General features: G+C 52.1%; 49 protein-coding genes (2 of these 49 running past the window's edge). 27 read left to right on the forward strand and 22 right to left on the reverse strand.

The genetic code is table 11. The features are described from left to right. From SH668x_RS12585 to SH668x_RS12605, 5 genes are all read left to right on the forward strand, one after another. On the forward strand, nucleotides 1-128 hold the end of the coding sequence (locus tag SH668x_RS12585; RefSeq protein ID WP_437185412.1) for a CheR family methyltransferase. The gene continues 691 nt to the left of window position 1, outside the view; only the last 128 of its 819 coding nucleotides appear in the window; its start codon lies beyond the left edge, outside the window; its stop codon occupies nucleotides 126-128. A gap of 14 nt (nucleotides 129-142) precedes the next feature. Beyond that, nucleotides 143-601, forward strand: a complete 459-nt coding sequence (locus SH668x_RS12590) for a chemotaxis protein CheX (protein WP_437185413.1) — start codon at nucleotides 143-145, stop codon at nucleotides 599-601. Between the two features lie 72 nt (nucleotides 602-673). Next, nucleotides 674-1,045, forward strand: coding sequence for a response regulator (locus tag SH668x_RS12595; protein WP_437185414.1), 372 nt, complete (start codon nucleotides 674-676; stop codon nucleotides 1,043-1,045). Nucleotides 1,046-1,135: 90 nt separating this feature from the next. After that, nucleotides 1,136-1,600, forward strand: a complete 465-nt coding sequence (locus SH668x_RS12600; RefSeq protein ID WP_437185415.1) for a hypothetical protein — start codon at nucleotides 1,136-1,138, stop codon at nucleotides 1,598-1,600. A gap of 439 nt (nucleotides 1,601-2,039) precedes the next feature. Next, complete coding sequence (locus SH668x_RS12605; RefSeq protein WP_437185416.1) at nucleotides 2,040-3,398, forward strand: HD domain-containing protein; 1,359 nt, start codon at nucleotides 2,040-2,042, stop codon at nucleotides 3,396-3,398. Here SH668x_RS12605 and SH668x_RS12610 read toward each other — a convergent pair. From SH668x_RS12610 to SH668x_RS12645, 8 genes are all read right to left on the reverse strand, one after another. Continuing rightward, the gene (locus SH668x_RS12610; protein ID WP_437185417.1) at nucleotides 3,376-3,549 is read right to left on the reverse strand and encodes a hypothetical protein; all 174 of its coding nucleotides are present in this window, start codon (nucleotides 3,547-3,549) and stop codon (nucleotides 3,376-3,378) included. The genes SH668x_RS12605 and SH668x_RS12610 overlap by 23 nt on opposite strands. A gap of 166 nt (nucleotides 3,550-3,715) precedes the next feature. After that, entirely contained in the window at nucleotides 3,716-3,913 is a 198-nt protein-coding gene (locus tag SH668x_RS12615; RefSeq protein WP_437185418.1) for a hypothetical protein, read from the reverse strand. 291 nt (nucleotides 3,914-4,204) lie between these two features. Beyond that, entirely contained in the window at nucleotides 4,205-4,891 is a 687-nt protein-coding gene (gene tsaB, locus SH668x_RS12620) for a tRNA (adenosine(37)-N6)-threonylcarbamoyltransferase complex dimerization subunit type 1 TsaB (RefSeq protein WP_437185419.1), read from the reverse strand. 271 nt (nucleotides 4,892-5,162) lie between these two features. Further along, complete coding sequence (locus SH668x_RS12625; RefSeq protein ID WP_437185420.1) at nucleotides 5,163-5,996, reverse strand: rhomboid family intramembrane serine protease; 834 nt, start codon at nucleotides 5,994-5,996, stop codon at nucleotides 5,163-5,165. A gap of 194 nt (nucleotides 5,997-6,190) precedes the next feature. Then, the gene (locus SH668x_RS12630; RefSeq protein ID WP_437185421.1) at nucleotides 6,191-7,183 is read right to left on the reverse strand and encodes a GTPase; all 993 of its coding nucleotides are present in this window, start codon (nucleotides 7,181-7,183) and stop codon (nucleotides 6,191-6,193) included. Between the two features lie 99 nt (nucleotides 7,184-7,282). Next, a complete protein-coding gene (locus SH668x_RS12635; RefSeq protein WP_437185422.1) occupies nucleotides 7,283-7,795 on the reverse strand; it encodes an FKBP-type peptidyl-prolyl cis-trans isomerase in 513 nt (170 codons plus the stop codon). Nucleotides 7,796-7,881: 86 nt separating this feature from the next. After that, complete coding sequence (locus SH668x_RS12640; protein ID WP_437185423.1) at nucleotides 7,882-8,388, reverse strand: FKBP-type peptidyl-prolyl cis-trans isomerase; 507 nt, start codon at nucleotides 8,386-8,388, stop codon at nucleotides 7,882-7,884. Nucleotides 8,389-8,477: 89 nt separating this feature from the next. Next, nucleotides 8,478-11,600: an insulinase family protein gene (locus SH668x_RS12645; protein WP_437185424.1), complete on the reverse strand. Its 3,123-nt coding sequence runs from the start codon at nucleotides 11,598-11,600 to the stop codon at nucleotides 8,478-8,480. 270 nt (nucleotides 11,601-11,870) lie between these two features. Between SH668x_RS12645 and SH668x_RS12650 the strand changes: the two genes are divergently transcribed. The 5 genes from SH668x_RS12650 (at nucleotide 11,871) to SH668x_RS12670 (ending at nucleotide 18,584) form a co-directional block, all read left to right on the forward strand. Beyond that, on the forward strand, nucleotides 11,871-12,722 hold the full coding sequence (locus SH668x_RS12650; protein WP_437185425.1) for a tetratricopeptide repeat protein: 852 nt from the start codon (nucleotides 11,871-11,873) through the stop codon (nucleotides 12,720-12,722). A gap of 5 nt (nucleotides 12,723-12,727) precedes the next feature. Further along, complete coding sequence (locus SH668x_RS12655) at nucleotides 12,728-15,184, forward strand: BatA domain-containing protein (RefSeq protein WP_437185426.1); 2,457 nt, start codon at nucleotides 12,728-12,730, stop codon at nucleotides 15,182-15,184. Between the two features lie 109 nt (nucleotides 15,185-15,293). Next, nucleotides 15,294-16,262, forward strand: a complete 969-nt coding sequence (locus SH668x_RS12660; RefSeq protein WP_437185427.1) for a cation diffusion facilitator family transporter — start codon at nucleotides 15,294-15,296, stop codon at nucleotides 16,260-16,262. A gap of 508 nt (nucleotides 16,263-16,770) precedes the next feature. After that, nucleotides 16,771-17,841, forward strand: coding sequence for a glycosyltransferase (locus SH668x_RS12665; protein WP_437185428.1), 1,071 nt, complete (start codon nucleotides 16,771-16,773; stop codon nucleotides 17,839-17,841). A gap of 230 nt (nucleotides 17,842-18,071) precedes the next feature. Then, a complete protein-coding gene (locus tag SH668x_RS12670) occupies nucleotides 18,072-18,584 on the forward strand; it encodes a hypothetical protein (protein ID WP_437185429.1) in 513 nt (170 codons plus the stop codon). Between the two features lie 93 nt (nucleotides 18,585-18,677). On the opposite strand, the gene SH668x_RS12675 is transcribed toward SH668x_RS12670, so the two are convergent. Beyond that, nucleotides 18,678-19,703 (reverse strand): CsgG/HfaB family protein, encoded by a 1,026-nt coding sequence (locus tag SH668x_RS12675; protein WP_437185430.1) that lies wholly within the window; start codon nucleotides 19,701-19,703, stop codon nucleotides 18,678-18,680. A 311-nt stretch (nucleotides 19,704-20,014) separates the two neighbouring features. Between SH668x_RS12675 and SH668x_RS12680 the strand changes: the two genes are divergently transcribed. Continuing rightward, the gene (locus SH668x_RS12680; RefSeq protein WP_437185431.1) at nucleotides 20,015-20,362 is read left to right on the forward strand and encodes a hypothetical protein; all 348 of its coding nucleotides are present in this window, start codon (nucleotides 20,015-20,017) and stop codon (nucleotides 20,360-20,362) included. 81 nt (nucleotides 20,363-20,443) lie between these two features. Here SH668x_RS12680 and SH668x_RS12685 read toward each other — a convergent pair whose 3' ends face one another. After that, nucleotides 20,444-21,049, reverse strand: coding sequence for a methylated-DNA--[protein]-cysteine S-methyltransferase (locus SH668x_RS12685; RefSeq protein WP_437185432.1), 606 nt, complete (start codon nucleotides 21,047-21,049; stop codon nucleotides 20,444-20,446). A 203-nt stretch (nucleotides 21,050-21,252) separates the two neighbouring features. On the opposite strand from SH668x_RS12685, the gene SH668x_RS12690 reads away from it, so the two are divergent. The 4 genes from SH668x_RS12690 (at nucleotide 21,253) to SH668x_RS12705 (ending at nucleotide 25,821) form a co-directional block, all read left to right on the forward strand. Next, a complete protein-coding gene (locus SH668x_RS12690; RefSeq protein ID WP_437185433.1) occupies nucleotides 21,253-21,996 on the forward strand; it encodes a hypothetical protein in 744 nt (247 codons plus the stop codon). Between the two features lie 209 nt (nucleotides 21,997-22,205). Further along, nucleotides 22,206-24,119: a signal peptide peptidase SppA gene (sppA, locus tag SH668x_RS12695; RefSeq protein WP_437185434.1), complete on the forward strand. Its 1,914-nt coding sequence runs from the start codon at nucleotides 22,206-22,208 to the stop codon at nucleotides 24,117-24,119. A gap of 83 nt (nucleotides 24,120-24,202) precedes the next feature. Next, the gene (locus SH668x_RS12700) at nucleotides 24,203-24,490 is read left to right on the forward strand and encodes a YbeD family protein (RefSeq protein WP_437185435.1); all 288 of its coding nucleotides are present in this window, start codon (nucleotides 24,203-24,205) and stop codon (nucleotides 24,488-24,490) included. 146 nt (nucleotides 24,491-24,636) lie between these two features. Next, the gene (locus tag SH668x_RS12705; RefSeq protein WP_437185436.1) at nucleotides 24,637-25,821 is read left to right on the forward strand and encodes a PDZ domain-containing protein; all 1,185 of its coding nucleotides are present in this window, start codon (nucleotides 24,637-24,639) and stop codon (nucleotides 25,819-25,821) included. Nucleotides 25,822-25,834: 13 nt separating this feature from the next. Here the strand turns inward: SH668x_RS12705 and SH668x_RS12710 are convergent, their stop codons facing one another. Together SH668x_RS12710 and SH668x_RS12715 are read right to left on the reverse strand one after the other, a co-directional pair. After that, the gene (locus SH668x_RS12710; protein ID WP_437185437.1) at nucleotides 25,835-26,332 is read right to left on the reverse strand and encodes a hypothetical protein; all 498 of its coding nucleotides are present in this window, start codon (nucleotides 26,330-26,332) and stop codon (nucleotides 25,835-25,837) included. Between the two features lie 220 nt (nucleotides 26,333-26,552). After that, on the reverse strand, nucleotides 26,553-27,290 hold the full coding sequence (locus tag SH668x_RS12715) for a CPBP family intramembrane glutamic endopeptidase (protein WP_437185438.1): 738 nt from the start codon (nucleotides 27,288-27,290) through the stop codon (nucleotides 26,553-26,555). Between the two features lie 447 nt (nucleotides 27,291-27,737). Between SH668x_RS12715 and fae the strand changes: the two genes are divergently transcribed. After that, entirely contained in the window at nucleotides 27,738-28,238 is a 501-nt protein-coding gene (gene fae, locus SH668x_RS12720; RefSeq protein WP_437185439.1) for a formaldehyde-activating enzyme, read from the forward strand. 465 nt (nucleotides 28,239-28,703) lie between these two features. Next, a complete protein-coding gene (locus SH668x_RS12725) occupies nucleotides 28,704-29,561 on the forward strand; it encodes an NAD(P)-dependent methylenetetrahydromethanopterin dehydrogenase (protein ID WP_437185440.1) in 858 nt (285 codons plus the stop codon). Nucleotides 29,562-29,773: 212 nt separating this feature from the next. Here the strand turns inward: SH668x_RS12725 and SH668x_RS12730 are convergent, their stop codons facing one another. Continuing rightward, nucleotides 29,774-30,946 (reverse strand): hypothetical protein, encoded by a 1,173-nt coding sequence (locus SH668x_RS12730; RefSeq protein WP_437185441.1) that lies wholly within the window; start codon nucleotides 30,944-30,946, stop codon nucleotides 29,774-29,776. A 318-nt stretch (nucleotides 30,947-31,264) separates the two neighbouring features. Here SH668x_RS12730 and SH668x_RS12735 point away from each other — a divergent pair, with 318 nt between their 5' ends. From SH668x_RS12735 to ubiE, 3 genes are all read left to right on the forward strand, one after another. Further along, nucleotides 31,265-33,562, forward strand: a complete 2,298-nt coding sequence (locus SH668x_RS12735) for an O-antigen ligase family protein (protein ID WP_437185442.1) — start codon at nucleotides 31,265-31,267, stop codon at nucleotides 33,560-33,562. A gap of 126 nt (nucleotides 33,563-33,688) precedes the next feature. Continuing rightward, on the forward strand, nucleotides 33,689-34,909 hold the full coding sequence (locus SH668x_RS12740) for a DUF1573 domain-containing protein (protein ID WP_437185443.1): 1,221 nt from the start codon (nucleotides 33,689-33,691) through the stop codon (nucleotides 34,907-34,909). Between the two features lie 150 nt (nucleotides 34,910-35,059). Next, complete coding sequence (ubiE, locus tag SH668x_RS12745; protein ID WP_437185444.1) at nucleotides 35,060-35,815, forward strand: bifunctional demethylmenaquinone methyltransferase/2-methoxy-6-polyprenyl-1,4-benzoquinol methylase UbiE; 756 nt, start codon at nucleotides 35,060-35,062, stop codon at nucleotides 35,813-35,815. Nucleotides 35,816-36,030: 215 nt separating this feature from the next. Here ubiE and SH668x_RS12750 read toward each other — a convergent pair whose 3' ends face one another. Together SH668x_RS12750 and aroA are read right to left on the reverse strand one after the other, a co-directional pair. Then, the gene (locus tag SH668x_RS12750; RefSeq protein WP_437185445.1) at nucleotides 36,031-37,527 is read right to left on the reverse strand and encodes a transcription antitermination factor NusB; all 1,497 of its coding nucleotides are present in this window, start codon (nucleotides 37,525-37,527) and stop codon (nucleotides 36,031-36,033) included. Next, on the reverse strand, nucleotides 37,509-38,789 hold the full coding sequence (gene aroA / locus SH668x_RS12755; RefSeq protein ID WP_437185446.1) for a 3-phosphoshikimate 1-carboxyvinyltransferase: 1,281 nt from the start codon (nucleotides 38,787-38,789) through the stop codon (nucleotides 37,509-37,511). The genes SH668x_RS12750 and aroA overlap by 19 nt, the downstream gene beginning before the upstream one ends. Nucleotides 38,790-39,130: 341 nt before the next feature. Here aroA and SH668x_RS12760 point away from each other — a divergent pair, with 341 nt between their 5' ends. After that, entirely contained in the window at nucleotides 39,131-39,691 is a 561-nt protein-coding gene (locus SH668x_RS12760; RefSeq protein WP_437185447.1) for a hypothetical protein, read from the forward strand. A 37-nt stretch (nucleotides 39,692-39,728) separates the two neighbouring features. Here SH668x_RS12760 and SH668x_RS12765 read toward each other — a convergent pair whose 3' ends face one another. Next, nucleotides 39,729-41,354: a DUF6798 domain-containing protein gene (locus SH668x_RS12765; RefSeq protein ID WP_437185448.1), complete on the reverse strand. Its 1,626-nt coding sequence runs from the start codon at nucleotides 41,352-41,354 to the stop codon at nucleotides 39,729-39,731. Nucleotides 41,355-41,571: 217 nt separating this feature from the next. Continuing rightward, nucleotides 41,572-41,793, reverse strand: coding sequence for an RNA polymerase subunit sigma (locus SH668x_RS12770; protein ID WP_437185449.1), 222 nt, complete (start codon nucleotides 41,791-41,793; stop codon nucleotides 41,572-41,574). A 362-nt stretch (nucleotides 41,794-42,155) separates the two neighbouring features. Here SH668x_RS12770 and SH668x_RS12775 point away from each other — a divergent pair, with 362 nt between their 5' ends. Together SH668x_RS12775 and SH668x_RS12780 are read left to right on the forward strand one after the other, a co-directional pair. Further along, a complete protein-coding gene (locus tag SH668x_RS12775; RefSeq protein ID WP_437185450.1) occupies nucleotides 42,156-42,692 on the forward strand; it encodes a hypothetical protein in 537 nt (178 codons plus the stop codon). A 201-nt stretch (nucleotides 42,693-42,893) separates the two neighbouring features. After that, nucleotides 42,894-43,622, forward strand: coding sequence for a DNA topoisomerase I (locus SH668x_RS12780; RefSeq protein ID WP_437185451.1), 729 nt, complete (start codon nucleotides 42,894-42,896; stop codon nucleotides 43,620-43,622). A 208-nt stretch (nucleotides 43,623-43,830) separates the two neighbouring features. On the opposite strand, the gene nusB is transcribed toward SH668x_RS12780, so the two are convergent. Together nusB and ribH are read right to left on the reverse strand one after the other, a co-directional pair. Next, a complete protein-coding gene (gene nusB, locus SH668x_RS12785; RefSeq protein ID WP_437185452.1) occupies nucleotides 43,831-44,331 on the reverse strand; it encodes a transcription antitermination factor NusB in 501 nt (166 codons plus the stop codon). Between the two features lie 271 nt (nucleotides 44,332-44,602). Next, complete coding sequence (ribH, locus tag SH668x_RS12790; protein ID WP_437185453.1) at nucleotides 44,603-45,073, reverse strand: 6,7-dimethyl-8-ribityllumazine synthase; 471 nt, start codon at nucleotides 45,071-45,073, stop codon at nucleotides 44,603-44,605. Nucleotides 45,074-45,376: 303 nt separating this feature from the next. Here ribH and SH668x_RS12795 point away from each other — a divergent pair, with 303 nt between their 5' ends. The 3 genes from SH668x_RS12795 to SH668x_RS12805 all read left to right on the forward strand — a co-directional run bounded on the left by SH668x_RS12795 (nucleotide 45,377) and on the right by SH668x_RS12805 (nucleotide 51,065). Then, the gene (locus SH668x_RS12795) at nucleotides 45,377-46,477 is read left to right on the forward strand and encodes a glucose 1-dehydrogenase (RefSeq protein ID WP_437185454.1); all 1,101 of its coding nucleotides are present in this window, start codon (nucleotides 45,377-45,379) and stop codon (nucleotides 46,475-46,477) included. Between the two features lie 378 nt (nucleotides 46,478-46,855). Next, entirely contained in the window at nucleotides 46,856-48,373 is a 1,518-nt protein-coding gene (locus SH668x_RS12800) for a hypothetical protein (RefSeq protein WP_437185455.1), read from the forward strand. Between the two features lie 319 nt (nucleotides 48,374-48,692). Further along, nucleotides 48,693-51,065, forward strand: coding sequence for a DUF4159 domain-containing protein (locus tag SH668x_RS12805; protein WP_437185456.1), 2,373 nt, complete (start codon nucleotides 48,693-48,695; stop codon nucleotides 51,063-51,065). A gap of 24 nt (nucleotides 51,066-51,089) precedes the next feature. Here the strand turns inward: SH668x_RS12805 and SH668x_RS12810 are convergent, their stop codons facing one another. From SH668x_RS12810 to SH668x_RS12820, 3 genes are all read right to left on the reverse strand, one after another. Next, nucleotides 51,090-52,409 carry a hypothetical protein gene (locus SH668x_RS12810; RefSeq protein WP_437185457.1) on the reverse strand — a complete coding sequence of 440 codons (1,320 nt, stop codon included), beginning with the start codon at nucleotides 52,407-52,409 and terminating at the stop codon, nucleotides 51,090-51,092. A 53-nt stretch (nucleotides 52,410-52,462) separates the two neighbouring features. Then, nucleotides 52,463-54,553, reverse strand: coding sequence for an ATP-dependent DNA helicase RecG (gene recG / locus SH668x_RS12815; protein WP_437185458.1), 2,091 nt, complete (start codon nucleotides 54,551-54,553; stop codon nucleotides 52,463-52,465). 213 nt (nucleotides 54,554-54,766) lie between these two features. Continuing rightward, a complete protein-coding gene (locus tag SH668x_RS12820; protein WP_437185459.1) occupies nucleotides 54,767-56,059 on the reverse strand; it encodes a beta-ketoacyl-[acyl-carrier-protein] synthase family protein in 1,293 nt (430 codons plus the stop codon). A gap of 687 nt (nucleotides 56,060-56,746) precedes the next feature. On the opposite strand from SH668x_RS12820, the gene SH668x_RS12825 reads away from it, so the two are divergent. After that, nucleotides 56,747-57,671 carry the 5' portion of a Sua5/YciO/YrdC/YwlC family protein gene (locus tag SH668x_RS12825; protein WP_437185460.1) on the forward strand. It continues 191 nt past the right edge of the window, so the window shows 925 of its 1,116 coding nt (coding positions 1-925); the start codon lies at nucleotides 56,747-56,749; the stop codon falls past the right edge of the window.

The raw sequence follows: 57,671 nt of genomic DNA on the forward strand, positions 1-57,671 counted from the left end.
ATCGCATGCATCAGGTGATGTCGCGAAATGGTTGTCTGTTTTTGGGCGGAGGCGAATCCATGGTGAATCTGGACGTCCCATTCACGCGCCAGATCACAGTTCCGACGGTGTGCTATCAACCTCTTTGATCAGGAAATCAGAAATGGAAGTAGACAACCAGATGCTTCAACAGATCACCACCGATGTCATGTCTGGAATGCTCGGACTGGATCTGATTCATGTCTCAGATCAACCAGAAGCCACAGATGGAGTCATCGCTGCAATTCGCATCTCAGGTGACTGGGAGACAGCCTTGGAATTGCGGGCCTCCTGGCCAAGTGCCAACCGGATTGCGTCTCGAATGTTCGATCTGGATATCGATGACCTGACCGAGGAAGAGACGTGCGACGCACTCGGCGAGATTGCAAACATGATTGGTGGCAATCTCAAGGGAATTCTCAACGGAGAAACCAGACTGTCACTCCCTTGTGTCGGGAAAGACATCGTCCCTGACGAACCACGCCCCGGAACGAACACACAACTGCTACAGATGAAATTCGGAATGGAATTGATTTCGATCCGGCTCACTCAAGAAGAATTGATGGCTGCCGCCTCTCAGTGAGCCTTTCAATGTTCTGGGACCAGTGCGTCACTGACAAAGTTTCTTTGTATTCAATATCGGCTGGATGGAAACATGTTGATTCTAATTGTCGACGACAGCAAAGCGATGCGAATGATCGTCATGCGGACCCTGAAGCAAACCGGACTGACAGGCTACAAAACAATCGAAGCCAGCAATGGCCGCGATGCGCTGGAAGCAGTCAGCGCACATCAACCGGATCTTGTGATCTCCGATTGGAACATGCCGGAGATGAAAGGGATCGATCTTCTGCGACAACTTCGGGACTCGGGAAAAAATGTTTTATTCGGCTTCGTCACTTCTGAAAGCGGCGCTGCTGTCCGTGACGAAGCGATTGAAGCAGGGGCATCGTTTGTGATTGTCAAACCGTTCACTCCCCAATCATTCGAGGCGGCACTTGCTCCTGTGTTTGCAAGTTTCTCCTGACCCCTTCTCCTTCGAAAAGTTCGCGGAGCGAGTCAACGAACTTGAAGAACCGAATCATCATCGAATTCACTCCGTTCAGGAATACTGGTCATGCACGTCACTTTGTTCTCACATGCCTCACAGGTACGGGAAATCTTTTCGCTCCTTTTCGGTGGGGAGACGACAGTCACAGAATCGAAAGTGAGTATCCCGCAAAGCGACATCGCCACTGTCGCTTATTACGTGAACCAATCACAACAGGTGAGACATCTGTTGATCGCGGATCTCGCATTCGCGAACGCAGCAGGGGCAGCACTATCACTCATCCCCGCAGGAGTGGTGACTCAAGCAATCAAACGCCGTGAAGTTGATCAAAGCATCACAGACAATCTTCGCGAAGTCATGAACATCTGCGGCAACTTGTTCTCAGACGCATCTCAGGCTGCTGTCCGTTTCGATCGGCTGGAAGTCATGCCGAAATCCGGAGAGCAATTCGAATCAGCGCCCCGCCTCGCATATGACGTACAGATTGCTCGCTACCCCGGAGGCAAAATTGAACTCCTCACGTTAGCGTGAAGAGAAAACTCGAATTCAATGCAATTTCAATGGAGCGCTCTCACGCCCCAAATCTCCCGCCTGAATCCCACAACAGGCGGGAGTTATTTTTTCCCTCCTCAGATTTCTCTTCTTCCCGAAGCAATTCACTCGCGAGCCACTTTTCCCCATCGACCGTGGCGCATCTGCACGAAAAATACTTCCCGAATTTTCGCTTCAAAGTCGAGATCGAACGACCAACGCAACCGAATCCTCTGTTACGTTTTGACCTATCGGCTGAATTGATCGATCGATTGAACAGTCGTTCGCAACAGACGGGTAAGGAAGTTCCAATTTGTCCCGGAACAGCGCTGGACTGAAGAGCAACTTGACGATCGGTTGATTAAAATTCTGATCAGTCACCCTCTTCAAATTCACCCCAGATTCCGAACTGAAAGCCGGACGAAAGCGACTGCTCCTCATGTCTGAGTATGACTCCATTCCAGAACTGGCTGATCTGCAATCGGGTCGATCTTTAATTCGCGTTCCGCCGGAACTCAACATCCCGTTCACACCGAGAGTCAGAGCACTCGTCGATACCGAGGAGTTTCAAAGACTTTCTCACATCAGCCAATTGGGCCTCGTCTCCAAAGTCTATCCGGGAGCGCAGCATACCCGCTTTGAACATGCACTTGGCGTTTACCACAACGCTCTGCGATACATTCAGCAACTGATCAAAGATCCCCGATTTCGTGAACTGATCGACCGCCGGTCCGCGGAACTTCTCATCGTCGCTTCACTTCTCCATGACCTCGGACATTGGCCGTTCTGCCACCCGATTGAAGATATGGAACTCGATGGACTGCCTGCTCATGAAGCGTACGCCTCACGCTACCTGGCGGAAGGAACTGAGCTTGCTGCAGTCCTCAAGCGGGATTGGCAGCTTGAGCCATTGGATGTGCTCGATGTTCTGGTCGCCAGAACGAGTTCCCCACGGATGAAACTCCTCAGATCGATCCTCTCAGGGCCGATCGACGTCGACAAGATGGACTATCTCGATCGTGACAGTCTGCATTGCGGAGTTCCCTATGGTCGCAATTTCGACCGTCAGCGACTCATCCAGTCATTGGTCGTCAATGAAACGGGAGATGGGCTCGCAATCACCGTCAAGGGAAAAACAGCTGCCGAGCTCATGGTGTTCGCCAGGTATGTCATGTTCAGCGAAGTCTACTGGCATCACGCAGTCCGCTCCGCGACAAGCATGTTTGCTCGTGGTTTTTACGAACTGCACGATCGTCTGGACCTGAACAAGCTATTCAGCTTCACGGATGCTGAAATGATTGCCAAGCTCCGAGCAGCCGCCGTCGATACCGAGTATCACGACATGCTTGAAGGAGTTTTTGGTCTGAAACGCCAACTTTACAAGCAAATGGCTGAATACAGCCTCGATCAGTCTCGCGACATCTATCAGCGGATTGCTGGTCAGCCTTACCGGAAGGTGGTTCAGATATCAAATCGTCTCGTCGACAGTCTGAATCGTGATTACGGAATGGCTCTTAAGAAGTCCGACCTCCTGATCGACTCCCCTCCACCGCACCGGGAAGTCGAACTGGCGATCGATGTCTATTTTCCGAAAAAGCAGACATACAGACCGCTGCGAAAAGTTTCACCAGTCGTCGAAGCATTGGCCACAACGCAGTTCGACGACTGGGTGAAACGCGTTCGCGTTTTCCTTGCGCCAGCTCATGTCGAACAGGCGGCCAGAATTGATTGGGAGAACGCAATCATGAACGCGACCAGCGACTCAGGGGATGCCTTCACCCCTGCCGAATCTCTGTGATGTTGGGGAGCTTGCCGATCTCAGGAATGATCCACTGTCGGCAGAGTTCTGTCACAGGCATTCCGAGACGCGCAGCCTCGCTTCGAAGTGTTCGCCATTGCGATACTGGTAAGAAAATTGAAACCTGTTTTTTGATTTCTGCGATTGCCATGATTGCCCTTTCACTTGCTCGCAAAACGTAGTTGATCGAAAACTTGCTTCGTTCGCAGAATTTCCTGAGAACGACACCTCCGGATAGTGTCCCCTCGATGCAGTAAAACCTCGTCTGTGTCAGCACGAAGGTTCAATCACGAAGGATTTCCCTTCATCGCGACATTTCAGCGCCGAACCGGACTCCCCTTACGACCCGCTGCTCCAAACGGATTCGACGTTGCCTGAGAATGATCTCGACGACGACGTACTGGATGTTCGAGGTCAGTATGAGCTTCTTCGTCGTCGCAATCCCATGATCGCCTCGTGAGTTCACTTGGCAAAGGTTCCTGGCTATTCCACAGAAATCGAGCTTCACGCACCATGTTTCACTCCACTGTTACAACGTATTGAAAATCAAAGAAACGACTTGCCGTCCACCTACCTGCCAGCAAGCACCTCTTTGTGTCCGCATTTTCTCGCTGTGACATCCCAGCCATGATTTCAACTGGGTGCGATCATGAACTCAGGGGGACACGAAACGCATGGAGTCAGTCCCAACCCGGTTCAATGATCTCAGCTGCTGACATACAGAACGAAGTTCGAATCAAAACCTTTCAGACATTCTGAAAAGATTTAGAAATTCGTTTCTGAGGGGGAATGGATTCCCTTACGAATTAAGAAGCGGTTGCGCTCGCAGCGTCTGCTTTTTCTTCTGCTGCGCTGCGACGCATGTAGAATGGCTCCAATGTCCAGGGATCATCGAAGTTCCCGGCCAGTGCTCTCTTCTCACCCAGAATGGCAATCGATCTCGCGGTCGGAGTCCAACAATCGGGATGCAGCAAATGGAACTGACTCAGCTCCTCGGAGTAATTCGCAAGTCCCGGTCCAGTGATGAAAGATCTCTCTGGAAGCTGATTGTTCCACTCGGCAAGGCTCAGCAATCTGGGAGGCGTGACTGTTCGCCAGCCATCCGCATCAAGTCGGTACTCTCCAGCGCAGACGTCACCACGGAGAGCATCTTCGATCACCCAAACATGATCCACTTCCTGCTGATTCGCAGCTACTGCCAGAAACGTATCGATCCCCACTAACTTCGTCCGTGCGGCGTAGGCCATCGTTTTGGCACAAACCAGCCCCACTCGCAAACTCGTGAAACTTCCCGGTCCGATACTGACTGCAATCAGGCCAACATCGCTCGGTTTCGCATCCATCGATTGCAGTGCACCCGCGATTTCCGGAACGAGCGATCGGGCGTGCCGTCGTCCGTTGGCCGCCAGATCAATCTCGTGTCGTATCTCTCCATCCACGGACAAAGCGATCGATCCGGATCGTCCAGAAGTTTCAATCGCCAACGTCAGCATGGTAGGGAGTTCAATTCAGTCCAGAGTATGAATGGGCCGCATTCCTCATGCAAACGATTATCCGGTCGATCGGAAACTCTCGCACAGAGACTGCAACGCGCAATATTGTGAACGGTTTCTTCCGACACCACAAGGCTCCATGAACTCCTCGACAATGGTGAAAATCGACCAGAAGTCCATAGAACAGCGTTGATTCGCTCCCTGCCTCGGTCCTCTATCGCAGGTTTGTGTCGCAGTTCCCCTGTAAAGAGGCGAAAGCGATCCTCTCGCTTTACTTCCGCCACAACCGGGGAAGTGCTCCGAGAAGCATCCCTGCGAACAAGCCGCCGAAGTGGGCTCCATTCGCAATATGCATCGTGGGAGAGAGTCCGATGATCGCCCACAGAATCATCTGAAAGACGATGCTTTGCGGCATGTAAAAGCCATCGCTCGGGAGAAAGAGACTGCGCATCCACAGGAAACCGAAGAGCCCATAAACGACCCCCGAAAGACCTCCGAAATTTCCGCCGGCCAACCAATATTGAGCAAAATGAGAAACCAACCCGATGAGCAATACCTGAACGACGAAATACCGTGTGCCGTAAACGCGTTCGATCGCTGTGCCGAGAATCCAAAGCATGAACACATTCATTCCCAGATGAAAAATGTTTGCATGCAAGAACATCGGAGTATAAATTCGCCAGACTTCACCACTCAATATGTTGGAGAGATCTCCACCAATCGGGGTGAATTTCAGGAGTTCAATCAACTGGACATTTCGATTGAATCCGGTAAAGACCGCAACAATGATGGCGATCAGAACAAGTGTCATCGTGGCCTGCGGGGTCGCTGCCCCACGGAAGTGAATTTCTTGTTCGCCAGTTCGTTTCGAGGGCTTCACCGGAGCCTTCAGAACAACCGGCTTAGCGTCATACCGAGAGGCAGTCGAATTCGCTTCGAATGCTGGAAGTTCTTCTCGCGCCCTCTCGACTTGATCTTCGCGAAAAACCCAGATCTCCCAGACGTTGTCAGCAGCATCGACTCGATTCTCGACTCCAAGGCCAGAAAGGTAGTTCTGGAATCGCTCTGCAAGTGCAGCCGATGGAAGTGTACCAATTTTTCGCATTGAAAATTTCTATCGATCTCGTGGAATCACTGCGAAGACGCCCTGTCAAAACAGGAATTTCTCTCAATCCATTTCAGATGTCGATCGAGTGTCCAGACTTCGTCAGTGATCAGTCTGCTTGGTTACCTTGGTCGCATTCTTCCTGTACCGAAGTCAGAATGCGATGTCCGATTTTTGGCCCGCAATGGCAAGAATCAGGTTGTGTAGAGTTCGACAATGTCCAGATTCTGCAAAAGATGGTCTCGCAGCACTTTTCGCCCTGTTGGATTGCCGGTACTCCATACTTTGGCAAATTTCAGATCCGAGGCCAGCTTCTCGTGAATTTTGAGGGCCAGATCCCCCACTGTCGACTCTAAGGGGAGAGAAATTGGTGAAAGATCATGTTCCGCTTCATCGGGACGACGCGTGTAAACGCGAATGACCTCCAAAGACTGCCCCAATTCTTCGCGAAGCCTCTCGACATCCTCGTCCCGATCGAAGTCCACAAGGACGTGTGGAATCTTCAATCGGGCTTCCTGTTCGAACATGGAGTAACGAAATAGTGCATCCGGATCACTTCCCCGAGTCACCACGGCAACAGAGCGTGTATTCACAGTTGAAAAATCACCTTCAACGAATCCTGACTTCTCAGCCAACCTCGTTTTGCGTTTCTCGATTTCTTCGATGACATCGCAGGTCGCGTAAACCGCATCGTCATCGCTGCCATCCAAACACAAAATGACGAGATCTGCTGAACGAATGAAATCGACGAGATAATTGTCCAGGTAGTTTTTGGTGATCGGTGGAGTGTCGATAATCTGAATCCGCAGATCTTCCCAAGTCATCATTCCGGCCAGCGGCTCGCGGGTCGTAAAGGGATAGTCTGCCACTTCTGGTTTGGCACTGGTCAACGCAGCCAGCAGCCGACTTTTTCCGGCATTGGGAGCGCCAATCAAAATGAAAGTCCCTGCCCCCTGACGAGGAATCCGGTAACTACGACCAGATTTCGACGACGTTTGCTCTGCTTGCAGTTCTGCACGGGCAGCTTTCAATCGTGCTCGCAGATCCCCCTGTAGGCGATCAGTCCCCTTGTGCTTGGGAATCTGCTGCAACATTTCCTCAAGGGCGAAGATCTTTTCCTGGGGAGTATTTGCCTGCCTGAATTTCTTCTCCGCTTTGAAATACTGAGGCGTGAGATTCGCGGGCATACCGATTCCATCAACTCAAATTCGCAACATCAAACAAAAAACCCTCTTTGCGACGCGGCGCCCAGAGGGTTTCCATCATCGACATCGAAAGTTCGACACTTACAGTACTCGAATCAACTCGACTTCAAAGTGCAGACGGGCATTGGGCGGAATGGCACCTGGCTGTCCGCGCTCCCCATAGCCAAGCCGGCTGGGGATTTCCAATTCGATTTTTCCACCTTCTTTGATCAGCTGAAGTCCTTCAGTCCAGCCAGCGATCACACCGTTCAGCGGGAAGCTGATCGGCTCTCCTCCAATGGAACTGTCAAACTCCTTGCCGCTGTCGAGCCAACCGCGATAGTGGCACAGCACCTTGGAATTTACATTCGGACGCTTTCCGGTCCCCTCTTCGATGATTCGGTATTTCAGTCCCGAATTTGTTTTCTTGAACTCGGATGCGGTAGTCCCGCTCGCAGGGACGACGCCCGATTCTGGCTTTTCGTTTTTGGCCAACGGGGTCGCTTCGTGAACCGTCGATTCCGACTCAGTTTGAGCGGTTTTTTCTCCCTTTCCAGTTGCGCAGCCAACCGCCAGCACTCCAAGCAACGCAACCTTGAAAATCGTTTTCATCATGAGGAAGTCAACTTCCCTGTTGTATCTGAATTGTTTTGGGGAGAAATGAAACAATTGATCCGCCGGAGTCTTTCCGGACTGCAACACTACTTGATTTTGACCAGTTCGACTTCGAAATGAAGACGCGAATTTCCAGGAATTACAGGCGGTTGCCCTCGCTCGCCGTAACCCAGTTTACTGGGGATCTCGAGCTGAATCTTGCCACCTTCTTTGACATGCTGCAGACCTTCGGTCCAGCCTGGAATCACCCCTTTAAGTGGGAATGAGATGGTTTCCTGGCCGAAGTTTCCATCGAATTCGTTGCCATTATCAAGCCAGCCTCGATAGAAGACTTCGACGGTGTCGTTGGCAGTGGGCTGCTTTCCTTCACCTTCCTTCAAAATCTTGTACTTCAACCCCGATTCGGTCGTCACAAAGCTTTCATCGCCTGCATTCGGTGATGGTGTCTCTTCTTGAGGTGCCGATGCTGCTTCGGGTTTCGCTACCGGAATCAGCTCTTCGGCCCCTTTTTCTTTCTTGTACTGTTCCTCATCAATGACACCACAGCCAGCGATGAACGATGTCAGAATCACAAATGCGAAGAATTTATTCATCGGAAGTTCAAACCACATCGTAATTTCAGGGATTGTCTCAATCGAAAACGCCTGACAGCACATTTTCTGTCAGGCGTTTCGCAGCATAATTAGTTCACTTTGATCAGTTCAACTTCAAAGTGAAGAGTTGCTTTGGCTGGAATGACCGGCGGATAACCGCGATCGCCATATCCCAGCTTCGAAGGAATCTCGAGCTGAATCTTGCCACCCTCTTTAATCAACTGAAGACCTTCGGTCCAACCAGCAATCACGCCTCGAAGTGGGAATGTAATCGGATCTCCCCCTTTGGAGCTATCGAACTCTTTGCCATTGTCCAACCAGCCGCGATAGTGGCATGTCACACTGTTCGCTGCTGTTGGCTGCTTCCCTTCGCCTTCCTTAATGATCTTGTACTTCAGGCCGGACGCGGTTTCTGTAAAACCTTCCTGCTTGTTTTCATCAGCTGGCATTTCCGTTCCTTCTTTCTCGACGCTCTCTTGAGTCTCGCCTTTGGCGTGTTTCTTAAAATCTCCGGCGACCACAACGGCAATCCGGTCCGGGTGAATCCATTTCTTGAAGTTTGCGTTGACCTGATCGACGGTCAGCCCGGCAATTGACGCTTCCTGCTTGGAATAGAAATCCATCTTTCGATTCAGGTATGAGGTCACAACCAGCAACGCGGCAATCTGTTTGTCATCCGAACGTGAAACCTTCTGACTTTCCAGATAGGCCGTCGTAGCGGATGCCAGTTCTGCTTGCGTGATTCCGCTGTCCAACAGCTTCTGAATCTCCTCTTTGATCGCAATTTCCACTCGAGGAATGTTCGTCGGGTTGGAAATCGCATAGGTCAAGAACGTTGTCCGTTCATCGATCGAACTTGGTTGTACGAACGAACCAACACCGTAGGAGAGACCTTCCGCCTGACGCACCCGATCTCCCAGACGGGATGACAGTCCGCTGCTTCCCAGAACGTAGTTGGCAATCAACACACCTGGGTAATCTGGATTCTCATCATTCATCGGGAAGACGGAGCCCGCCAGATAGGTTGCGTTTTCCTTATCTGGGGTCTCGATGACCTGATGAAGCGATTCCAATTTGACGTTAGCTGTTCTTGGAATGTGTGCGAAGGGCTTCTGGGATGTCCAATCTGCCAGCATCTTTTCCAGTTGTGGCTGCACTTCCGCAATGTCGAAATCACCGACGACCGCAACTTCACCCACGGTTCCGTTCAGGAATTTGGAGTACAGCTCAGCGACCTGTTCAACTTTCAACTCTTTCAGTGTCTTCACCTGTTCAGCAGCAGTGGCGACATACCGAACGTCATTGGGAGCATAATCTCCACTGAGTGCTTTGGAGACCGCGACGCGAGCGAGCTGCATCGGATCTGTCTGAGCCTGCTCGTTGGAGGAAATTCGACGATTGCGAATGATCTCCAGCTCATCCGCTGGAAGCGTGGCTTCTCGCAGGATCTGGCGAAGAATGTCCAATGCGCCATTCAGATGTTCACGACGGGTTTCAAGCTGGAATGTTGCTTCTCCAGCATTTCCATCGGCGAACAACTGGGCTTTATTTTCATCAAGAGCATCCTGAATCTGTTGACGATTCAGGCTCTTAGTGCCTCGTAGCATGAGAGACGGAAGGACTTCAGCGGCATGCTTGAATCCTTTGAGGGACTCAGCGTCTCCGTATCTGAGGGTCAGTTGAAGGACGACCGACTCTCCCCGATTTTTCTTAGGCAGCAAAGCTGCTTTCACGCCGGATGGCAGAACAACGCGAGTGGTGCGAGCTTCGATGTTCTCTGGAGAGACGTCAAACGATTCGCCTTGCGCAACGGAACCACGTCCTTCGTAATCGCCAATCATCTCAGCCAGATCCATACGAGGGGGAATGGAAACCCGTTCCGCTTCTTTGGATGGGAGATACACTCCTGCAGTACGATTGTTTTGAGTCAGGTAACGCTTAGCGACTTCGTTGACGCTAGCAGGAGTGACCGCTTCCAGACGATCGCGATACAGGAAAATCAGGCGCCAATCTCCTTGTGCTGCCCATTCACTCAACTGAACCGCCAATCGGGCTGAGTCTGTCAGATCCATTTCCCAGTTCTTCAGAAGGGATCGCTTCGCCCGCTCCACTTCTTCATCAGTCACCCCTTGCTCGCCAAGTGTCTCTGTGATTTCGACCAATTTCGCGAGAACGTCTTTGGGATCGACACCGCTGGTGCATTCCGCCATGAAGCGAATGACGCCCGGATCGTGAAGTGCGAATGCGCCGCCAGAGACACTGGTCGCCAACTTGGTTTCAACAAGCGCTTTGTAGAGACGACCCGAAGGGGATGATGTGAGAATGTGCTCCGCCACATCGATCGACACAAATTCAGGATGAGCGGCAGGTGGAATGTGGTAAAGCGTTCCAGCAAAGCCAACATCCCCGACGCGACGCAAGGTCACCAGTCGTTCGCCATCCTGTGCAGGCTCTTCAGTGTAGTCCTTTTCCAGAACACGTTCCGGTTTGGGAATTGCGCCGAAGTATTTTTGAATGAGAGAGAGTGCAAGTTCTTCTTTGAAGTCACCAGCGATGATCACCATGATGTTGTCAGGCTGGTAATAGTTCTCGTAGAAAACCTTCAGGCGGGAAGCGGGAACTTTCTCGATGTCCGCACGGTTTCCGATGGTGGACTTGCCGTAATTGTGCCAGGAAAATGCAGCGGACATGATGCGCTGCCCCAGAATTCCAGATGGGGAATTCTCCCCTCGCTCGAATTCATTTCGAACGACAGTCATTTCGGACGTCAAATCTTCTTGCTTGATGAAGCTGTTGACCAATCGATCCGCTTCAAGAGCAATCGCGAATTCGAGGTTTTCATCGCTGGCAGGAAGTGTTTCGTAGTAATTTGTGCGGTCGAGCCATGTCGTCCCGTTGAACTCGGCGCCATGATCTTTCAGAGCTTTGGGGACTTCAGGATGCTTGGGAGTCCCTTTGAACACCATATGCTCGAGAAGGTGAGCCATCCCCGCTTCGCCGTAACCCTCGTGGCGGGAGCCGACAAAGACAGTCATGTTGACAGTCACTTGTGGCTTGGAAGGATCCGGAAACAGCAGAACCCGGCAACCGTTTTCAAGTCGATATTCAGAGATTCCTTCCACCTGCGTCACAGGTTGTGGTTCGGCTCCCTTGGTGACAGCTGTCATCATCAACATCCCTGCAAAACATAGATATGCGATTCGGCGAAGCATTTGAATTCCTTACTCCACTCAATTAGCAACATCGACTCGTGACAGCCGTGAAACCATCGGTATCCGTCCCCGGCTAATCCACAACAAAGTTCACTTTGTCCGTGCTGAGTTTAGCAGCGTGTCCCCCCGTTTGGAAACCGTCCTGAATTCAGAAACGACGACAAGGACACACAATAGGTCGATTGCTAGAGGATCCCGGGACGACAGCGAGCAGAAAACTTTTCCCGCTCCGTGAGGTTTTAGACTTACATTGAGCCTGATGATTCCGATATGAAAGTCAACAGCGATTTCATCCCGAAACTCACTGCAAAGCGAGCAAATGTGAAACAGATTTTCGCACGAGTTTTCGACCGGAAACACTGTTCCCTGATGCTGCTTCTTCTGGGGATTGTCGCCATCGGCTGGACAGGTTCTCTTGAGGCGAACCTCAATTTGCAATCCGGCAACACAGCATCAGTTCAAGAAGATGCGGAAATGTTGGCCCGTCTCCAGAAGCTTTCTGCTTTGATCGAACACAACGGCGCTTCGGAAGAGAGCCTCTCGCAACGAGGAGACTTGTATTTTTTCACCGGGCAGTTTGAGAAAGCGGCCAGCGATTACTCTGAAATGGTGAAACTCAATCCCCAACTTGATCACTCCCATTGGAGATTGGGAATCGCGTATTTCTATGCAAAGGAGCCGGAAAAAGCGGCTGCCCAGTTTGACAAGTACCATTCATTCGATGATGTCGATCGAGAGAACGGCATCTGGCGATACTTTTCGCACTACCGAGCCTACGGCAAGGAGTCGGCTCAGAAACAGCTTCTCAAGTATGAAAAAGACGATCGGGAGCCGTTTGGCGACATCTACCGACTGTTTCAGGGAGACCTCGCAGCGGACGAAATCCTCAGGCTGATCAACGCTGCCAAAATCACACAGCAGGAGCGAGACAAGCGACTCTTTTACGCAGAACTCTATCTCGGACTCAACGACACCTTGGAAGGCCGTGAGGAATCCGCCAAGATACACTTGGAACGCGCAGTTGCGAATCCTTGGGGACAAAAGGCCGGTTACGGACCGCATTACATGTATCAGGTTGGCAAACAACAGCTGCGACTGATCACAACACCAACGGGGCGGTAGACAGAATGTCGTTTTTGAATGCGGGGCTGTTGCTCGGACTTGGATTGATCTCAATCCCTGTCGTTCTTCATTTCCTCTTCAAGCAGAAGCCCAAAAATCTTGTTTTCCCTGCGATGAAACTGCTGCAACAGGTGCAGCGTCAAAGTGTTCGCCGATTGAGGGTCAAACACCTGCTCCTCATGTTGCTCCGCATGCTTGCGATCGCGATTGTTGTCTTCGCAATCGCAAGACCTTCAGTTCCACCCGCGAATTACAGTTTGAGCACATGGGAAATCAGAACTCTTCTGGGGTTATCCTCGCTGGGAATTGGCGTTTTTTACATTCTCAAGCATCGCCTGCAGCAGCAGATCAAAAACGCTCACGAGCGTGACGTGAAAGCCAGCCAGATCAGAAACTGGCTTACGATTGGAACACTCGCTGCAATTTTGATGCTCGTCATTTGGCCCTACCAGCGACGAATTTCAGCCGAAATCGTCGATCCATCGCCGGTGACATCAAATGATCTCCCTGTGTCTGGAGTGTTTCTGTTCGACAACAGCATGAGCATGACCTATCTGCAAGCAGGTGAAGACTCGCTGAAGAAGGCTCAGGTCATTGCCAACGCCCACATTCAATCTTTGCCATCTGGAAGTCGTATCGCAGTCGGAGATGTGGCGACGGACCGGCCGATTCCCTTCCAGTCGACAGTCAGCTCTGCCGTTTCCAGAATCAATTCTTTGAGCCCATCATCTGTCGCTCTCCCGTTGGAAGACCGGCTCCGTGAGGCGATCAAATCCCATGATGATGACCGTAAACGAACGCTTACCGACCAATCGGACCTCGACGAAAATCTTCGAAAAGATCGTTATATCCGCCGGGTCTACATCTTCACGGATCTCGCGAAATCAGCCTGGAGAACTGCCGGTAGCAGCCTGCTGAAGAGCGATCTGGAGAAGTTCAAATTCGTCAACGTCTACCTTGTTGATGTCGGTCAGTCTGGAACAAGAAATCAATCGCTTCTCAATTTGAATCTCTCAGGAGAGCGTATTCCGCTCGGGGGAGAATTGAGCGTCTCGGCCACGGTTCTCTCGCAGGGGCAGGACATTTCAGCACAGGCGGTCGAACTGTACTTCGAGGGGAAAACCGGAGAACAGTTGAAACAGGGACAAGTGACTGTCGACCTCAGTGCAAACCAGTCCGCAGAAGCCCTTTTTCCGCTCCTTTCCGGAATCAACCAGCGGTGGATCAATGGAGAAGTCGAACTGGTCGGAACCGACCCGCTGCTCTTTGATAACACTCGATATTTCAGCGTCGAGGTGAGCGATCCGCCGGAGATCCTGGTCCTCGCACCGGATCAGGAGACCGCACAGGTCTGGATGACCGCACTTGCTCCTCACGATCAGAAGAGCGCTTCGCTGAATAAGTTCAAACCGAAATTCGTGCGCTACGATCGGATCAAGGAACTGACGCTCTCCGATTATCCAAACATCACGATGATCAATTGTCCGAGGATGACGGACGATGCGTGGTTCCAACTCGGCAAATACGTCGAAGATGGGGGCGGACTCATCGTCGTCACGGGGAGTGCCGACATCGCGTCCGAAAATTATAACCGCGCCGCAGCCCAGAAATTCCTTCCAGCCGCGCTCGATGCATGGCACCCGATTGGTGAGTGGAGTTTCTCGGTCGATTCCAAGAACCACCCGCTATTCTCCATCTATCGCCGACTGGAAAATTTCGGCTCATTCTCCATGTTTGAAAATCTGGTCTACGTCACCAGATTCTGGATGGTGACTCCCGCACAGGGGGCCAACGTCCTTTCCACTTACCTCTCCCCCGAGAAGTTCCCGGCAATTATCGAGAGAAGTACAGGAAAAGGGAGGACCGTACTGATCACCACAGCCGCAAGCCTTCCCGACAACCCCAATGATCGATGGAATAATCTCCCGAGTCCCGTTCTGGAACCGTGGATCTTTTTGGCGTTTGTCGAGCAGGCAACAGAATATGTTTCCCGTTTCGGAAACGTCGAACGATCATTCGTGTGCGGGCAGACCCCGATCATTCGACTCCCTGCGACAGATGCGGATCGGACCTTTCTACTGCGGCAACCAGATCTGAAACAAATACGCGTTCAACTCCCAGCGAATGAATCGATTCTTCGGTTTAAAGAACTGACTTCCCCGGGACACTACGAATTGACTGATCCGGAGTCCCGCGACATCCTCGGCTCGTTCAGTTTGAATTACAGCCCAGAGGAGAGCGATCTGACAAGAATGACAAGTTCAGATCTGGATGATCGACTGGGAAAAGATCGATATCAGGTTGCTGAGAACATCGAACAGCTGAAGGACAACATCAACGCAGCGGATTTGGGTCAGGAGATTTACCCGCTGCTGCTTGTTCTGGTTGTCGTGCTGTTTTGTAGCGAACATCTGGTCGCGAACCGCTTTTACGACAATCCATTAGAAAAGCAGTCGACTTGATCAATCGACGTTCCCCAGGAGTCTCCGTTCCCTGGATTTAATCTTGCCCTGTGGCGTTGCCTGCTAAATTGGATGTATTCGAAATCCTTGCAGACTTGGGAGAGACTCGATGGGTTCAGGATGCCAGCACAAAGGGCCTCACCACAGTTCTGGAACCGGCAATCAACGTAAGCTCTTGATCACACTCGGTCTGATCGCGATTTACTGTATTGCGGAGGTCGTAGCTGGACTCTGGACTGGCTCACTGGCCCTACTTGCAGACGCTGGCCATATGGCATCGGATGCTGGTGCGTTGGCGATCAGCCTGATTGCAGCGTGGCTGGCGAGATGCCCGCCGAGCCGACAGCAAACCTTCGGGTATCATCGAGCCGAAATTCTGGCGGCACTCCTGAATGGTTCACTCCTGTTTCTCATTGCAGGGGGAATTCTTCATGAGGCATGGGAGCGTTTCTTTACTCCAACGCCAATTCTCGGAATCCCCATGTTGGCGGTCGCTGTCGGTGGACTAATCATTAACGTGATTAGCCTGGGAGTTTTACATGGGAGCAAAGACGAGAATTTGAACATGCGCGGAGCTTGGCTGCATGTCATCGGCGATACGCTTGGGAGCGTCACGGTGATCGTAGCCGCCATACTTATCTGGCTGTTCAGCTGGAATTGGGCAGATCCCGTTGCCTCCGTGCTGGCCTGCCTGCTGATTCTGTACTCCGCATGGAACCTCATTACCGACGCCACGCTGATTCTCATGGAACACGCTCCGCGAGACGTGGATGTAGCGGAGGTCCGCCAGATAATCTATTCAGTCCCGCATGTCGTCGATGTCCACTGCTTACACGTCTGGACAATCGCAAGCGGGCTTCGCGCGGTCTCTGCACACATCGTACTGGACGAAGTGCAGCATGGGAGCAAAGAACGAGAGCAGATTCATGATCTGCTGAAGCATCACTTCCAACTGGAACATATCACGCTGCAGATTGAAGACCCGACATCGAACCACTGTACTGAGCGGGAAGATGGCGACTGTCTTGTGACAACACAATCGCACGACGCGCACTCCCATGCTGGCCACTCACACTAAACAACAGCCTCACCATCGGCAGATGACCAGGGATTTCCCTGAATCAAACAGGAGTGCTCCTCCGCCATTCACGACGACATTTTGCCCCATACATTCACAGGAATGAGCACCTTCAGGGGCGACTCTCACTCATCTGCCTGCACATTGCCTAACGGAAAGCTAACGAGACAGGTGATCGAGTCATCTGGTCTTTCGGGCAAATTACATCCACGGAAATAGTAGAATCTTTCGTCCCATTGCATCCGGAAATGACACCTGCATGTCTGGAATCAACTGTTTATTTCGGAACAGCAAGTTTTGATAACAATTCGCAACACTGCCGTCGCCTGCAACAACGGTTTTTCCCAGCTATTTCACGTGATTTTTCAACAGTTATTACGCACATTCTATTGCCAACTCTCTTATTCAGAGCGAGATTGAAGGAGTCCACTCTCGCAATACAGAGTGGTAATACGTCGCCTCAAAGCCTGATCAACACAATCGGTGCGTCACATCTGGTGTTCCTCCAATGAACGGTTCCAGTCCTCTCGTCTCCGTCATCATCCCAACGTACAACCGCGAAAAGCACCTGCCCGAGTGCCTCGAGAGCGTGTTGATGCAGACGTACACGAAACTTGAAGCGATTGTCATCGACGATGGTTCAACCGATGCCACGCCGACATTCATGGCTGATCAGACGCGCCGGGACAAACGGGTTCGTTACATCCGAAAGTTGAATGGTGGAGTGTCATCCGCTCGAAATCAGGGAATTAGATCTGCAAACGGAGATCTGATCGCATTTCTGGATTCGGACGATGCCTGGTTGCCATGGAAGATGGAGACGCAGGTCGCTGCGATCAACGAGTTGCCAACTGTCGGAATGATCTGGTCGGACATGACCGCCATCAGCGAATCGGGGCAGCAGATCCACGATCGATTTCTGCGAAGGATGTACGGCTCCTATCAGAAACTGACCGGCCCGCTCTTCTCCAAGTATCTGAATCTGGACCTTCCTCCGATCGATTCACAGCCAGCGCGTCAGGTAAGTATCGGCTACGGGAACATTTACGCGAATATGCTTTACGGCAGCCTGGTTCACACATCGACGACATTGATTCGCAAAGAGCGGGCAATGCAGACGGGGCTGTTCGATGAAAGATATCGACGTGCGGGAGAAGATTTTGGTTTCCATCTCAGAACCTGCCGCTTCGGAGAGGTTGCCCTCCTCGATGAGCCAACGACACTTTATCGAATTGGGGCGGACGATCAGTTGACCCATCGAAGGAATCAGGTCAGCCTGGCGCAAGCATTCCTCGAGACGATCACGGACGAAGTAGCTGCTGCAGGGGACGCCGTCCCGCTCTCACTGAAAGAGCTGAACGAGATTCTCTCGGAAGCACACTCGTGGCTCGGAACCGAACTTCGGGCTGCCGGTCAAACGAGCCAGGCAGTCAAAAGCCTCACTCAGGCACTCAAATGCAACTACAAAAACCGGGAAGCATGGAGCCAGCTGAGTCGCATTCTCACTCCTAAAATTATCCGCCAGCAACTCAAGCGGATACTGCATCGGTCGGAAGTCGCTCACCCTTCCCCGGTTTAGTCGCCGTTTTGGAACTGGATTGAATCGATCAGTAACGGTATTCCGATCAAAATCCGGGTCGTTTTGCTACCGAAGTACAATATGTCCCGCGTAATGAGATTGCGAATGGAAATACCCCGGCCGCGCCAGCTACTCTACCCTTCACCCGATTCCTTGATCGACGAACCGGGGACGGAGGCCGCCTGTGAACGAGGTGGCGAATTGGAGCAAAGAGAGAGCCGAGCCTGGATATGTCGCCAACAGTCTGGTTGGTCACCGGATTACTGGTGACGTTTACGTTGATCTTCATCGTGGCGAAACGATTTTCGTCCCCAAACTCTACAGATACTGCGATCAAGCAATTTCTGAAGCACCGATCGATACTCGAACAGCAGTTTCTTGCACTTGCCAATCGTCGCGGGATTCCAAGAGACCTCATCTGGGTCAAATGCGACTGGCAGCCGCAGGTTGTCTTTGCGCGTGATCTCCAGTCGAACAGTCTCACGGCATTCGCTGCTGTGGAAATTCACTTTGAAGCGGTTCCCGGCGGCGAGATGGAAGATGTCGATGCCGTGCACTACTTCCGAGTCGCAAGTGCCCTGTTCCACTACAATTCGCCAACATGGGGAACAGGAGGTAAGGCGTTGTTCAATATGCAGCCAACAGAAGCGATTGAGCGAATGTCATCGCAATTCAAACAGATTGCAATACTGGAATCGAGCTCGCCATCAGAACTCAGCGGCGACGAATCCAAGAACGAATAGCGTTTCAAAAGCAAGAAACTGCATCGTTCACCGGGCGTTCCTGCTGGAATCAAACTCGCGCCGATGATTCAGCCGCTACCATTGAGAGTGCGATTACCAGAAGGCGACTTCATCGACCACAGCGATTCGAGAATTGTGCTGTTCTGTCGATTTCTCCGTCGCAGAGCGGTGTTGCCGAATGAGGTTCAAGCCGCTCGCATAGACGGGCTTATGCTGTAGGCGAATCGCTTGCATGGCGTATTCCTCTGCTTTGGAATATTCCTGGCGATGGTCGGCAGAAACAGCGAGATTGAAGTGGGCAGCGTGGTTGTCAGGTTCTAACTCGATCGCCTTTTGCCACATCAATTCAGCCCGCTCCCACTCTCCCAAATGAGCCAGACGGTTCCCTTCTCGAACTTCGCGTCGCCCTCTGGTCCAGACATCACAGTTTGCGAGCTGAAATTCAGCAACCACCGGATGCGGGGCCAGCATCACAACAATTTCCGAGACACATTTATCCGTGAGTGATCGCAACACTTCGTCTTCCGATGTGCCGGCGGTCAATCCGGAGCCAATCTCCAGTTGATGAGTTTTGGTCACCTCTTTTTCAGCGCGGACATCGCCCGTTTTGACGTCGACCAGCCGAAAGGAAATGGTCACTTTGGCATCACAAATGGATTGTTCTCGTGCATCAGTCTCGTCTACAGAGCTCTCAACATCGACGGCCTGAAACGGATTTCGCTCCAATGACGTCTTCGAGATGAGACGGCGAACTTTTCTGTTCTCGTAGTGATATTCCTGCACTTCACCAAGGACGATCCCATCAATTCCTTTGACTCGAGCGGCTGAGAGAACATCGTCGAGAGCCCCGCGGTCAGGGCTGCCGAGAGTATAACTTGCTTGAAGGAGTCCGTTCGAGAGGCTGGAGTGATCGACAACTGTGTAGAAGTTGTTCTTCTCGAGTTCGTCCGTCAGGACAGAACTGATCGCTTCACCCTTTTCCCCTTCGAAATCCATGACAACAATGCGGTTCATTGAACTGACGTCGACGGAAGCAGGCTCCCAGAATTGAACAACTGCTGTACGGATGCAGCCAGTATTCAATAGCAGAAGTAGGAGACTGAGCCGCAAATTGTTCATCCGTGAACGCCATTCATTGCATGAAAATCGTCGATTTCTGAAACTCAGGGCGCTCCCCCGTAGGCGAATCGTTTCACCTCCACATCGGGCAGTACAACGAATCGACACCAAAAGGAGATCGCTCAGAAAAAGTTTCGGGATCTCAGAGTGTTCATTCAAAGCACTCTACCCGCTGCTTTGCTCTAATATCGGATCGAAGATGTTGACCCCACTTCAGATAATTCGGAAAACCATCCGCCTGATCGATTTTACTGCACCTCAGTCAAGACTGAGAGTACAGTCAACCTGCAGAAGATAGGAACTCTTTCAATATGCCTTCGCGTCAGCAACTCAATCGGCTCCTTGTCGCGCTCGTGGCGATCGGGTGCCTCTTCGCCGGACTCGCGATTGGCATCCTGCATCAATGGAGCGACCTTTGGTGCGGCAGTTTTATCCGATCCGGATTACTTCTTATCGCCTTTTGGATCGGCATGCCTACGAAAGGAAGAGCGGCCGCGTGGGCAAATGTTTCCCCATGGTGGACGCTCGGTGTCATCGGCGGGCTGATTTTGATTACAAGAGTCTTCAAAGAGCCGAAGGTCCTCATTCCGATTGTGGGGGCGATCGGTTTCCTCTCATTCATCGTCCCTATGTTTACACAACGACAAAAGAGAAATTAGCGTAAAAGACGTCAGAGCAATACTTTTGGACTTCCCTCGCCATCAAGAGATCGCCACGGTGTGCCTGGCCTCCGAAACGAACTAATCAAAAAGTCGGTGAGGATTTTCGAGTCGAAGGAGCCTCTTTTTCGTCGAGACTCCGTCCGCTGCTGAATATCCCCCGATTTTCCCGCCGGCAGCCAAAGTTCTGTGGCACGGGATGAGAATCGGAATTCGGTTTTTAGACATTACCGTCCCGACTGCGCGAGCGGCCCCCCGCGATCCAGCCTGCTCCGCGAGCTCGCCATAGGCGATCACCTCCCCGTATGGCACCTTTCGCAGTCGCTCGCAAACCTTCTTTGAAAATGCGGTGTGCCCTTCAAGAACAACGGGGATCTCAGAAAGATCGACAGGCTCACCCGCTGCGTAAGCAACTAACAGCGATTCCGCTTTTCGCATCCACTTTTCAGTCACCTCAGTGTTGATCCGGGTGTCAGACTGCTGGACTAATACCTGAGATTCTTCCCATTTCTGAGCATGTGAAATCGATTCCTGTTCGCTGGAGAAACCGAATCCCAATCGGACCACTCCTCTTGATTCTCCCAGTATTGCCATCCATCCCAACGCCGTCTCGAAGACCTTCAAATGGATTTCTCCAGAGTGCCGGTACTGAACTGCAACGGGGATTTGTTTGCGAATATTTGCCATGAACAGCTCTGACCCTCAGTACGGCAGATCAACCCCAATCGGTTTCCCGGAAATAACTTACATCAACCACAACACCTTTGACCGACTTCATTCTGCATTGCTAGAATAAAGGGTTGTCGCATCGTTGCCTCGAAATTCTTCGAATTTCAAGGATCACAGACGGTCCAGCATACGGTAGTTAGTACGACGGAAGAATATACAGAATGAATATTTACGCGTCCCTGGCTGACGATTTCTTCGTCAATATGGCGCTTAACACAGAAATGCCCCTGCCTAATCAGCGAGAAACGGTTCTCGATTTTTTTGGAAGGATGCAGAAAGCCTATCCAACTCTCCAGAACTTTCAGTGCCGTGAGACAGCCGAGTTCACGCTGGAAGAAGACAAGGAGCAAGACAGCTATCGTTGGGTGGGACTGGAATCAAAACGCCTCTCCAGTGGCTTTGTGAATCCGCCTTCCGTCGAAGAGGCGATGAAGCAGCACCTTCTGGTGCTAGAGCTTGCTCCTTACATGCTCTCTGTCAGTTCACTGGACTGCGAGGCTCTGGACCTGATGTTCGGATTCGACTTCGAATATCGGGGAAATCAGGATGAACTCGTCGCGGAAGCACTTGGACTCGCGCCGGCGTTCGATTCCTTACTGTCGATCGAAAACGCCAAGCCGCTGAACGTTGAACCGAGCCTGACAATGCTGTTGACCGAAGATTGTCGACGCCAGTGCCGAGTGGTTGTGGAAACCCGCACACACGCTTCGCAGGTGCGTCGAAATGATTTCCCGGAAGATGTCATCAGCGTTTATTTTACAATGAGGCAGTATCGCAGCCTTAAGCCGGAGACGTCATTTCAGGAATCACTTCTTGAACTTCAGGCTCAAGGAGAGCAGTTGATGCAATCTCACATCATCGACCAGATCCTGAAGCCTCTCGCTCAGGCAATCTCCCAGAAATAAGGTCTAAAGACCTGCGCGAACGATGCAGCCCGTGATGCAAACTGAACCAGCCATTGAAAGCGATTTCAAGGCTGGTTTTTTCCAATTGAAACCTTTTCGTGTGACATCAGGGTAGTAGCGGTAATATGATCAGCGACGGAAATTCTGAGTACGTCCACAACATGGGATTCCACCCGATACATACTGTCATCTCTTTCAGAAAGTTGAAAATGCTGACGTACCGCGTCAAGAGTTTGTTCAGCCAACTCTTAAATTCAGTTTCTCGAGCCAGCAAAATCGCTGTGCTCGCAGTGACTGCGATGTCCAGCCTGTGCGTGACAACCGCTTTCGCAGACGATGCAACCGCTACTGCGACAGAGGAAAAGAAAAAGTCCCCTGAAAAGGAAAAAGTCACTGCCAATGTCCTTGCTGTATTTAACCTTCATGGCGGCATCACGGACAAGCCCGGGAACTCGGGATCACTCTTTCCGAGCGTTACCGGAGAATCGCTCCACAGCCTGATCACGAAGTTGAAAAAGGCAAGTGAAGACGACAGCGTCGCAGCCATTGTCCTCACACTGGATGAACCATCTCTCGACCTGGGCGAAATCGAAGAGTTGCGGAAAGCTCTGAAATCTGTGCGTGAGAAGAAAGTTGTTTACGCGCACGCCGATGGACTTAGTATTGGCCAGCTCGCCCTCGTTGCTGGATCAAACCGGATCAGCGTTGTCCCAACAGGGAACATCTGGATTGGCGGACTTTACATGGAAGGGATGTACCTGCGTGGTCTGTTTGACCTCGTCGGATTGCAACCTGACTTCCTGACATGCGGCGATTTCAAGAGTGCCGCTGAAATGTACACTCGTAAGGAACCAAGCCCTGAATCCGCCGAAATGAAAAACTGGCTGATCGATGGTCTTTACGAGAGCATCGTCACCATGATTGCGAATGATCGCAACGTCACGCCTGAAGTTGTCAAAGAGTGGCTGGACACAGCGTTGCACTCTGCCGAATCGGCTCAGAAGATCGGGATGATCGACGCTGTCGAAAGTCGGGAAGAACTTCTCAGCTATCTCAAGAAGACACACGGCGCGGCACTGAAGATCGAGAAGTCATACGGCGATAAAAAGGACTCTGATATCGACCTTGAAAGTCCGCTCGGGATGCTACAACTCTGGAGTAAGATTCTTAATGAATCGACCGCTCCGAAATCGACAAAAAACTCAATTGCTGTCGTCCATGTCGATGGAGCGATTTCCCTCGGAAAGGATTCTGGTGGTGGCCTACTCGGTGAAAGCGGAGGAGCGTACAGCGAAACACTCCGCATTGCTCTGGACAAGATTGCTGACGAACCTCGCATCCGCGGCGTTGTGATTCGCATCAATTCTCCAGGCGGGTCAGCTGTTGCCAGCGAAGTCATTCTCAAAGCAATCTCAAACGTTCAAGCAAAGAAGCCCGTCGTCGTCTCGATGGGGAACGTGGCAGCGAGCGGAGGCTACTACATTGCGAGCCGTTCAGATCGAATCTTCGCGGATGAAACAACAATCACAGGATCGATTGGAGTTGTCGCGGGCAAGGTTTCAACAATCGGTTTGTGGAACCGAATCGGTGTGAATTTCAGCAGCGTTCAACGCGGAAAGAATGCGGGACTTCTGCGATCCGGTGCGCCATGGACCAAGGAAGAAAAGGCCATCATGCAGCAAATGATGGACGAAACCTACGAGGTCTTCAAAGGCCATGTCACTTCTGGGCGTGAAGGTAAGCTGTCGAAGCCAATCGATGAAATCGCCGGGGGACGTGTCTACACCGGAAAGCAGGCACTGGCGCTCGGACTGGTCGACGAAATCGGCACACTGTCCGATGCGATCGCACATGTCGCTGGGAAAGTCGAACTGAAAGACTACGAGTTGAAGACTTTCCCGGAACAGAAGAATTTCATCGAACAGCTCTTTGCCGATGTGGGCAATAAGAAGAAAGATGAGAAACACCTATCGCTGGGACTCTGGAACGCGCTGTCTCCGTCACTCGAAGGACTTGACCCGATCCGCGTGCGGATGGTGAAAGATGCTCTTCTGCAGCTGGATAGCCTTCAGCAGGAACGAGTGATTCTGACCGCCCCGATCTATCGGCTCATGTCTGAGTGATTTTCCGTGCGTCGTTTGAAATCCGATTCGACTCAGGCCGTCTGCCAGCTATCATTGTATCAGTTCACTCAAAAGGAATTCACATGATTGACGGACTGCCTGATCTCGAATTGATCAAATCGACGCATACATTTCCGGGGCCCTATACGTTCAAGGCGATTGGCACTACAGATGAGCATTTCATCGGTCGTGTGATCGCCGCTGTGAAATCCCAGTTAGATGCGGATGCCGAACCATCGTTTTCGACAAACGCCACCAAATCCGGGAAACACGTTAGCGTGACGGTGGAACCAGAACTGGAATCGGCTGAGCAAGTGCATGACATTTACCGTCAGCTGCAAGGTGTCGAAGGGCTGTTCATGCTGCTGTAAAGCCTGCTACGGGCAACCAGACTCAATTTCATCCTAGCTCCCCCATTGTGACTCAGACATTGAGTGACAGTGGGGATTTTCATTTCCGCTGGCCCTCGTGAGTGGAAATTGCCACAATTGCCCATCAGGATGTTTTGAGAGCAGAATTGCTAAACTTCAATTCACAGGCCCTCAACGAGTCTGGTTCAGCTTGGCTCAATGAATCGATCGACCTCACCGCGATGCAGCAGTCCGTATTAAAAACAAGTCGTCCCTCAGGAAAGTCGAGCATTCTCCGGCTCGCCTTGCTCCTGGCTGGGTGCTTTGTCTTTCATCCGCACTCGTTACTCGCTGATGAGACAGCTACATCGAAAATTTCTTCCCTGATTGCTCAGCTGTCCACATCAGATTTTCAAGAGCGGGTGACCAGTCAGCGAGAGTTGGCAAAACTGGTCCTCAAGCAACCAGAAGTACTCGCGACTGCTTTTCCAACGGTTGACGAAGAGGCTCAGGGACGAATTGTCCAACTATTAGAGGGAGTGTTTCTGGCCTATTCAGATGCGAGGGGAGATCGTGCTGAACAGATTCTGGAACTTCTGGCAAATTCCGGATCGTTAGAGGCCAGTCGCGTTCTCAATGGAAATTCCCGATTGCGTGAATGCCGCGCGAAGCTCGCAATCGAACGATTGGGGGGCCAATTCTGTTACGTCCACCCAAATGACTTGCTGTTCCAGACACCTCTGGCCCCGTGGTCAGGAGTCGGATTCGGCGAGCCAGCCATGTTGCAAACCATTCTTCTATCTGAAGACTGGAAAGGGACGAAAGATGATCTCTGGCATTTTCATCGATTGGCTCATCACCAGAATTTGACGTTGTACAACATCCGTGGCAACTCAATTCCGACTGAGGAACTCTTTCCGCTTTCCACAATTCTCGTTGGTCTGAAAGTGGAAGAACGGGGAGCCTGTCTGGGAATTCAGGCTGCCCCTGGGGCCGGGACTGCAGCTGTCGCTGACATCGTTGCCAATAGCGCTGCAGATCTCGCAGGGATTCAGAGAAACGACCAGATCCTGAAAGTCGGAGAACAAGAAGTCCGCAACTTTGCCCATTTGGTTGAGATGCTCACTGACTATCGGCCGGGCGATGAAGTCACGCTCGAAATTTCGAGGTTTGGTGAAAAGATGCACGTCCCTGTGAAACTCGTGTCATGGAAATCGGTCCTTCCCAAGGAGCGTCGCTACATCCCTGCTCCCCCAAGTTTCTTCGGGCCACTCGGAACAGCCCAACCGCCGGTCGCTCCGCTACCGGTCCCTGCCCCGTCAAAGAACTTTGACCACCTCGATTACAACTGAGCTCGCTGCAGTGTTATTCCGCGAGCTGCAAGCTGATCCATTGGCTGGGGTCCACGTCATAAGGGAAGTCGTCACCGACGACCAAAGCCTGTTTGCCTAACTCGGTGTCATTGACCGAGACGTAAAATCCGATACGAGAGTTCGGCGCAGGATCGAACCCGTGCAACGATTCTTTCGGAAACCACAAAGCCAGCCGATAGCCATCTTTTTCGAGTGTTGATTCCGCAAGCAGGCTTTCGGGATCAACTTCCGGCGCATCTTCTCGAGCACGTCCTACGGGCAATTGCCGGACGACCGGTTCAGTTCCGTCGGTCCCTGCTCCAATCGGTATACCAACAAATTGATGGCAGAATCGGGAGGCACGATGTTGATTTTGAGTGTCTCGAGTATCGATCCAAACCTGCACGCAGTCGCCCGACAGCATCGCATCTGGTTTGCAATGACAAGGCTTGGTTTTTCCTGTCACCTTCACTTGAATCGCCAAACCGTGCGGGTTCCAAGCCAGCGCCATCCACGCAAAATTGTGAGACGATTCCATTGATGATGGAAACGGAACGGCACAACTCTCAGGCAAGCTCAACACCGGCCGCTTTGAACGAGGCAATTGATCCACCCGTTGCACCGGGAGAGTAAACCGAAATAAGAAAGGTGCGGGGACAATTGACATAGAAAACAGGCTCACGATACGAGAGAGGGTGCTTCAAAATTGACGGGAAGATTGAAACAGGTGGTCATTCCCCCAAAAAAGTCGCAGTCAGATTATAAGCATTGAACAACGCGTGAACGACAACGACCGCCAGATAGCTTCTGGAAGTATAATAGATGACTCCCAGTACCAACGAGAGGGGCAGTAGCCCGATCGCATCCGGAAATCCGTGTACGCCCGCAAAAACGACTGCAGTCAGAAGGATTGCGGCAGCTGGATTCATCAGTTTTTCAAGCGATGTCTGCAGAAGAACCCGAAACATCAGCTCTTCCTTCAGGGGAGCGAGGACCACAGCGCTCACAGAAATCAGGTACAGATACATTGGGGAATCCGACTGATTCACCAGTTGCAGGAATGGATGCAAACGCTCTTCACTCCTTAACGGAATCGTTGCAAGGAGAGCGAGTGCAGTCGGGAGAACAGCCACCAGAAAACCGTAGCCCCCGAGGCGTATTTGGTCCGCAATCTGGTTGCAGCGGAAGCCGAGGCGAATGAGGTCATTGCGTTGAGGGACACTCACGATTGTCAGCATGACGAGAATGGTCAGGATAATTCCACCCTCGAGTAAGGTGAGCCGAACCAGTTGTTGCAGTTCCTCAATCGACCTGCTTTGGACCTGCCCTTGAGACGTGACCATCGAGCCGATGATCACGCACAGGAAGAGCAAATTTGCAATCGTAGCCGCGACTGGAAGTCGAATACTAATGGTTCGGTAGCGTGATTGAACTGAGAATTGATTGGACCACCCATTGCGGATGATCATCCACCAACAGCGAATGCTGTATAAAAGCAAAACGACCGTCAGCAGCCCAAACAATGACTGAATAAATTCATGGAGAGTCAAAAGGGAATCAAACCTATGAAAAGATCGTGGAGCGCATGCAAGATTTTCAAACCTTGTACTTGAACTTTACGTGACCGATTCCCTGTCAGAAAGGAATTGATAGGCAGCGGAGGACACAATTACGAAAAATGAAAGGGAGCAAGTGGCCCAACGTTCGTGAGTGTCGAAAAGTCATGAATTGCTGACTCCAAATGGAGAATTTGTACTTAAATTGACCACTCCACGTGGGAAATCCTGTAATCTGATGAATCATATCAAAATTATTCAAGGCGATTGACTGGAATTCGACACATTGCATTGCTATCAATCCAATTCAATATTTCCAAGATCGAACCGCCTCCGTTTAAGAACCTCAAGGAGCACATAATGTCATTTCATGTCGGCGAAGCATTGGTTGGCGAAGGTACTGAGATTGCCCACATTGACCTCCTGATTGGTGACAAGAGCGGTCCTGTCGGCGTCGCGTTCGCAAACGCTCTCGCAACACAGTCTGCAGGACACAGCAACCTGCTCGCAGTTTTGACACCAAACCTCGCTGTGAAACCTGCGACAGTGATGATCACCAAAGTGACCATCAAAGGTGCAAAACAAGCTGTGCAGATGTTCGGCCCAGCACAGAAGGCCGTTGCTGACGCTGTCGCAGCTTGCCTCGCAGAAGGAACGATCCCACAGGATCAGGCAGACAAACTCTGCATCGTTTGCGGCGTTTTCATTCACTGGGAAGCTGCCGATGACAAAAAGATTTACCAGTACAACTACGAAGCGACCAAGCTCTCGATCGAGCGCGCCCTGAAAGATGAGCCAAGCGCTGCAGAAGTGATCGCAAAGAAAGATTCCTCGGAGCATCCATTCTTCGCGAAGGGCTAGTTCCTCTCGGGAGTGCGTCTCGGCAAGATGAGGCAAGGCTCTGTTGAGTTCCCCTGATCTTTGCAACTGGAACGCGAGACTCCCGAGCGAGCTACTCACATTGAACGCCGGTCCTGCAACAATCCGCAGGGATTGCGGACCTGCATTGAAATCGACGGTTTCGACGAGGGCATGGTCATCGGTCAATTCGATTGCCATGCCCTCGCGTCGTTGATGGCCCGAGCTAGTGAGAAAATTCTCGAATCCCCCGCACTTTCATATGCGCATGATCATGGTGTGAATGAAGCCAAGTCGCCTGGTTGAATTCGCTACTTGAGTGCCACAGGACAGAAAAACTGCTCTAATAGGAGCAAACTGATCGAGTTTCAGCAGAGACTCACTGATTGAAATTGCATGAAGTCGGTATTCAACCGACAATGATTTGATCCTGATCACCATCGTCCCAACATGCTCCAAGGCAGTTGTATGAAGCGAATTCTTCTTCAGTTAGATACCGACGCAATTCCTTCTACATTTGACCGTGTCGTCGCAATCGATGCTGGCGTCGACGTGATTCTCAGCAACGGCGGAATCACTCCCGAAAACGTTGTTCCACTTGTGCACGGAGCGATTTTCACACGCGGCCCGAAAGAACTTTCCAACACTGCAATTTTCGTTGGCGGCAGCGATGTGCAGGCTGCTGAAAAGGTGTTTGAGAAGATCAAACAGACGTTCTTCGGACCAATGCGAGTCTCGGTCATGCTTGATGCAAGCGGCTCAGACACCACTGCCGCTGCAACGGTTCGGAGTGCAGCCAATGAAATGACGCTCAAGGGAGCTGAAACTCTCGTTTTGGGTGGAACCGGCGCTGTCGGGCAGCGAACCGCCGAAATCCTCGCTTCGCAAGGTGCAGCTGTCCGCATCGCGTCCCGCAGCCTGCAGAAGGCGGAAGCAACAGCGGCCTTAATTCGATCACGCATCGAAGGGGCAAAAGTCACCCCGTGTGATTGTTCAGACGATGGAATCGCGGCAGCTGTCGATGCAGTCCAATTGATCGTCTCTGCTGGCGCTGCCGGGGTCCAGTTTCTGAAAGTCGATGAGTGGCAAGGAATCGACACCCTGAAAGTAGCGATCGACCTGAATGCCGTTCCACCTCTGGGACTCGAAGGAATCGACCCGACAGATCGCGGTGTCGATCGAAATGGCATTCAAACGTTCGGTGCCCTCGGAGTTGGCGGCTTGAAAATGAAGATTCACCGGGCTGCGATCGAAAAACTATTTAGCAGCAACTCTGAGGTTCTCAACACGACTTCCATCTATGCATTGAGTCAGGAAATTCAGTAGGTCGACATACAAACCGATTGAACGCTCACAAGAGCAGGTGTTTGCAGAACGACACTCTACGAGGTCAGACCACAACAAGCAGTTAAACGACTGTTTGTGAGACCTCTTTCTCTCATCGGCATCCTACGGTTCGTCGCGAACTAATCGAGTCAACAAAAAGAGCCCGACTTCCACGAAGTCGGGCTCTTTTTCTGTATGAAAGTCTGTTGTGCTTACTTATGAGCGATCCGCTCAGTGGAGACCGCAGCAGGTGTCGCATCAATGCGACTGAGCGCCTGATTCTGATAGCGGGCAGTTGTCATGACACGCTGACGCTGAATCTGCATGCTCACGTTTGCCATCGGAACGGCCTCCAGTTCCAGCGGCTTAACCTCTGGATTTGCAGGACGCTTCAGATTGGGGATTGGATCAGGAAGGATGTCATCCCCCTCCTGCACTGGTTTGTTCAGGTTAAACTCAGACGGTTGAGCAGGCGGTGGGTTATTGGTTGGAGTCGCAAAATCAGGCAATTCCGTTTCTGAGAATGGAGGAGCGGATGGTGGATTGCTGGTCTTTGGAATCGCAGTATCGATGCCCGAAGCTGGCAGGTTATTGTCTGGCATAATTCCAGTACCCGGATTCGCAGGCAGGACGCTCCCGCCAAAACCCGAATCGTCACGAGTTGGAATCGAATTCGGCGAGTTTGGAGTCGATGTCGCAGGATTAGCAGGCGTTGGATTCGACACGCCAGGATTCAAAGGACGATTCCCCAATGGGTTCGTTGGGTCATACAGCCCCGGGTTGGGATTTGTTGCTGGTCCACGATTGTTACCCGCACCGCCACTCGGTGGCATGACGGAATCGTTTTCACGCTGCGGAACAGGCTGGAAGTCATCGCCCGGTGGTCCTTGACGAGGATTTGCTGGAGGCTGAGCAGCCGGAGGATTCGTCTTGGTCGGTTCTGGAACTGGTCCGACTGGTGTGTAACTGGCTCCGCAGTTTCCGGTCGAGCAATCGCCATTCGGGCAGTTGGAATTGCCGCATGGATCGACTCCGCAAGGCGAAGCACAAGGGTTGCATGCGTTGTTGTAGACGCCGAACCCACCGTACCCTGCACCGTACGAGTAGCCACCCGAGTAACCGTAGTTGGAATAACTGTTGACGGGGGCGTAGCCCACTCCGCCGTAACCTGCGCTGTAAGAGTTCCAGGCAGGTGAGTAGTAGGATGAATACGGGACAGGTTGCTGATAGGCACCCGCGTATCCACCTCCGAAAACCGGACCGGTTCCAAAAATTGCGTTGTATGTCCAGGGAATGACGCCGGCTTGAGCCGCGGATGGGGATGTGACAATTCCCAAAATTAACGCCACGCTCCAAACCGGAGACCGGTAGGATAACAATCGCATAGTTTTCCCCACGTTGACAATCATTCGCAATGACATCAGCTGTCGTTCAGACCGGAGCATCCGTCGCTGCAGTTCAATGTTACCTGTTTTACCACTCATAGGGCCTATGTCAAACGGGTATTTCGCCAGACAACCGTTCAAATCTGATGATTCCGTGTGACAGTCGAAACTTTCGCAATCCACGAAATCGTGTTGTTCGATTCTCAAACCGACCTGATTGCGAGATTCCCTAAGACGGGCCAAACTAAACGCTATAAATCCCCAGAAGCAGAGTCATCCAAAAATCCTCCGGCGCCATTTTGATTTGTCACAAACAAAATGGATCGTACGGATCATTCCCGCTCGTTGAAAATTGTCACCATAGTGAAACACGCGAAGCCTACTGAAAAACGTAACGCTCCACCTCAGTCCGCTTCCCTATTCACGATTTGGGAACTGCTGACGACCGCTTTGATCCTCATGCGACTCCTCGTTCCTGCAGAAGGAGTCGACCAGGGGACCACACTTTGGATCGCTTCTCTCTGGTGGGGAGTGACTGCACTCTGGGGATGGAGCTACGTTCGGTCGAACGTCCCACTCCCCTTTTCGCTCGGCAAAATCGATATCCCGATCCTGATGCTCATTGGTGGATACTGTCTGAGCGGACTCATCGTGCAGTTCTCGGACGGTGATCGACGTTCTGCGCTGAACTGCATCTGGGAATGGACCTCCCTGATCGCGACTTGGTTCCTTCTCAAAGCATCCACTCGAAGACCTGCTGGAAGAACGCTGATCTGGACAGCACTCATGCTGACGATCACGACGCTGGCAGGATTCGGTATCTGGCAACATTTCATCTGGTATCCGCAGCAGTCCCGCGAACTCATCACGCTGGTCAGACTGGAAGAACAGCAGCAGATTGCCCCCCTCAGCACCGAAGAAAATCAACAATTTCGCACTCTCAGAGGGAAATACGGGACCGAATTCGCCCTGCTTGATGAGGGGGCAAAGCAGCAGCTATTAGCGAGAACTCGAGACAGTCAGGAACCGATCGGGAAGTTCGCTTTGGCCAACTCCTTCGCAGCTATCCTGATCATCGGCTTCTTCGGTTCCCTGGCAATGACGCTGCAACACTGGTCGAAGAAGGTCTCTGCACGCGAATTCCTTCTCCCCACGGCCGTCACGCTGACTATTCTGACCTGTTTGATCTTAACCAAAAGCCGCACAGCCATCACCGGAACCGCTGTCGCGTTCCTGATGGCTGCCATCTTTCTCGCGGTGCGACAATCCTCAATTCGCACTGCGATTCTCAAATGGGGACTGGGAATCTCAGCAGTCGGTGTGCTGATCGTTGCCGCCCTGCTTTACTCCGGTGGACTCGACCAACAAGTACTCAGCGAGGCCCCCAAAAGTCTGTCTTATCGATTGGAGTACTGGACATCAACCTGGAAGATGATTCAGGATCATGCCGTGTTCGGAGTCGGTCCGGGGAACTTCCGACAGCATTACTTCCAATACAAACTTCCAGGGGCGAGCGAGGAAATTCTGGATCCTCACAACATGCTTCTCGATGCGTGGGCGAATGGAGGAATTCTTGCGTTTTTCGGACTCTGTCTCCTGCTTTTTCAGTGGGGACTGCGACTCTGGAACTCACAGCTTGAATCCGATTCACAGGGATCACCTCAGGCGATGATGAATCCGCTGTTGATCATCGAAGCCATTGCGTTTGGAGTTCCGCTGACTCAGTCATTCCTGCTTGAAGGATACTTTGATCAAAGCCTGCTTGTGCTGGGGATATTCTGTGGGCTCCTCACTGTCATTGCGACAAAGCTGAACCTTCAAATTGTCCCGAATTCGCAACTTGTCCTTGTTTGTGGAATCGCGATTTTCATTCATCTTCTCGGCGCAGGCGGACTTGCGATGCCAGCAATTCTCCAACTGATCTTTCTGCTCTTTCTTTTGAGTACTTCACACGCTGTTCATGAGAAACAACTCTCATTTAAGGGGAGCGTTTTTGTCAGTCTCGCGAGCGCTCTACTTTGCGGGTTGTCGATCTGGACCGGCTATATTCCAGTCAGCGCTGTCTCGAAACTGACGGAACAGGCGCGATACGAATTGGGGGTCATGGGGCAATTTGGAGCAGCCGAGAGAACGCTTCAACTCGCTGCCGACTCCGATCGGCTTGCTGCGGGACCACATTTTGAAATGGCACAAATCGCATTTGAGCGGTGGAAACGTGCTCAGGGAGACGATGAAAAGCTTTTCCAGAAAGCTCTCAACGAAATGCAACTCGCCATCGAGCTCAATTCGTTTTCACCGAAGCAGCAACTTCTCGTGTCGCAGTGGTGGACCGAGCGATTCGCAAGATCCCAAAATCACATTGACAGCGAGGCCGCTGTCGCTGCCGCAAGGATCAGTCTCTCACAATATCCTCACTACTCGCCCATTCTTGCGCAGCTGGCCATCGCCTTGAACGATACGGGGACACCCGAAGGTCAGGCTGAATCACAGAGCTATGCACGTCAGGCAATCGACCTCGATGATCTCAACCGTTCTCGTGGACACACAGACAAACTCTTACCTGAAAGGATGCGAAGCCGTCTGGAGGGATTGGCGAACGGCCCCGCGTCTCAATGAGTGCAGCTTTAGGTACTCAGTTGAACGAAGCCCGCTGGTTCTGTCTGACTGGTGATGAATGTTCTTACTTTTTATGATGTAAACTCATTGATTGCCGTACATACAGTTGATCAGAGGGGATTCGTTGTGAAGCCGCTGCAGATTCTTGCTGTTTTGGGAACACTCGTCATCAGCGTTGTGGCGTTATCGTACGTTGCGAGATTGACTCCCCCCATCGATTTCAACCAGCAGAAGAAGACTGTCGATTTTCAGCCTCCACATGAGGAACACGAAGATCCTGATGCTCCCAAAGATCCGGAGAAAGATTTTTATCCCAAGAATCCGTTTACGTTCTCCAAAGCTGCCGATCAACCAGAAGCGACTCTCGTCGAAGACGTTCACAAATTCGGTCGTATGGGGCTTGGCAAAATCGGCAAACACGATTTCGTATTGAAGAACACAGGCAAAGCACCGCTGAAAATTGCGAAGGGGCCAACGCAGTGCAAATGTACTGTCAGTGGCTTGAAGGATCAGGAAATCCCACCCGGCGGCGAGGCCAGTATTCATCTGTCCTGGGAGCCAAAGAACTTTGGCCCGTTCTCTCAGTCGTCTACCGTTTGGACAAATGACCCCAAACATCCGGAATTGAAAGTCATCGTTGAAGGTGACATGTTCGCAGAGCTTGACGTCCACCCACGCGATGGCTGGAAGTTTGACACCGTCACAACATCTGAACCGACGCCTCTGGAAGGAGTCATCGAATCTTCGATCATCGAGAAATTTGAGATCACCAAGATCGAGACATCCTCAGATCGCGTGAAGCTCGAGGCAGTTCCCTTTACGGAAGCTGAGTTGAAGCGTGAAGGAGGGTCCACTGAACTTCGATCCGGATACCGCCTCGTCGGAGAACTCGCTGGGATCACTGAACCAGGCAAAGTCGAAGAGAATATCATCGTCCACACAAACCTTGAGGATTACCCGAAGTTTGAGTTCCCGGTGAACGCCACTCGCGTCGGCGCGTTGTCCATTATTGGACCGAACTGGTTTGCCGGGGGTCCTTTGATCGACATCGGTAAAGTCGATGCCGCTAAAGGGAAAGAGATCAAATTCACCGTGATGCTTCCTCCCGGTGATGAGGAATTCAAACTGACTGAAATTCACATCGATCCAGGGTTTGTGACCGCGAGACTCGAGCCAGCGAAAACAGGCAAAGAGTTGGCACGTGAGCGATATACGCTGTACCTCACAGTTCCCCCCGGAAGCCCGACGGGCGTGTGGGCATCGGGGAATCCAGGCAAGGTTTTGTTCAAAACCAACCACCCGATCGTTCCTGAGATTGAGACGAAACTGCACCTCGATATTCAGTAAACCAGTGAACACTCGAAACGAATTTCGGTCAATTTCTTAATCGATACTCCAGACAGGTTCGCGCAGCAGATCAGACATCACGGGTTGATTCAAACTCCGGATGGCGACTGCTGCGTTTCTATTATTTTGCTTCCAAGACAGGCAACGAACGTGAATTCGGCAACTTCCACATCAAGCGGTGCCAACACAGTTGATAAATCCGGGCAGCGCGTCAAACGGATGTTCGGCGAGATCTCAAAACGTTACGACCTGATGAACCACCTCCTCTCGGGCGGCGTCGACATCTACTGGCGAAAGTACACGGTCAAGAATGTTGCCCCCCAAGGGGACGCTCCCATTTTGGATGTGTGCACCGGTACCGGGGACCTAGCGATTGCTTATTGGAATGCGGGCAAGCGGGCCATTCCCGTTTACGGAACCGACTTCACTCCAGAGATGCTGGAGATCGCCAAAGAAAAGTTCAGCAAACTGCGATCCGCCGAGTCTGCATCGATTGAATTCAGCGAAGCGGACACACAACAGCTTCCGTTTCCATCAGATCACTTTCAGATCGTTTCTGTCGCGTTTGGATTGCGAAATGTCAGCGACACGAAAAATGGCCTGAATGAGATGATCCGCGTCTGCAAACCCGGAGGACGCGTGGCTGTGCTGGAGTTTTCTCAACCGACGATTCCGGGCCTCGCAGGGCTCTATCGCTGGTATTTCAAGAATGTCCTCCCACGCATCGGCCAGTTATTCGCGAGAAATCAGGAAGATGCCTACAACTATCTCCCGGCATCGGTCTCCGAGTTTCCTTGCGGGAAGGATCTGGTGTCGATCATGAATTCCTGCGGGCTGCAAAACACGACTTACACTGCGTTGACGTTTGGGATCGCAGGGCTGTACGTCGGGACAAAACCTGAATAGATCGCGAAGCGAGAGCGCCTCTCACGAGAGAGTGGCATTCCGGCGGCAATAAACGCAGCGTTTGAATGAGTTTTTGCCACCATTCGCCGCCACACACCCCTGAGACAGGGGCCATCTCATACTTTGTTGCCACGGGAACATTACACGTCGTCGTTGTAAAAAAGAACGAGAGCCTATGTAACCGGCTCTCGTTCTTTTCTTGTACGGCGAATGGTCTACGACTTCTTGATCAAAGCCTGAAACCCGCCGTCGGCCGGCGAACCAGGCCAATGAGTGACCTGCGAAACGAGTGTCGCATCCGAACGGGAAGCGAGCACAGCCTGCACGACCTCTTCGTTTTCTTCACGATCGATGCTGCAAGTGGAATAGACGACTCGCCCACCGCTTTGGACACAGTCCAATGCCTGATTGAGCAACTTCTTCTGCAGAGGAATCAACTCCGTGAATGACTCTGGACTCATACGCCATCGAGCTTCGGGCCGCTTTCCGAGAACACCACTGTTCGAGCAAGGAACGTCGACAAGCACTGCATGAAACGGCCCAGGAGGGACGACAGAGTTATCGACTGGCAACCCGAACGTTTCCACGTTGTTCAATTGCAAACGGCGAATGTTGTAGTCAATCGTCCTCAATCGATCTGGGGAGATGTCACACGCAACAACTCGCCCCGTTTCCTCCATGCGTTCAGCCATGTGACAGGTTTTCCCGCCGGGAGCTGCACACAAGTCGAGGATCGATTCTCCGTGTTTCGGATCGAGTAACGCACCAGCAGACATTGCAGACAAATCCTGCACACTGAAATGTCCATCTTCGAATCCGTCGAGTTCTGCAACCGAAGTGGAACCCGTCAGCAGGATCGATTCTGGAAGTGGCCCCGGAACAGCGTTCACCTCAGCACGACTTAACGTCTCCAGAACCTGCTCGCGTGTGGATCGCTGCAGATTCACACGCAGTGCCATGCGTCCAGGAGTGGTAAACCAAAGCCCCAGTGCCAAGATCTTGTTGTAATCTCCAAACTGCTCGTACCAGCGTGAGATCAACCAACTCGGCAAGCTCGTTGCAAACGAGATGTACTCGACTGGATCAGTTGCGGGTGAAGTAAAAATCGGACGAGCCACCTCGACAATCGTCAGGTCGAAATCGTCACCACGCGGAGCCACGATTGGCCAAAGGTGCTCGCTGAGGGATTCCAAGGTGAGAGACTGCAGCGATGGCTTCGCGGAATCTTCCGGAGAGTCTGCACGCTGCCGGATGATTTCCCGTTCGATACCACGCAGAGTTCCGTTGATGAACCCTTTGGCGCGTGGCTTCCCGAGGTCTTCACACAGTGCGACGGTTTCATGCACGGCAGCATGAGTCGGAATGTGTTGAAGGCACAGAAGCTGACAGGCACCCAGTTGCAACAGCAGCCACAAGTCATCTTCGACAGACTCGCGCCCACGCACAACGAACTGCTTCAATACGGCGTCTAACGAAATCTTTCGGCGGACCGTCTCAGAGGCCAACTCCGTTGCCGTACGTCGGTCTCGCACAGGCGTACGGCGATTCTGGAATTGCTCGTCGAGAGTTTTGGCGACGAAAATTCCTTCTCGCTGAAAAGTCATCAGCGCCTGCAAAGCGAGCAACCGTGAATTCGCGGGCTGAGAGGCGAACTGCTTCTGAAAAGAGGCAACCTTCTTGCCATGCCAAGGATTTAACGGGCGGTCCGGCACAGAAGCTCCAAATCGTCAAAGAATAAAGGGTAGGTCTTGGATGTACATCCCGGATCGAGTATCCGAATCCCGGGTGATCGAAGGCCAAGAAGTGCAAAACTCATCGCCATGCGATGATCATCATAAGTGTGAATTTCAGCGGGTTTGAGCGGCCCCGGATGGATTGTCATTCCATCTTCGTGCTCTTCGACGTTCAGCCCAACTCTTCGAAGTTCGTTGACAACAGCCAACACCCGGTCGGTCTCTTTTAATCGCATATGGGCGACGTTGCGGATGCGCGTCGGCCCAGTTGCAAACGGAGCGACACACGCCAGAGTTTGGGCAGTGTCGCTGATTTCGTTCATATCGATATCCACGCCCCGCAACGGACCACCTTTCACTGTAATGGAATCTGCATTCCATTCAGCTGAGCACCCCATTTGCACCAGAGCATCTACAAATTTGACGTCTCCCTGGAGCGCATTCCGGTTGAGCCCTTCGACAGTCACCTCTCCACCTGTCACCGCAGCGACAGCAAAGAAATAACTGGCCGCGGAAGCATCCGGCTCAATATCGTAAACACGGCCTGTGTATGGCTTAGCCGAAATCTGGAAGGTGTTTCGTTCGGATTCGACGACCTCCGCCCCAAAATCCCGCATCATGGAAATCGTCATGTCGACGTATGGCCGGGAGACAAGTTCCCCTTCAACCTGAACCGTCACAGACGAACGAGCGGCAGGGCTCGCCATCAGCAAGCCGCTCAAATATTGGCTCGACAGATCCCCTCGAACGCGGATCACGCCCCCGGGAATTCCAGTTGTCTGAATTCGCACAGGAGGACATCCATTCCCCTGTGGGCAATCGGTCGCGACTCCGATGTCACTCAACGCTTCAACTAACGGGGCGATCGGTCGTTCTCGCATTCGTGAATTGCCATCGAGCACGTAACTCCCATGCCCTGTCGCACACATTGCTGTGAGGAAGCGGATGCTCGTCCCGCTATTTTCACACCAGAGTTCGACATCGCTGACGGGGATTTTCCCTCCCTGCCCGACAACCTCGAAAACCTTCGCATCAAGATCAGCCTGCACAGGAATCCCAAGCCGGTTCAGGCTTTCGAGCATCACCTGAGTATCAACGCTCTCCAGCACACCTGTCAGTCGAGTCGGACCGTCGGAAAGCGCAGCGAGAATCAGTGCGCGATTCGTCAGACTTTTCGATCCCGGCGGACGCATGCGACCACGAATCGGGTGATGGACTGGTTGTATATCAATGAATTCCATGCTGCTTCAACGTTGAGATGCAAACGGTATCAAGTGGCGACAGTGTGCCGACATTCGGGCAGAAATTGAATTTCACAATCAATTGGTTTCGGATCATGAAGTGGGATTGGGGCGCACAATCGATCCAACCGGATAGTTTAACCAAACCGACACAAATTGCCCGCTCACCGTGAAAGGTTGAATTTACCAACCGGAAGCCTCGATTGGGAACAACTTCTCAGCCCCAGGGAGACGATGAATCAACCGGACAAGTCATCGGCAGATCTCCCATTTTAACGAATCAATAGGGTTTGCTGATTTGTTCCAGATTTGAGCAGCGATTCGTTATGCAGGCTTTCAAAATGACTGAGTCCTCGATCACCCTGATCCGAATATTCTCCTTGCTCCTTTCAACGGGGTTGTTCGCTGCCACTTGGGCGAATGATCAGCCGGCGACTCGTAGCAAGCTCGCGAAAACAACCCGGTCTGCTACGACCGAAATTGTCAGTCAGAGCCCGTCGCAGAACGTCGCACCTCAGGAAGCAGGCCCTGTCAGTAAAAACCTCACTGACATCGCGTCCCCCCAAAAGGACCTCCCTTCCGGTACGACAATCGCGTTCGAAATACAGATTGGTCAGCGTGTGAAGAGTATTCGAATCGAAGGACACGAACTCCTTCTCAGCGAGGATGACGTTCAGGCCCATCTGGAACAACTTCCGATCGGGCTCGCCTCGGGCAACTATCGAATCGTCGATTCGATGGGGGGAATTGGTTGGCTGCGCGTGGAATCGTCTGTGGATTCACCGGCTAAACAATTGAAGCAGGAGAGCATCAAAACTCTCGTCGCGGAACAGTCGATGCAGTTCATCTACATCAACGAAGCACCGTCAATTCAATCAGCTGAGAATACTTCCGAGAAGTAAACGCCCCCCGCCGATGTCTCTCGACATTCAGCCAACATTAAAGTTCTGATTCAGTAGAAATCTGATTCAGGTCATAAACGCGAAACGATTCGTTCTGAAACGACGGTTCTCGCTGGATTCCACGAAACCGGCGACAAACGAAATAGCGAATCCCGGTCTGCTCCCGAAGTTTTAGAAGCTCTTGATCGGTCACAGTGCGATCCTCGCTCACAGCACCCCGCCAGTTCGCAATCGTCCACAACCGCTGATTCCAAATCGCAATCGAATCCGAATCCTGCGGCATTTCCTTGAAATTGACGTACTCTGGACGATTCGCGAACCACTTCCCAGCGAATCCAGAGTCGGCGGTATAGAACAGATCTGTTGGTGCGGAATTGTCGTGAATCCAACGGCATGTGACCGTCCAATCGGCATATTCTCGCGGTGTCATCCGCGAAGGATTGGTGTCAGCAAACGGAATGACCCACGCGAGGAACATCGCTCCAAGGAAGAGACTACCGCAGCGAATTCGTGCAAGAACAGGCTGCTGGGAGGCAATCATGTTTTGGTATGCGACCTGAACGAGCACCAGGCTGAGCGCAACCGGCACGAGTTGATCCCCCAATCGAAACAAATAGAACTTCAGAACTTTGACGCGAAGTTCATAAAACGGCATCGTCGCCAGCGGACGCGGCCCCCAGCCGACCAACATCCCAACCACTGCGATGGCGATGGCGATTCCAACGAACCGTGTCCACCACTTGCCCCGTGTCGACTGAACATTTTTGAGCTGAACATTTTTGAGCAGAAGCAGCCAGACCGCGATCATCAACACCCAGTTGAAAATCGCTCCTTTGGAGAACGTCATTGGATCGAGATGATGAGCCAACCGCTGGCCGACCTGAATGAGATTGGCATTCAGTTCGACCTTTGGGCTGCTCGCGTGCAGAACTCCAAATGCCGGAATTAACCCCGGCAATGCCGCCAACATAAAGAGTACGGTCATCGCTGCAAGTTCTTTTGGGCTGAGACTCCGCTCTGATTGCTCCGGCCCAGTGAGACGGTCTTTACGAGAGAGTCGCAGAGCGAAACTGGCCCCCATCCCAGCGATCACCCCCCATAGCCCAACGAGCGGATGCAAACTCACGGCAATCCCCGCTGCGATCGCCGCTGCAAATGGTCTTCCTGTTAGCCAACAACCAAGCCCCCAGAAGAGAAATCCATAGGCAGGGACTTTGGATTCGATTCCTCCGACGATCCACTCGCCAGACAGACTGCCGAGTGTCTGAAACATCAAGAACACAGGAATCGCAAACAAGCCGGCCCATCTGCTGCCGGTCACGCCGAAAGCAAGCCGGTTCCAACCGATAGCCAGAATCAAGAGCCCAACCGCCCGGCCAATCGCAGCGACAACTGGCAACGGAAAGTACAACGCGAGCCAGCAGAAAGTGAAATAGAAGACTTGATGAGGACTTGATGAGGACAGAAAAAAATCGGTCGCACACCAGTTGGGATCCCACCAATGGAATCCCTTGCCGAGATAGTACGGTTCATTGACTGCAGGGATCGAGACTCTGCCCAATGACCACGACAGCAGAAGAATCCAGGTCAAAAAATCCGCCACAGGAACCGCAAGTTGTCCCACAAGAGTTTGACGGCGTGGAGTCTCCGGGAGTGCGACCATCTCTGATGTTTCTCTCTCAGCAACAATAGAGCTTCAAGTACGCTTCTCGCTCATCACGATTCTCAAAACGTTGAGCAAGCGCCCGAAATAGAAAAGGTCTTCCGGATCGAAACTCGCCATCATTCCGCGCGAATTCCATCGAAAGACCGTTCGCAACCATCTCTGGCCCGTGCGCGAGCCAGTGTTACATGAATCCCCAACGCTGCCAATGCAGATACTATTTCTTGACAGCCTTCTTTGCTGCGGCCTTCTTCGGAGCTGCTTTTGGAGCAGCGGCTTTGGGAGCGGCAGCTTTCTTAGCTGCTGGGGCCACCTTTTTCGGGGCGGCTGCGGCTACTTCTTTGGCTTTGGAGGCCGACTTTGTCTTCTTGCCGAACACATTGTCCCAGTTACTCCAATACTCTGGTGTGGCTCCCGTACGGATAATTGGACCGCTCATTTCGTTAATCTTTCCCGGTGTGTTGAACTGCCGAATCAGGCAGGATGACTCACGCAATCTCAACTGACGTCTTGTTAGTCCTCGTTGCGTAAGAGGGAGTTTTCCCCTCACTCGCATTGAAAGTCAAGATCCATCGCGAGTTGTGGCCCATTCTCTCCAATTCTTCGCGAATCTGAGAGTGGCTGAAAAAGTCGGGTCGTCCCCTTTCATCTGTCGTTTCAGGTCGGCGGACCGAACACAGTATCACTCAGAGTGACAGCAATCTGTTTCTCGGACGTGACGTACTCCTGGCAGGCGGCTATCGTTACTGGCACGTGCTTCACAACACGATCGCTCCCATCAATCATTCCGACTCATTTGCTATGAACTTTCACGATTTCGAGCAGGAACACCACTTCAGAGCACTCTGGGAATCGGTCAACATCGTCCGATCAATCCCCTACAGCCTGTTCACATTCGGCACGACTGACTTGCAGTATTACTTGGTCATCGATTCCAAAGAGGCGAATCAGCCGGTCAATCTCAGCCGCGGAAATGTGAAAATTACCCGCCCGCTCATCATGACCCCCTACAACGCTGCTCCGGAATTCCGGAACTTCTTCGAACAGGGCGAAGGGGACGGGATGATCAACTTTCTGATCTCACGAACCGCAGCGTTTTCTAATCTGCGGATTGAAAATGAGTCCCTGAAATCAGACTGGGTCAGCGACAGTGTCGAGGAAGTCGTGGCCAAACTGGAGAAACAACTCGACGCTGAAGACGAAGATCGAGTCGCGATATTGACTGCCCCTCACAATCTGGGGCCGCTCGCAGTCCTGAAATATACCACTGAACGCATGGTCCAAAGCGCCCCGGGAAATATTCAGGAACTCCGCGAAAAAGGATTTCTCCGGGATTAGCCCAATCAAGTGAATGCAGTCGCCGGCGAAAACGAGCTGAGCGCCAGATCCACTTCCGCTGCGAAATGACGCCAAAATTCAGATTTTCAACCAAAGAGTTTGAGCAGAAATCCAGAATTCCTCGTACTCCCGACGACAGGATTGCCGACACACTCAACGGGCAGAAGCGAAACCACCATCAGCATCAGGAAGGGATCGAACATGGCAGCCCCCTCATCCTGGCTCGGTTTCGCGCTCTCTCCAGCACTCAAGCCGATCGCACGACTCATCGTCGGGCTCATTGCGATTCCGCTGTACAGAAAAGTGCGCTCACGCCTTCGAATTCGAGAAAACTGGGACGATGAATTCGAGAAGGATGTCGAGCAGTGGATTCGCGCTTCGATGGTTCTGCTACTCGCGACGAAAAATGTCGAACTGATCGTTTCACACTGGCTTGCCGAAAAACACCCTGAAATTGATTTGCAATCAAACTGGTGGTTCGCCGCCGGGCGTCTCCTTCTGGCAATGGGAGTCATCGAAAGCATGCCGGATCAGCAGCTTTTCTCGCTGATCCACCCGGGTCCCAAAGCTCCTCGATGGATTCCCAAGGTCGGGCTCATTGAAAACATCCGCAGACAGCTTCCGCCGCTGCTTCGCGGACTGATCTGCATGCACCTGAACAGATCTTCGCCGGTCTTCGCCATCCTCGCTGTCATCTTTTCGGGGACGATCGGATGGATCTTCTTCGCACTGGCGATTACCCAGTATTTGATCATCGGCCTCGTCACTTCGAGAGAAAAGGCCTTTAAAGTTCTCTCCAACTTTGACGACGAAGTCTCAAAAGCGCGTCAAGCACTGGTCGAGAAACTCGACCTCGACCATCCAGAAAAGGATGAACAACAACAAAAGGAAGCGAGTCGTCGCAGCGAGCATTCTCAGCCCGCAAATTAACGTCAACGAAATCACACTCTCGGAATTCGTTGACGTTTTTGCGAGAGAGTCAGTTGAATCAATCAACTGGAACGATTCGCTCAAACAGCTGAAATCAGCCCCTGTCTTTGTGAAGTGTGACAGCGAACGTCGACAAAAACTTGTTCAGATGCTGTGTTTACTGCTGTGTCTACCGCCACCGGATCGCCACACTCTCGTGAGCGACCTCTTAGAAATCGTCATCATCCTCGACGTCAGTTGAGGATTCAGCTGATTCGCTGGCGTCCAACTCTTCTTCAGACTCTTCAACTTCGTTCTTGGCAGACTTCCGGCGTTCCTCTGGAACGAGACGATCCAGAATTCCGTTGACAAACTGTGAAGACTGCTTGCTTCCGAACTTCTTGGCGAGTTCGAGCGCTTCGTTGATCACAACTCCAACCGGGGTCGCTGTGAACAGTAACTCAAAGGCGCCCAGTCGCAGCACTGCCCGATCTGTCCCTGCCATACGGCTTAAACGCCATTTCTCTGAGACAGCCTGAATCTTTTCGTCGAGTTCAGAACGATGTTCCATCGTTCCGGAAAACAACCTCCACGCAAACTCCTGAAGTTCAATTTCTTTGACCCGGTGTGCGATCATGTCACGCACAACTCTGCCAGACACGTCCGAATTCAGGTCAACCTGAAACAACATCTGCATGGCGATCTGGCGGGCTTTACTACGTTTTGACATACGAAAATCTCGGAGTTGCGATCACCGATCAACGGAAAACCGCATTCATTCTTACAGAAATGCAATTCGGGAGGATATTTACGGAAGACGCACAGTAGATTGTTGGGGGGAACAGAGTTGGCAATCAGTCAATTCGATCGAACTCAGCCAGCGCGGAAGAATGTGAATCGGAACACACTGTTCCATTCTTCTACGATTACATCTCCCCCGATTTGATCGGCCTTCTCCCACTTGCTGAAGCTTCTCTCTGTATAAGCCTGTCTCAAGAGAGTTAACGAAGCTGATGAAGGACACTGACAGTCTCAATCGCTGCGACTGCCGCTTCAGCCCCTTTGTTACCAACTGCACCGCCAGCACGGGCAAGCGCCTGCTCCATGTTACGACAGGTGAGCACGCCGAACAAGACGGGGACTCCAGTATTCAGAGACGTGATCGCAAACCCCTGTGCGACGGCATGGTTGATGTAGTCGTGATGATCTGTGTCTCCCTGAACCACTGCCCCCAGAGCAATGACGGCGACATACTTGCCGGTTTTCGCGGCGCAATCCGCGACAACAGGCAATTCAAAAGATCCAGGTACCCAAGCGACTGTAATGTCTTCCGAGGCGACGCCGTGACGCTCGAGCGTTCCAACCGCACCATCGAGGAGACGTTGAGTGACGTCTTCATGATATCGGGAAACAACGACTGCATATTTGTCGTTGGAACGTGGCTTCAGTTTGCCCAGAATTTCATGTGTCATCTTGGTAGTCAATTCTCTTCATTCGGCAAGGCGATTCAGGCGCTGCTTGCTTTGTGTCCAACGATTTGCAGCTTATTTTATGGAGAGAGTCCTTTAGTTACCACTGGTCGAACTAGAAGTTCAAAACGTGGCGATGTCCCATCTCCTCAGGCGAATCTGGAACCACACTCCAAATAGCGGTCAAATCAAATCTCGCTCACTGTAAAGATCAATATTGACGATTGACATGAGGTGTTCAATCCTGCAATGCTGTGCTGATCAGATCTCCTCTTGTTGTCTCAAAAACATTGACTGTCGACAGTTATGAAAGCTTTAGCCGTCCGGCCTGGTGTTGCTCACAGCGTCTATCTGGCAGATATTCCAGAACCGAAAATCGAGAGCATTCCCGATGGCCGTGGCGTTCTGATCAAAACGCTCCAAGTTGGTTTGGATGCGACAGATGCGGAGATCAATGAAGCACTTTACGGCCGTGCTCCTGATGGGGACGATTATCTCGTGATCGGTCACGAGTTGTTCGGGCAGGTCGTCGCGGTTGGCCCGGAAGTCAAAAATGTCATTCCAGGTGACTACTGCACCTGCACCGTGCGCCGCCCCGGACCGACTCTTTACGACCAAATCGGCCGAAACGATATCACTAGCCACGAGACGTATTTTGAGCGAGGAATCAACCTCCGGCACGGTTTCATGACCGAGCTGGTGGTCGAAGATGCGGAATTCGTCGTGAAGGTTCCCGTCGGGCTCAAGAATCTTGGCGTCCTCGCTGAGCCGGCGAGCATTTGTGCAAAAGCTATCGATCAGGCGTACCTCGCACAGCAGCGCCTTCAGATTTGGGATCCAAAACTCGCCTTCGTAATGGGCGCCGGTCAAATCGGCCTGCTGACAACAATGATGCTCAGGCTGCGCGGACTTCAAGTCTACACAATCGCTCGATCTCCAAATCCGGGACTAAAGGAGGAGATTGTCAACGGTTACGGTGCGACATATTGCAGCACCAAGACAACACCGCTTGCCGAGATCGTCAAACAGACTGGCCGCCCCGACCTGATCGTCGAAGCGACTGGATCCTCACAAGTCGCGTTTGAGTGCATGGAGCACCTCAACCTGAACGGCGCGCTCGTCTGGACAAGTGTGACAGGAGGGAAGAAGACTCTTTCCGACTTCCCCTCAGACAAAGTCAATCTCGAATGGGTTCTTGGGAACAAGTTGCTGCTCGGTTCTGTGAACGCCAGCCGCAAGCACTTTGCTCAGGGATTGTCTGACATGGCACTTGGGGAAACGATGTTCCCGGGGGTGACAGAGCGAATCCTGACAACTCCATTCCAAGGGTTTTCAGAGCCTCAGGAGCTGATGAAAGAGCTTGTGGAAAATCAGTCTGCTCTGAAAGTCTTCGTCAACATCGCATAACGAGAGTCCTGCAATCGCCATCACGATTGATTCAGAAGCTACAGGTTGCCCGTTTCAATCGGACAAACCGTCTCTCCAATTTTTCTGGATTTCTTAATCACTACAATGCGCCGGTTGCAGTCGTTGCAATCGCGCGTAGAATTAAGGAATCAATCAGCTCTTCCGAATCTCCCGAGTTGACTCGACCCGCAAAGTCGTCGCACATCCGCAGAATTGGTATGTTCCAATCTTTTGGATGAACTTTGACGTTGACGTCGCGCACTTGACGATTCAGACGTGGATCGATCTCCATATTGCGGGGATCTCGTACTCACATCGTCGCAAAGTTGGGCTTGAATCACACTCCCTTCCAGGTTCAGCGGCCGGAGACGGGCTACAATGTCGAAAAAATATCTCAGCCTTGATGAAGCAGCCCAAATCCTCGGGATGGCCACTGATGAACTTGTTCGCCTCCGCGAAAAAGGGGACGTCCGTGGTTTTGCAGACCGAGGGACTTGGAAGTTCAAGAGTGAGGACATTGAATCACTCCAGCGACGCCGACAGGTCGACTCCAATCCAGAAGTCCCGCTACTCGATCCGGACTTTTCGTTTAACACCGATTCCGATGTTGGCGAACAGCCAACTGTGATCCGCGGCGACCGTGCCTCTGAAAGCGATATCAACCTGTTCGCTGACGATACCTCGCTCCCACTCAAAGGGAGCGACAGTGACGTCCGGCTTGTTGGCGGCAAAAATGCAGATTTCGATTTTGACGCAGACAGCGACAGCGATGTGAAACTGTTCGGTTTCAACGACCGACTTCCTGACAACGTCGGAACTGATCCCGAAATTGAAATCAAGAAGCCCGGCAGCGACAGCGATGTGAGACTTGTCCGCGCTGACAGCGACAGCGACATCAAACTTGTCACTGACAATAGTGACAGCGATGTGAAGATTGTCGGCAGCAGCACTGATGCGGACCTCAATGTACAAAAGAGCAAGCCATCGACGGGAACGGACTTCGACCTGACAGCGACGCTTGATCAGCTTGGCAAGAGCGATAGTGATGTCCGTCTTGTTCCAGATTCCGATAAGTCCGACTTCGGCGATGTGACACTCCTTCCAGACGATGACGCTGTCGCAATCGACTTCACGACGGATAGCTCTGACCAAGGCTCCGTTCTGGATGAGGATTCAGGAATCACTCTCTCGCGAGACAGCGCACTCCTCATGGGCGAGAGCGGAATTTCTCTCGCAGGTCCCAACGATAGCGGAATCGCCTTAAACATCGATGACGACGATGAAGGAATCACGCTCGCATTGGATGACGAGAGTGGAATTTCGCTCGACTCCGGCGACAGCGGAATTTCCCTGTTCTCTGACGAAAGCGGGATTTCGCTCGTCAGTGACGATCGTGGCGGAACAGTGCCAATGATGGACGCATTGAGCGACCACGACGACAACGCTGCCACTCAATACGACGTCTCTTCGATCGATGACGACAGCGGCTACGATGTTCTGACTGCCAATGAAACTGGCGCGATGGATATCCAGGAAGATGACGGCCTTTTCGATCTGGATGATGAAGGCAGCTTTGAAGAAGCGAACGACTTCGATGAAGACGCTGACTTCGAAGAGGCTTCCTTCGACGACGAGAACGACCATGATGTTTTCGACGCAGATGAAGCATTCGGTGACGATGCAGGTGCAGGCTACGCAGTTCCCGCTGCGAGTCGCATTCGGGCTGCGGACGCGGAGTGGGACACGATCACCTTCGTCGGCCTGACCATCGGCAGCCTGCTCCTGGTGGCCTGCGGACTCGTGATGATCGATCTGGTCAAGAACACAGCGACCGCTGCATCTCCAAATCCTGTCAGCGGGCAGATCATGGAATTGCTCGGAAGTCTCTATAAATAATTTGTCAGTAGTCGATTCGGACGACGCTTCGATTCTGAAGACATTTCGAGATGCGGCACCAATTTCGCGGTGCCGCATTTTTTATTGCCGAAACCGAATTCACCACCACCGACCGCACTTCCATCTTCAAAATTCTTCCTACAGATTGAAGAAAATAACGGTTCCAAGTGCTGATGGACGATCGTTCAATTGGATGGTCTGAAATGATGTCTCTGGTCCTGTCGTATTCTCTCTCGTTATGATTTTGAAGCATTGACTTCACCGTCGGCTACTTTGTCTCACTGAACATCACAAGAATTACCAAGTGAATGGGATCTCCATGAATCGCTGGATGCTCTTCGCACTCTCGCTCATGGGACTTGGCATGGCTGCAACTCCGGCCGTCGCTCAAGAGATCCAGAATGACGATGAGTTGAGAGCGAAGGTTCTTCAAGCAATTGATCAGGGCCAGAAAGCTCTGGTCAAGATGCAGAATCGCGACGGCAGTTGGCCAACAACACTGTACAAATCCAATGAAATTGGCCTCACTTCGCTCGTGACGCTTTCTCTGCTGAACTCAGGAATGCCTCCTGAACATCCAACAATTCAAAAAGCGGTCGCCTGGCTGAAAAGCGCAGACCATGACCCGACGGCTACCTACGACCTCGCTCTTTGCATCATGGCGCTGAACGCCTCGGGAGATCTGGGCGTCCGAGGAAAAATTGCCCGTATGGCGTCCAAGCTCGAAGCCAGCCAGCAGGCATCCGGAAGCTGGGGCTACGGACCGGGACAAGGTGGGAGCGACAACAGCAACGCTCAATTCGCAGTCTTAGGTCTCTACGAGGCTGCGCAAGCGGGAATCCCAGTCAGTCAAGAAGTCTGGGAACGTGCACAGAACCATTTTCTGACAACACAATCAGGTCCGGTCAATGTCCCTGGAGGATCCGGCTGGGGCTATACGCCCGGTCAAGGGAGCACAGGAAGTATGACCGTCGCGGGAATTGCCTCATTGGTGATGGCAACTTCGCAACTTCAAAATGACGACGACGTTCTCCCAAACGGTCAGTTTCAATGTTGCAGCGATGAAGTGGACCCTGCACAACTCGCGATTGAATCAGGAGTCGACTGGCTCGGCAGTCATTTCCGGGTACGCACGAATCCCGGGTCGGAGAACTGGCCCTTTTACTATCTTTACGGATTGGAACGCGCTGGACGTTTTACAGGCCAACGGTTCTTCGGAGACCACGATTGGTATCGCGAAGGGGCCGAGTATCTCGTCAGTCAGCAGGATTTCCGGCGAGGAATCTGGGAACGCGGTTCAGAAGACCAGATCGTCGGCACAAGTCTGGCGTTGCTCTTCCTCTCAAAAGGCCTATCACCTGTCGTCATCAACAAATTAAAATTTGGCGAGCGGAATCCGAGAACTGGGGACGTCGTCGGGCGGAGTTGGAATCAACACAGCCGTGACATTGCCAACCTCGTCGAGTACACGACCACCCTCGACAAGTGGCCAAAACTCCTGAATTGGCAGGTCGTCGATCTGCGAGTCGCTGCCGAAGGAGAAGGTGTCTCTGCACTGATGCAGAGCCCGATCCAATTCATTTCCGGCAATGAATCTCTGGACACGATACAGGGTAAAGAACTGGATTTATTGCGTGAGTACATCACGCAAGGTGGATTCATCTTTGCCGTGCAGAATTGTGACAGCCAGGAATTCGACCAGAGCTTTCGTAACCTCATCCGACGTCTATTCGATGGTCAGTACGAACTTCAGAAATTACTCCCAACCCATGACATCTACCGCAGCGAAGCGCTGTTTCCGCCTGATGGAGATGTTCCGGAACTTTGGGGAGTCGATTTTGGATGCCGCACCGCGATTGTCTACGCTCCGTTCGACCACGGTTGTCGCTGGGAAAAGTGGATGAAGCATCCTTCGAAAGCGAGAAAAATCCCCGTTCGCACTCAGATCGACAAGTCGTTAAAGCTCGGTGTGAACGTCATCGCATATGCCACTGGGCGTGAACTCCGCGACAAGTTGCAGAGCGTCAAACCGATTGCAACCCACCCTGATCGTCCGCTGAATCGCAATGCGGTTCACATTGCCCGATTGCGCCACAGCGGCGGTTGGGACACCGCCCCGAACGCACTTCGTCGACTTCAGGATTCTCTGGAAGCGATTGATATTTCTATCTCCCCCGATTCCCCGACGATTGCACCGTCAGATCCAACGCTCTACGACTACCCGATCACCTACATTCACGGCCGCAAGAACTTTCAGTTGAACGACACTGAAATCAAAGGGTTACGTTCCTACTTGGACAACGGTGGGTTTCTCTTTGCTGACGCCTGTTGCGGGGCCGAACAGTTCGATCGCAGCTTCCGTGTCGTGATTGAACAGATGTTTGGAGCCAAGCTCGAGCGAATCCCGGTGGAGGAAGAACTTTACAACCTCCCACTCGGTTACGACATTCGCAAGGTCCAGCGACGAATTCCTTCCGACAATCCGAATTCATCAAGCCTCGCCATTGAGGCCTCGATTGGAGAGCCGATTCTTGAGGGAATCAAAATCAATGGAAAGTATGTTGTCGTCTACAGCAAGTATGATTTGAGTTGTGCTCTTGAGCGGCAGGCAACAGCAGCCTGCGCCGGGTACACGACCGAAGACGCAATCAAGATTGGCGTCAATATTGTGCTGTACGGCATGCTCCAATGATTCAATCGAAAATGTAATCCGCGATCAATTCAGTGCGTCTGCTTCGCGCTTCCAGTAGGTCGTCGCTTCTGGAACAGTCGCGAGCAAAATCTCCTGAATTTGCCGTCGATCTTCTGGGCTGAGATGTTTGAACTTCTCCGAACCTTCTGATTCTTCGAGGACGATTTTAAGTCGTTCCCAGACAGCAGCCTTCAGCTCTTCGGGCAACCCTCGAAATGATTGTGAGGCGATTAAAAAGCTGCAGGGATATTTAAACAATCGATTTTGAAGGTCGAGATCCCGAAGAGATCGCCCCGCATGATCCCGCTCCCCCTTCGCAGCGAACTCCGCCGCAAACAAAGATGTCCCTGCAATGGGTTCCGTCAACTTGGCTTCATTGGATAGCAGTAAGACTTCAACAAGTTTGTCAGCGGCGTTTCGAATACGCCTGGTTGTGCTTTCGCGACGCGTCCCTTCCGGTTCATTAAAGGCCCGATTCATTGTCAATTCCGATTCGAGCGCCTGCCGAACAGAGTAACTCGCCTGCGTCATCTGGTTATGCACCGTCAATTGATGTTCAAACACCATCAGCGCCACCAAGTCACTATGCGCAGCGGGATAGCGTTTCAGATTCAACCGGTCAGACAGGTCGGTCACATTGTGGCCGCTTTCATTATCAATCGGGAATTTCACCTCAGCGGTTCTGACGATCAGATTTCCAAGGTGCTTTTGTACACCGTGCGTCCCTGTGACATACCAGCCACCCCACCGGTCTTCGAGTGGAGAGGAATGATTGATGTCTTTGCTTCCCGCAGAGAACTTCGGCTGTCCACCGACATCAACAAACAATGAGCGGGCGAGAAGACCGGGGACGTTCCCGGTTCGAGAAGAACTATGACAGTTCAGACAGTTATCAACCTCACGCTTGAAGTGAGGCACCTGACCCTGATCCTGCTCGAGCGTATAAAACACGGCCCCCAATTGAGGGTCCATGGCGGTCAATTCAATGACATCTCCCCCAACGCAGTAGCCGACATAGACCTCGTCGTTGAAGTAGAGGGCACGCGGAGTTCGAGTGTTGATCCGCTTCGTTTGCAGACTGGTTTTGGAGTAGACCAGCATCTGCGACTCTGTCGAAATATCGAGTGCTTTTAGGAGATCCAGTAGGAATCCGAACTGCTCATCAAACTCGAGTTGCAATTCACCATTTGAAATTCTCTGTTGCAGCTCAGAAACCTGATCCTCAGGACTGCTCTGCCGATAGAGGATGGGAGGAAGATCAAACGGGTCTTGAGCAATGGCGTCGATTGGAAGGAGAAAAACGGCCAGCAATACAGGGAGGAGTCTCGGTGGGGTGATTTTCATTCTGGCGATCTACGGCGCGGGATCACGCAAGTTCAGGGAGGACATTTTGAACGTTAGCCACTATGAGGCAATTCCATTAAAAGTGAAAACCGCTCCAGAACCCGTTGTTTTAATGGGGCATATTCCGGAGTATCAAACACGCCTGATTGTACGACGAGATTCGCTTCGACCTGAGCCTTTTCGAGAATTTTCTCTTCCCGCAGAAAATGAACATACCGCAGCGGGAGTGCGCCATGTTGCCGAGTCCCCAAAACATCTCCCGGTCCACGAAGTTCAAAGTCCTGTTCTGCGACTTCGAATCCATCACTCGATCGTTCCAGTACAGCCAGCCGTGCAGACGCTTCCGAAGACTCTGACTCCGAGAACAGGAAGCAATACCCTCGATATTTTCCGCGGGCGACACGCCCCCGCAGCTGATGAAGCTGAGAGAGTCCGAATTTCTCGGCATCCAAAATGACCATCAGCGTCGCGTTGGGGACATCGACTCCCACCTCGATCACAGTTGTGGCAACTAGAACGTCCAACTCATGATCACGAAAGGCATCCATCGTGTCGTCACGCTCATCTCGCTTCATCCGACCATGCACCATCCCGACACGAAAATCCGCGAATTCATTCTCCTTCAAAGATCGATAGACCTGCTCAGCTGCGGCGTTTCCTGGCTCGTTGTCGTCAGCCGATTCCACGAGTGGACAGACAACATAAAGCTGACGACCAGATCGCAATTGATCCGCGAGGAACTGAAATGCTTTCGCTCTCGCTGTGGGCCCGAGAATCTTGCTGGTAATCACCGGTTGCCGACCGGGTGGTCGATCCTTCACGAGAGTCAAATCAAGATCCCCGAATTGCGTCATGCAAACGGTACGCGGAATCGGAGTGGCGGTCATGACCAGAACGTGCGGGGGCACATTCCCGTCGAGGTTAGAAAACGTTGCTCTCTGGGCGACACCGAACTTATGTTGCTCATCAATGACGATGACCCCCAGATTGAAATACTTCACATCCTTTTGGATGAGGGCCTGCGTCCCGACCACAAGTTGAATCGATCCATCCGCAATGCCGGAGAGTGCCTCTCTCCGTTCTCGTGCCGTGAGGCTTCCTGTCAACAAAACTCGTTTGACCCGACTCTCGATAAGTGCTGTCTCGACGGTCTGCCAGTGTTGAGTCGCCAGCAACTCTGTTGGTGCCATCACAGCTGCCTGCCAACCGTGAGCAATCGCAGTCAACATCGTGTCGAGTGCGACGACAGTCTTTCCTGCCCCGACATCCGCCTGAAGCAGACGGTGCATGGCATAGCCCGATTTCAAATCGCTCGCAATCTCTTTCACCGCTTTGTTCTGACCACTCGTGTAATCAAATGGAAAGAGCCGACGAATTCTCGCATCAATCTTAGCTGTCCGCTCCAACACCGGCGCGTTCAAGCGGTTTCGCCAGGCCCGTCGACGCAACGCGATCCCCAATTGAAACTCGTAGAGATCGTCGAAGATGATGCGCTGCCGACATCGATGAAATTCATCCGCCGTCCGAGGTTGATGAACACCCTTCAACGCTTCGAGAAGCGATGGAAGTTGCAAACGATCCAACAACTCGCGAGGAAGCGGGTCGGCAATCAGATGTTCACAACTCATCAACCCGTTGCCGATGATCGTCCTCAAATCACCGACTCTCAAACCTTCAGTTAAACGATATCGTGTGAAGATCAGCTGCGATGCTTCTGCGAATTCATCTTCCGCAAGCAATTGCACTGTGGGGTGCGAAAACTCGAATCGCCCTTCCCGAAACTTGGGCTTCCCCGAAAACAGAACCTGCTGCCCTAATGGAAGCCGCTTCAGCATCCACGGCTGATTAAACCAGACACCGCGAACAAAGTCTGTTCCGCAATCGAGAATCACTTTGGACATCATTCGATTGCGTCCCACATTACGGGCATCAGCATCATAGACAGTGCCGCGAACGGTACTCAGCTCTCCATCCTGGAGGTCTTGGGGCAAGCGAATGTTGCTGAAATCCAGTATGTCTCTCGGGAGATACCAAAGCAGATCTTCGAGGGTATTGATCCCCAGTTTGTCCAAAAGCTGCGCACGCTCGGGACCAACTCCACGAAGGAATTGCACGTCGGCATCGAGAGACTGCGGCAGAGCCATGCGAACATTACCGGAACAAGAGTTCACTAGAAGATTTGCTGAGTGTACGAGTTTCCTTGTCAGCCACGAAGCGCAGACAGGAATAAGTCCGAGAATGGATCAAAATTCAGCCTCCCATCCCGTACCAAAGCAAAAGCCACCGATCACATGAGCGGTGGCTTTTGAGGAATTCACATTAGCGACGAACAGCGGTTCCCTGATCAGGCCCCGATTCTAGAGAGCGCGGATAATTGCTGCTGCACTCTGTCCCATCGATGTCCGATTGACGCTCATTGCGATATTCGAACGCAAACGGATCGGCTCTCGCGCGACATTCAGACGGCAGAGTGGATCTGGGTGCTTGTAATTCAAAGTTGCAGGAAGTTCACCGTGCTGGAGTGCGAGAATACTCCCCGCAAGTTCCACGGCACCAGAACCGGCGTCGAAGTTGCCAAAATAGCTCTTCAGTGCAGTCACTGGGACACGGTCGGTTTGCAGACCTAATGACTCATGGTAAGCACGAGCCTCAACCCAGTCATCGCGTCGGGTGCTCTTACCGTGTGCATTAATGTGCCCAAGGTCACGCGGAGAAATCCCGGCCTGACGCATTGCGTTATTCATCGCACTGGTGAGACCGCGGCCATGGGAGGTGTTCTCTTGCCCGCGTCCATCGCAACCTGCTCCGACCCCCATGATGTCACAATAAATATGAGCACCACGAGCGACAGCATGGCTGTAACGTTCGACGACAAAAACCGCGGAACCTTCCCCGACAATCGTCCCATCGCGATCACGATCAAACGGGCGGCAACCATGTTCTGGATCGTTCTGGCGGGACAGACTGTCAATCAGGCTGATCCGGGCAATGTCCAGCGGGTTGATATTGGAACTGCAGGCACCAACGATCATCACGTCAGCCTGATCGCGGTTGATCACGCGAACAGCTTCCTGAAGTGCGAGTAACGCTGAGGCATCTGCACTGGTGATTGTATTATTTGGACCACGCGCATCGAATTCGATCGCAACATGGCAAGCTGGCATATTCGGCAACTGACGAAGGAGCCAAAGCGGAGCAATTTTCCCTAGGGACTCTTCACCCCAGCGAGAATACTCTTCCCCTTCAGAGGTTGTCCCATCAGTGAACTGGCGTGCAGCTGAAGAAAGCTCTTCTGGTGAGAATGCAATATGCCCAGCCCCGAATTCAACACCCATTCGCTCTGGAGCAATTGAGCCACGAGTCAGACCCGCATCCCGCATCGCCATGCTGGCAGCAGATACGCCAAGCTGAATATCGCGGGACATCACCTTCAGATACTTTTTCTGATAGATGTAGTCGAGTGGATTGAAGTCGTGAATCTCGGCGGCAAGCTTTGACGGAAGATTCTGGCTTGCAAATGATTTCAGCGGGGCGATACCGGACTTACCGGCAGCCAGATTCATCCAGAAGGCGTCCTTACCAATCCCTACGGGCGAAATCACACCCACACCGGTGATCACTACACCGGGAGTATTATTTTCTGCCAACATGGAAGACCCTTAAATATGTGAAACCACAACTTGGATTTACATACCAAGGGATTTATCGGAGGCCTGGAGGCGCGAAGTTAATCGCATCTCCTTCGTCCACAAAATCCTTTTGTAAAAACGAATCCAAATCGCTGCCGATCGGTAAGAACCGTAACGGCCAAGCCGACTCCCTATCTTGGAAAATCGACCCGTTCAGCCAACCTAATTTGACACCACGAGCTTTACAAAATTTCCCTTCACTTCGACCCCTCGAAGATCAGGTGGGTTGCTACGCGTTTACCTGAGCCTGACTTTCAGACATAGCAACGTCGGTAAGGATAACCGGTCTGACATCAGTGTGTCAACAAAAAATGCGAGGATTCCTCTCCTGGCGAAGATTTTCAAATCATCGCAATCCATTTAAAATAAATAACTTACAAAAGATCAACATTCAAGCAGACAATCTTTGTTTGTAAAAACGGCAATAATTTTGACAGTTTCCAGCGTGAACCTGTAACGCCGATGTCGGTCGCATCGATTGCCCCGATCTCTGAGAGATCTCCCTGATTGTCGCTCCTCGATCGCGCTAACAGGTTGATGCACACCTTCGCAGCAGATACGATAGGGTTTGATTCGTCTGGATGATTCGATTTGGCGAAAATCAATATTCAGAGTCCCTTTCTCGCCGTTCACATCTGCAATTGGCTCATGGCTCGCGAACTCTTTCTCGATCAGACGAAGGACTTTCACGATTTCGTGCGTGCCGCAGTGTCGGAACTTGAAAGCGGCAATATTGTTGCCATTCCCGATGAATGTGGATGGCACTTGATGTGCCTGGCGACAAGTGAATCCGGCAGCAGAGAGTTACTGAAATCGGCCGAACTGACCGCGTTACGGCAGGCAGTCTCAGTGCCGCACCCATCGACGGTGATCGATTACATTTCTGGCTCGACTCGACTGTTCCAGAAACTCAGTTCGAGATGTTGGCCCGGGCCCATCATCATGAGGTGTAAATCGACTCCCGAGCAGTCGAACCGACTCGTGCAGCGGTGGCCTGAACCGGCCCAAAATTGGGGTGTTTCTTCGGACGGGCGCGCTTTTTACTGCCCTGCGGATTCATTTTCGCAGGAAGTGCTTCGACAAGTCTCAGCCCCCGTGTTAAGTCTACTTGGGACCAGCAGCGAACAGTTGGAATCGCCTGAAATCCCACAACCAGTATTATTTATTCGCGGATCACAGTCTCGGTTCAACACACCACACACCGTGGTTTCTGTGATCGCTGAAAATTATTCAATAGAGAGGTCGGGAGTCGTGAGCGAGCGGATGCTGGCCCGTCAGTCAGGAGAGGTCTACCTGTTCGTTTGCACGGGAAACACCTGTCGCAGCCCGATGGCTGAAGCGATTTTTCGTAAGATGCTTTCAGATCGTCTCAATTGCCGGGAAGACGAACTTGTCGACCACGGCTATGCAGTCGTGTCTGCAGGTTTGGCCGCCTACAAGGGGTCCCCCGCTGCTCCGGAAGCGATCAAGTTGCTGCGAGACGATGGAATTGATCTGACTGGCCACGAAAGCCAACCAATCACGGAAGAGCTTCTCTTCCATTGTGACCACATTTTGGCCATGACTCGAAGTC

The organism is Planctomicrobium mucosum, from assembly GCF_051466335.1.
Lineage (GTDB): Bacteria > Planctomycetota > Planctomycetia > Planctomycetales > Planctomycetaceae > Planctomicrobium.

Excerpts from the sequence above, each read along its gene's own strand:
- SH668x_RS12625 (WP_437185420.1), bottom strand. The coding sequence starts at position 5,996 with ATGCGAAAAATTGGTACACTTCCATCGGCTGCACTTGCAGAGCGATTC.
- SH668x_RS12670 (WP_437185429.1), top strand. The coding sequence starts at position 18,072 with ATGTCGCCAACAGTCTGGTTGGTCACCGGATTACTGGTGACGTTTACG.
- SH668x_RS12590 (WP_437185413.1), top strand. The coding sequence starts at position 143 with ATGGAAGTAGACAACCAGATGCTTCAACAGATCACCACCGATGTCATG.
- SH668x_RS12655 (WP_437185426.1), top strand. The coding sequence starts at position 12,728 with ATGTCGTTTTTGAATGCGGGGCTGTTGCTCGGACTTGGATTGATCTCA.
- SH668x_RS12610 (WP_437185417.1), bottom strand. The coding sequence starts at position 3,549 with ATGGCAATCGCAGAAATCAAAAAACAGGTTTCAATTTTCTTACCAGTA.
- SH668x_RS12665 (WP_437185428.1), top strand. The coding sequence starts at position 16,771 with ATGAACGGTTCCAGTCCTCTCGTCTCCGTCATCATCCCAACGTACAAC.
- SH668x_RS12690 (WP_437185433.1), top strand. The coding sequence starts at position 21,253 with ATGAATATTTACGCGTCCCTGGCTGACGATTTCTTCGTCAATATGGCG.
- SH668x_RS12650 (WP_437185425.1), top strand. The coding sequence starts at position 11,871 with ATGAAAGTCAACAGCGATTTCATCCCGAAACTCACTGCAAAGCGAGCA.
- fae (WP_437185439.1), top strand. The coding sequence starts at position 27,738 with ATGTCATTTCATGTCGGCGAAGCATTGGTTGGCGAAGGTACTGAGATT.
- SH668x_RS12630 (WP_437185421.1), bottom strand. The coding sequence starts at position 7,183 with ATGCCCGCGAATCTCACGCCTCAGTATTTCAAAGCGGAGAAGAAATTC.
- SH668x_RS12675 (WP_437185430.1), bottom strand. The coding sequence starts at position 19,703 with ATGAACAATTTGCGGCTCAGTCTCCTACTTCTGCTATTGAATACTGGC.
- SH668x_RS12645 (WP_437185424.1), bottom strand. The coding sequence starts at position 11,600 with ATGCTTCGCCGAATCGCATATCTATGTTTTGCAGGGATGTTGATGATG.
- SH668x_RS12810 (WP_437185457.1), bottom strand. The coding sequence starts at position 52,409 with ATGAAAATCACCCCACCGAGACTCCTCCCTGTATTGCTGGCCGTTTTT.
- SH668x_RS12715 (WP_437185438.1), bottom strand. The coding sequence starts at position 27,290 with ATGATCATCCGCAATGGGTGGTCCAATCAATTCTCAGTTCAATCACGC.
- SH668x_RS12735 (WP_437185442.1), top strand. The coding sequence starts at position 31,265 with ATGGATCGTACGGATCATTCCCGCTCGTTGAAAATTGTCACCATAGTG.
- SH668x_RS12640 (WP_437185423.1), bottom strand. The coding sequence starts at position 8,388 with ATGAATAAATTCTTCGCATTTGTGATTCTGACATCGTTCATCGCTGGC.
- SH668x_RS12770 (WP_437185449.1), bottom strand. The coding sequence starts at position 41,793 with ATGAGCGGTCCAATTATCCGTACGGGAGCCACACCAGAGTATTGGAGT.
- SH668x_RS12605 (WP_437185416.1), top strand. The coding sequence starts at position 2,040 with ATGTCTGAGTATGACTCCATTCCAGAACTGGCTGATCTGCAATCGGGT.
- tsaB (WP_437185419.1), bottom strand. The coding sequence starts at position 4,891 with ATGCTGACGTTGGCGATTGAAACTTCTGGACGATCCGGATCGATCGCT.
- SH668x_RS12795 (WP_437185454.1), top strand. The coding sequence starts at position 45,377 with ATGAAAGCTTTAGCCGTCCGGCCTGGTGTTGCTCACAGCGTCTATCTG.
- SH668x_RS12820 (WP_437185459.1), bottom strand. The coding sequence starts at position 56,059 with ATGTTGGCAGAAAATAATACTCCCGGTGTAGTGATCACCGGTGTGGGT.
- sppA (WP_437185434.1), top strand. The coding sequence starts at position 22,206 with ATGCTGACGTACCGCGTCAAGAGTTTGTTCAGCCAACTCTTAAATTCA.
- SH668x_RS12615 (WP_437185418.1), bottom strand. The coding sequence starts at position 3,913 with ATGGTGCGTGAAGCTCGATTTCTGTGGAATAGCCAGGAACCTTTGCCA.
- SH668x_RS12775 (WP_437185450.1), top strand. The coding sequence starts at position 42,156 with ATGAACTTTCACGATTTCGAGCAGGAACACCACTTCAGAGCACTCTGG.
- SH668x_RS12760 (WP_437185447.1), top strand. The coding sequence starts at position 39,131 with ATGACTGAGTCCTCGATCACCCTGATCCGAATATTCTCCTTGCTCCTT.
- recG (WP_437185458.1), bottom strand. The coding sequence starts at position 54,553 with ATGGCTCTGCCGCAGTCTCTCGATGCCGACGTGCAATTCCTTCGTGGA.
- nusB (WP_437185452.1), bottom strand. The coding sequence starts at position 44,331 with ATGTCAAAACGTAGTAAAGCCCGCCAGATCGCCATGCAGATGTTGTTT.
- ribH (WP_437185453.1), bottom strand. The coding sequence starts at position 45,073 with ATGACACATGAAATTCTGGGCAAACTGAAGCCACGTTCCAACGACAAA.
- SH668x_RS12600 (WP_437185415.1), top strand. The coding sequence starts at position 1,136 with ATGCACGTCACTTTGTTCTCACATGCCTCACAGGTACGGGAAATCTTT.
- SH668x_RS12805 (WP_437185456.1), top strand. The coding sequence starts at position 48,693 with ATGAATCGCTGGATGCTCTTCGCACTCTCGCTCATGGGACTTGGCATG.
- aroA (WP_437185446.1), bottom strand. The coding sequence starts at position 38,789 with ATGGAATTCATTGATATACAACCAGTCCATCACCCGATTCGTGGTCGC.
- SH668x_RS12725 (WP_437185440.1), top strand. The coding sequence starts at position 28,704 with ATGAAGCGAATTCTTCTTCAGTTAGATACCGACGCAATTCCTTCTACA.
- SH668x_RS12680 (WP_437185431.1), top strand. The coding sequence starts at position 20,015 with ATGCCTTCGCGTCAGCAACTCAATCGGCTCCTTGTCGCGCTCGTGGCG.
- SH668x_RS12780 (WP_437185451.1), top strand. The coding sequence starts at position 42,894 with ATGGCAGCCCCCTCATCCTGGCTCGGTTTCGCGCTCTCTCCAGCACTC.
- SH668x_RS12595 (WP_437185414.1), top strand. The coding sequence starts at position 674 with ATGTTGATTCTAATTGTCGACGACAGCAAAGCGATGCGAATGATCGTC.
- SH668x_RS12710 (WP_437185437.1), bottom strand. The coding sequence starts at position 26,332 with ATGGCGCTGGCTTGGAACCCGCACGGTTTGGCGATTCAAGTGAAGGTG.
- SH668x_RS12685 (WP_437185432.1), bottom strand. The coding sequence starts at position 21,049 with ATGGCAAATATTCGCAAACAAATCCCCGTTGCAGTTCAGTACCGGCAC.
- SH668x_RS12730 (WP_437185441.1), bottom strand. The coding sequence starts at position 30,946 with ATGCGATTGTTATCCTACCGGTCTCCGGTTTGGAGCGTGGCGTTAATT.
- SH668x_RS12635 (WP_437185422.1), bottom strand. The coding sequence starts at position 7,795 with ATGATGAAAACGATTTTCAAGGTTGCGTTGCTTGGAGTGCTGGCGGTT.
- SH668x_RS12800 (WP_437185455.1), top strand. The coding sequence starts at position 46,856 with ATGTCGAAAAAATATCTCAGCCTTGATGAAGCAGCCCAAATCCTCGGG.
- SH668x_RS12660 (WP_437185427.1), top strand. The coding sequence starts at position 15,294 with ATGGGTTCAGGATGCCAGCACAAAGGGCCTCACCACAGTTCTGGAACC.
- SH668x_RS12765 (WP_437185448.1), bottom strand. The coding sequence starts at position 41,354 with ATGGTCGCACTCCCGGAGACTCCACGCCGTCAAACTCTTGTGGGACAA.
- SH668x_RS12700 (WP_437185435.1), top strand. The coding sequence starts at position 24,203 with ATGATTGACGGACTGCCTGATCTCGAATTGATCAAATCGACGCATACA.